47 protein-coding genes and 1 pseudogene (1 of these 48 running past the window's edge) are annotated in these 57671 nt (G+C 46.9%); 26 read left to right on the forward strand and 22 right to left on the reverse strand.

Going from position 1 to position 57671, the window contains the following annotated elements:
* Positions 1 to 195 precede the first annotated feature (195 nt).
* A complete protein-coding gene (locus DWV53_RS06550) occupies positions 196 to 726 on the forward strand; it encodes a TIGR00730 family Rossman fold protein (RefSeq protein ID WP_118152495.1) in 531 nt (176 codons plus the stop codon).
* Between the two features lie 219 nt (positions 727 to 945).
* Here the strand turns inward: DWV53_RS06550 and DWV53_RS06555 are convergent, their stop codons facing one another.
* From DWV53_RS06555 to DWV53_RS06565, 3 genes are all read right to left on the reverse strand, one after another.
* A complete protein-coding gene (locus tag DWV53_RS06555; RefSeq protein WP_118152497.1) occupies positions 946 to 2187 on the reverse strand; it encodes an ATP-binding protein in 1242 nt (413 codons plus the stop codon).
* Positions 2188 to 2440: 253 nt separating this feature from the next.
* Positions 2441 to 3628, reverse strand: coding sequence for an FprA family A-type flavoprotein (locus DWV53_RS06560; RefSeq protein WP_117587603.1), 1188 nt, complete (start codon positions 3626 to 3628; stop codon positions 2441 to 2443).
* A gap of 13 nt (positions 3629 to 3641) precedes the next feature.
* Positions 3642 to 4577, reverse strand: a complete 936-nt coding sequence (locus tag DWV53_RS06565; RefSeq protein ID WP_117728455.1) for a PfkB family carbohydrate kinase — start codon at positions 4575 to 4577, stop codon at positions 3642 to 3644.
* Between the two features lie 119 nt (positions 4578 to 4696).
* Here DWV53_RS06565 and DWV53_RS06570 point away from each other — a divergent pair, with 119 nt between their 5' ends.
* On the forward strand, positions 4697 to 6025 hold the full coding sequence (locus DWV53_RS06570) for a M16 family metallopeptidase (RefSeq protein WP_118152499.1): 1329 nt from the start codon (positions 4697 to 4699) through the stop codon (positions 6023 to 6025).
* A 957-nt stretch (positions 6026 to 6982) separates the two neighbouring features.
* On the opposite strand, the gene DWV53_RS06575 is transcribed toward DWV53_RS06570, so the two are convergent.
* The 6 genes from DWV53_RS06575 to dapB all read right to left on the reverse strand — a co-directional run bounded on the left by DWV53_RS06575 (position 6983) and on the right by dapB (position 15340).
* Positions 6983 to 9475 (reverse strand): hypothetical protein, encoded by a 2493-nt coding sequence (locus tag DWV53_RS06575; RefSeq protein ID WP_147468749.1) that lies wholly within the window; start codon positions 9473 to 9475, stop codon positions 6983 to 6985.
* Between the two features lie 266 nt (positions 9476 to 9741).
* Positions 9742 to 11313, reverse strand: a complete 1572-nt coding sequence (locus DWV53_RS06580) for a hypothetical protein (protein ID WP_118152502.1) — start codon at positions 11311 to 11313, stop codon at positions 9742 to 9744.
* A gap of 627 nt (positions 11314 to 11940) precedes the next feature.
* On the reverse strand, positions 11941 to 12558 hold the full coding sequence (locus DWV53_RS06585; RefSeq protein ID WP_118152504.1) for a WbqC family protein: 618 nt from the start codon (positions 12556 to 12558) through the stop codon (positions 11941 to 11943).
* Between the two features lie 104 nt (positions 12559 to 12662).
* Complete coding sequence (gene lepB / locus DWV53_RS06590; RefSeq protein ID WP_118152506.1) at positions 12663 to 13103, reverse strand: signal peptidase I; 441 nt, start codon at positions 13101 to 13103, stop codon at positions 12663 to 12665.
* 17 nt (positions 13104 to 13120) lie between these two features.
* A complete protein-coding gene (lepB, locus tag DWV53_RS06595) occupies positions 13121 to 14569 on the reverse strand; it encodes a signal peptidase I (RefSeq protein WP_118152508.1) in 1449 nt (482 codons plus the stop codon).
* Positions 14570 to 14578: 9 nt separating this feature from the next.
* On the reverse strand, positions 14579 to 15340 hold the full coding sequence (gene dapB / locus DWV53_RS06600; RefSeq protein ID WP_006848940.1) for a 4-hydroxy-tetrahydrodipicolinate reductase: 762 nt from the start codon (positions 15338 to 15340) through the stop codon (positions 14579 to 14581).
* 174 nt (positions 15341 to 15514) lie between these two features.
* On the opposite strand from dapB, the gene DWV53_RS06605 reads away from it, so the two are divergent.
* The 4 genes from DWV53_RS06605 (at position 15515) to dusB (ending at position 19676) form a co-directional block, all read left to right on the forward strand.
* Positions 15515 to 15919 carry an acyl-CoA thioesterase gene (locus DWV53_RS06605; protein ID WP_118152510.1) on the forward strand — a complete coding sequence of 135 codons (405 nt, stop codon included), beginning with the start codon at positions 15515 to 15517 and terminating at the stop codon, positions 15917 to 15919.
* 242 nt (positions 15920 to 16161) lie between these two features.
* Complete coding sequence (locus tag DWV53_RS06610) at positions 16162 to 17454, forward strand: DUF2851 family protein (RefSeq protein WP_118152512.1); 1293 nt, start codon at positions 16162 to 16164, stop codon at positions 17452 to 17454.
* Positions 17455 to 17466: 12 nt separating this feature from the next.
* Positions 17467 to 18597: a DNA-processing protein DprA gene (dprA, locus tag DWV53_RS06615; RefSeq protein WP_118152514.1), complete on the forward strand. Its 1131-nt coding sequence runs from the start codon at positions 17467 to 17469 to the stop codon at positions 18595 to 18597.
* Between the two features lie 92 nt (positions 18598 to 18689).
* Positions 18690 to 19676, forward strand: coding sequence for a tRNA dihydrouridine synthase DusB (gene dusB / locus DWV53_RS06620; RefSeq protein ID WP_118152516.1), 987 nt, complete (start codon positions 18690 to 18692; stop codon positions 19674 to 19676).
* 280 nt (positions 19677 to 19956) lie between these two features.
* Here the strand turns inward: dusB and ybeY are convergent, their stop codons facing one another.
* Genes ybeY through ruvB form a run of 3 tightly spaced genes read right to left on the reverse strand, consistent with a single transcriptional unit; the run spans position 19957 to position 21990 of the window.
* The gene (ybeY, locus tag DWV53_RS06625) at positions 19957 to 20391 is read right to left on the reverse strand and encodes an rRNA maturation RNase YbeY (protein ID WP_006848933.1); all 435 of its coding nucleotides are present in this window, start codon (positions 20389 to 20391) and stop codon (positions 19957 to 19959) included.
* Positions 20392 to 20409: 18 nt separating this feature from the next.
* Positions 20410 to 20895 (reverse strand): pantetheine-phosphate adenylyltransferase, encoded by a 486-nt coding sequence (gene coaD / locus DWV53_RS06630; RefSeq protein ID WP_118152518.1) that lies wholly within the window; start codon positions 20893 to 20895, stop codon positions 20410 to 20412.
* 60 nt (positions 20896 to 20955) lie between these two features.
* Positions 20956 to 21990 (reverse strand): Holliday junction branch migration DNA helicase RuvB, encoded by a 1035-nt coding sequence (gene ruvB / locus DWV53_RS06635; RefSeq protein WP_117587145.1) that lies wholly within the window; start codon positions 21988 to 21990, stop codon positions 20956 to 20958.
* 3 nt (positions 21991 to 21993) lie between these two features.
* On the opposite strand from ruvB, the gene DWV53_RS15705 reads away from it, so the two are divergent.
* Positions 21994 to 22161, forward strand: a complete 168-nt coding sequence (locus tag DWV53_RS15705; RefSeq protein ID WP_181976544.1) for a hypothetical protein — start codon at positions 21994 to 21996, stop codon at positions 22159 to 22161.
* 102 nt (positions 22162 to 22263) lie between these two features.
* Entirely contained in the window at positions 22264 to 23235 is a 972-nt protein-coding gene (locus DWV53_RS06640) for a bile acid:sodium symporter family protein (RefSeq protein WP_006848929.1), read from the forward strand.
* Between the two features lie 120 nt (positions 23236 to 23355).
* On the opposite strand, the gene DWV53_RS06645 is transcribed toward DWV53_RS06640, so the two are convergent.
* The 4 genes and pseudogenes from DWV53_RS06645 to DWV53_RS06665 form a co-directional block, all read right to left on the reverse strand.
* Entirely contained in the window at positions 23356 to 24939 is a 1584-nt protein-coding gene (locus tag DWV53_RS06645; protein WP_118152520.1) for a S41 family peptidase, read from the reverse strand.
* A gap of 136 nt (positions 24940 to 25075) precedes the next feature.
* Positions 25076 to 26965 (reverse strand): DNA topoisomerase IV subunit B, encoded by a 1890-nt coding sequence (locus DWV53_RS06650; RefSeq protein ID WP_233339513.1) that lies wholly within the window; start codon positions 26963 to 26965, stop codon positions 25076 to 25078.
* A gap of 219 nt (positions 26966 to 27184) precedes the next feature.
* Positions 27185 to 28336, reverse strand: a complete 1152-nt coding sequence (locus DWV53_RS06655; RefSeq protein ID WP_118152522.1) for an N-acetyltransferase — start codon at positions 28334 to 28336, stop codon at positions 27185 to 27187.
* 260 nt (positions 28337 to 28596) lie between these two features.
* Positions 28597 to 28761 (reverse strand): annotated as a pseudogene (locus DWV53_RS06665) (IS1380 family transposase); the annotation flags it as partial.
* A 149-nt stretch (positions 28762 to 28910) separates the two neighbouring features.
* Between DWV53_RS06665 and DWV53_RS06670 the strand changes: the two are divergent.
* Complete coding sequence (locus tag DWV53_RS06670; protein ID WP_118152524.1) at positions 28911 to 30452, forward strand: carboxylesterase/lipase family protein; 1542 nt, start codon at positions 28911 to 28913, stop codon at positions 30450 to 30452.
* A 150-nt stretch (positions 30453 to 30602) separates the two neighbouring features.
* Here DWV53_RS06670 and DWV53_RS06675 read toward each other — a convergent pair whose 3' ends face one another.
* The 4 genes from DWV53_RS06675 to DWV53_RS06690 form a co-directional block, all read right to left on the reverse strand.
* Positions 30603 to 32138: a THUMP-like domain-containing protein gene (locus tag DWV53_RS06675; RefSeq protein WP_147468750.1), complete on the reverse strand. Its 1536-nt coding sequence runs from the start codon at positions 32136 to 32138 to the stop codon at positions 30603 to 30605.
* A gap of 712 nt (positions 32139 to 32850) precedes the next feature.
* Positions 32851 to 33609, reverse strand: coding sequence for a succinate dehydrogenase/fumarate reductase iron-sulfur subunit (locus tag DWV53_RS06680; protein ID WP_022120108.1), 759 nt, complete (start codon positions 33607 to 33609; stop codon positions 32851 to 32853).
* Between the two features lie 15 nt (positions 33610 to 33624).
* Positions 33625 to 35607: a fumarate reductase/succinate dehydrogenase flavoprotein subunit gene (locus DWV53_RS06685; RefSeq protein ID WP_118152526.1), complete on the reverse strand. Its 1983-nt coding sequence runs from the start codon at positions 35605 to 35607 to the stop codon at positions 33625 to 33627.
* Positions 35608 to 35639: 32 nt separating this feature from the next.
* Complete coding sequence (locus DWV53_RS06690) at positions 35640 to 36323, reverse strand: succinate dehydrogenase/fumarate reductase cytochrome b subunit (protein WP_117587139.1); 684 nt, start codon at positions 36321 to 36323, stop codon at positions 35640 to 35642.
* A 231-nt stretch (positions 36324 to 36554) separates the two neighbouring features.
* Here DWV53_RS06690 and mnmG point away from each other — a divergent pair, with 231 nt between their 5' ends.
* The 6 genes from mnmG (at position 36555) to deoC (ending at position 43161) form a co-directional block, all read left to right on the forward strand.
* Positions 36555 to 38426, forward strand: a complete 1872-nt coding sequence (gene mnmG, locus DWV53_RS06695; RefSeq protein WP_118152527.1) for a tRNA uridine-5-carboxymethylaminomethyl(34) synthesis enzyme MnmG — start codon at positions 36555 to 36557, stop codon at positions 38424 to 38426.
* 248 nt (positions 38427 to 38674) lie between these two features.
* On the forward strand, positions 38675 to 39205 hold the full coding sequence (locus DWV53_RS06700; protein WP_117695105.1) for an adenine phosphoribosyltransferase: 531 nt from the start codon (positions 38675 to 38677) through the stop codon (positions 39203 to 39205).
* A gap of 122 nt (positions 39206 to 39327) precedes the next feature.
* Entirely contained in the window at positions 39328 to 41175 is a 1848-nt protein-coding gene (uvrC, locus tag DWV53_RS06705; RefSeq protein WP_118152528.1) for an excinuclease ABC subunit UvrC, read from the forward strand.
* 134 nt (positions 41176 to 41309) lie between these two features.
* Positions 41310 to 41762: a D-aminoacyl-tRNA deacylase gene (dtd, locus tag DWV53_RS06710; RefSeq protein ID WP_118152554.1), complete on the forward strand. Its 453-nt coding sequence runs from the start codon at positions 41310 to 41312 to the stop codon at positions 41760 to 41762.
* A 49-nt stretch (positions 41763 to 41811) separates the two neighbouring features.
* The gene (locus DWV53_RS06715; RefSeq protein WP_118152529.1) at positions 41812 to 42171 is read left to right on the forward strand and encodes a nucleotide pyrophosphohydrolase; all 360 of its coding nucleotides are present in this window, start codon (positions 41812 to 41814) and stop codon (positions 42169 to 42171) included.
* Between the two features lie 54 nt (positions 42172 to 42225).
* The gene (gene deoC / locus DWV53_RS06720; RefSeq protein WP_117729280.1) at positions 42226 to 43161 is read left to right on the forward strand and encodes a deoxyribose-phosphate aldolase; all 936 of its coding nucleotides are present in this window, start codon (positions 42226 to 42228) and stop codon (positions 43159 to 43161) included.
* Between the two features lie 74 nt (positions 43162 to 43235).
* Here the strand turns inward: deoC and DWV53_RS06725 are convergent, their stop codons facing one another.
* Complete coding sequence (locus tag DWV53_RS06725) at positions 43236 to 44213, reverse strand: polyprenyl synthetase family protein (RefSeq protein ID WP_118152530.1); 978 nt, start codon at positions 44211 to 44213, stop codon at positions 43236 to 43238.
* A 107-nt stretch (positions 44214 to 44320) separates the two neighbouring features.
* Here DWV53_RS06725 and polA point away from each other — a divergent pair, with 107 nt between their 5' ends.
* The 11 genes from polA (at position 44321) to lgt (ending at position 55828) form a co-directional block, all read left to right on the forward strand.
* On the forward strand, positions 44321 to 47083 hold the full coding sequence (gene polA, locus DWV53_RS06730) for a DNA polymerase I (protein ID WP_118152556.1): 2763 nt from the start codon (positions 44321 to 44323) through the stop codon (positions 47081 to 47083).
* 361 nt (positions 47084 to 47444) lie between these two features.
* On the forward strand, positions 47445 to 47609 hold the full coding sequence (gene rd, locus DWV53_RS06735; RefSeq protein ID WP_022120120.1) for a rubredoxin: 165 nt from the start codon (positions 47445 to 47447) through the stop codon (positions 47607 to 47609).
* Between the two features lie 106 nt (positions 47610 to 47715).
* A complete protein-coding gene (locus DWV53_RS06740; RefSeq protein ID WP_118152531.1) occupies positions 47716 to 48099 on the forward strand; it encodes a desulfoferrodoxin in 384 nt (127 codons plus the stop codon).
* Positions 48100 to 48336: 237 nt separating this feature from the next.
* The gene (locus DWV53_RS06745; protein WP_118152533.1) at positions 48337 to 48552 is read left to right on the forward strand and encodes a hypothetical protein; all 216 of its coding nucleotides are present in this window, start codon (positions 48337 to 48339) and stop codon (positions 48550 to 48552) included.
* A complete protein-coding gene (locus tag DWV53_RS06750) occupies positions 48536 to 49159 on the forward strand; it encodes a pullulanase X25 domain-containing protein (RefSeq protein ID WP_147468751.1) in 624 nt (207 codons plus the stop codon). The genes DWV53_RS06745 and DWV53_RS06750 overlap by 17 nt, the downstream gene beginning before the upstream one ends.
* Before the next feature lie 142 nt (positions 49160 to 49301).
* Complete coding sequence (locus DWV53_RS16095; protein WP_256620478.1) at positions 49302 to 49436, forward strand: hypothetical protein; 135 nt, start codon at positions 49302 to 49304, stop codon at positions 49434 to 49436.
* Between the two features lie 313 nt (positions 49437 to 49749).
* Positions 49750 to 52167, forward strand: coding sequence for a DEAD/DEAH box helicase (locus DWV53_RS06755; RefSeq protein WP_118152537.1), 2418 nt, complete (start codon positions 49750 to 49752; stop codon positions 52165 to 52167).
* A 163-nt stretch (positions 52168 to 52330) separates the two neighbouring features.
* Positions 52331 to 52498, forward strand: coding sequence for a hypothetical protein (locus DWV53_RS15710; protein ID WP_181992434.1), 168 nt, complete (start codon positions 52331 to 52333; stop codon positions 52496 to 52498).
* A gap of 364 nt (positions 52499 to 52862) precedes the next feature.
* The gene (gene dinD, locus DWV53_RS06765; RefSeq protein ID WP_118152539.1) at positions 52863 to 53699 is read left to right on the forward strand and encodes a DNA damage-inducible protein D; all 837 of its coding nucleotides are present in this window, start codon (positions 52863 to 52865) and stop codon (positions 53697 to 53699) included.
* A gap of 143 nt (positions 53700 to 53842) precedes the next feature.
* The gene (gene ychF / locus DWV53_RS06770; protein ID WP_006848895.1) at positions 53843 to 54946 is read left to right on the forward strand and encodes a redox-regulated ATPase YchF; all 1104 of its coding nucleotides are present in this window, start codon (positions 53843 to 53845) and stop codon (positions 54944 to 54946) included.
* 18 nt (positions 54947 to 54964) lie between these two features.
* Complete coding sequence (lgt, locus tag DWV53_RS06775) at positions 54965 to 55828, forward strand: prolipoprotein diacylglyceryl transferase (protein WP_118152541.1); 864 nt, start codon at positions 54965 to 54967, stop codon at positions 55826 to 55828.
* 80 nt (positions 55829 to 55908) lie between these two features.
* On the opposite strand, the gene mutS is transcribed toward lgt, so the two are convergent.
* Positions 55909 to 57671: the 3' portion of a DNA mismatch repair protein MutS gene (gene mutS / locus DWV53_RS06780; RefSeq protein WP_006848893.1), read on the reverse strand. 901 nt of this gene lie beyond the right edge of the window; 1763 of the gene's 2664 nt are visible here — the last part of the coding sequence; its start codon lies beyond the right edge, outside the window — the gene reads right to left on this strand; the stop codon is at positions 55909 to 55911.

Genomic DNA, 57671 nt, shown 5'->3' on the forward strand with positions numbered 1-57671 from the left:
TTACGTTCCAACCTCTCTTATTCTCCTTTGGCTGCTTTAGAACCTTATGTTATTGTTTGCAAAATTAAGAAATTATCCGCAAAAAGAGCCTAATAATCTCGATATTTTTGCGTACCTTTGCCTAAACATCGATAAACAACAGATAAAACATCAATAAATAACGGATAAAACATCATAACATAGAAAGATTAAGATATGAAAATAGCAGTTTTTTGTTCAGCAAATAAGAATATCGACCCCGACTTCTTCACGATGACAGAAGAGATGGGAAAGTGGATGGCAGAGAACGGCCACGACCTGATTTTCGGCGGCTGCAACTCTGGTCTGATGGATTGCATCGGCAAGGCAGTAAAGGCGAATGGCGGCAGAACCATCGGTGTGGTTCCTACGCTTGTAGAGCGAGGAGGAAGAACCTTCCCAGACCTCGACATCGAGATTCCGTGTGATAATCTCAGCGACCGCAAGGACCTGATGCTTGCCCAGAGCGACATCTTCGTTGCCCTTCCTGGCGGCATCGGCACCCTGGATGAAATCTTCACCATCGCCGCCGCCCACACCATCGGCTACCATCACAAGATGGTGATTCTCTACAACATGAAGGGCTTCTGGAACTCCACCATTGCCCTGCTGGATGATATGGCAGATAAGGGCGTAATTCGTGGCAATTGGCGAGATGTAATTGAAGTGGCGAATAACCTGGAAGAGCTGGCAAAAATGTGCATTTAAGGAGAAATATGCTCATATTTTCTCATTTCCTATATTAATTTACGCCTATAACTTACTGAATATCAATAACAAAAACAAGGTTTGCAAATTAAGCATGTTTCAATATGCTTAATTTGCAACCATATAGAACTCTAAAGAAAGAGCGGAAAAACAACTGTTAACTGTTAACTCTGTTAACCCCAGTTGTTCTTCCGCTCTTGAAATTTTCTTCAAGACAATCTAGCTCTTCCCCAAGAGAAAATCGGAGAGGCTCATCATCAGAATGCCTTCTTCATTATAACCCGAACGATATCTATCCCCTACGATAATCAGTTTGCGGAAGCCGTCGTTTACATTCAATAAAGAAGCCTGCTCCTGATCTATCTTCTCCTTATCAGGCAAGGCGAAGGCCGACTGGATATAGAGGCGTTCATCATGACGGTTCACCACGAAATCTATCTCAAGATTCCTACGCTGCAGCTTGCCATTCTCATCTCGCTTGAAACTCTCCACTACGCCGACATCCACGCCATAGCCTTGTTTGCGAAGCTCGTTATAGATAACATTCTCCATAATATGAGTGTATTCTATCTGTCGGAAGTCAAGAACTGCATTTCGGATACCGATGTCCTCGAAGTAATACTTGGTTCCAGCCCCAATGTACTTGCGACCTTTCACATCATAGCGCAATGCCTCGCTGATAACGAAGGAATCCTGCAGGTATTCCAAATACTTACTGATAGTATTAACACTTATATCTACTCCACCAACCGACTTGAACGTATTGGAGATTTTCAAGACATTGATACAAGAACCTACCGTAGATGCAAGAAGACGTACCAACTCTTTCATTCCCTCTGGATTCTTCAAGCGATTACGTTCCAACACATCTTTCAGATAAACGGTCTCATAAATCTCTCGAAGATAGTTCTGCTTGGCTTCAGGGCTTCCCATCTGCACAACGGCAGGCAAACCACCATAAAGATAGTAAGTTTCCAAAGCTTGTTGCATCTCTCCTCCTACAACCTCGTAGTATTCAGAAAAGCTCAATGGATGAATTCGGATTTCCCATCCTCGCCCTCTGAACTCCGTGATTACATCCTTTGACAAGAAACGAGCATTGGAACCTGTAACATACACCTCAGCATTCTCCACATGGAGATAAGAGTTGAGCACATCCTCAAACTCCTTTACCATCTGAACCTCATCAAGAAGAATGTAATACTTCTCCTTGTCAACCATCTGAGCATCTATATACTCCAAGAGCGCATCTGGGTCACGGAGTTTCCTGTTTCTACGGTCTTCAAGATTTACTTGTATGATATGATTCTCTGCAACACCTCTTTCAAGCAAATGCTTACAAAAGATGTTGAAAAGAAGAAAAGATTTACCACATCGGCGGATGCCTGTGATAATCTTTATCATCCCATTGCCTTCGGCAGAGATGAGCTTATCTAGATATTCCTTGCGTTCAAAATACATCATTCATTGAAAATTTTTGTGTCAAGACACATATTTTTGCAGCAAAAGTACACTTTTTACTTGATAACGCCAAAGTTTTTTAGAAAAAAAAGCAAAAGAGGGAGATGTGGGGCACACAAGAAAGAAAAATAGATGCTCGAAAACAAAGAAAGAGCGGAAAAACAACTGTTAACTGTTAACTCTGTTAACCCCAGTTGTTCTTCCGCTCTTGATCATTCTAAAATCTTATCTATTATCTCCAATAAGAAATCTCCTATTCAGCCAGCAGCTTCTCAGCCATTGCCTTACCCAGAGCCTCGCACTGCGCCTTTACCTCTGGAGTAATCGCCTGCTTCATATCCACCGGCTCGCCCACTGGCTCGTAGTGGAGCTTGGTGTCGTTCCACTCCTGAATCTTTGCTACTGCCTTGCTTGCCCAGCAATGAGAACCGTACCAACCGAGGAGGTGGTTCTTGACGTCCTTATTGGCAAGCTCGGAGAGGAGAACCTCCATCTCGTGATAAAGACCGGCATTGTAGGTTGGAGCACCCACGATGAGACCCTTGTAGCGGAAGATGTCGCGCAGGATGTAGCTGTGGTGAGTCTTCGAGATATTATACATCACGATGTTCTTCACGCCTGCCTTGCTTGCTGCACGGGCGATGATTTCTGCCATGCGCTCGGTGTTGCCGTACATGGTGCCGTAGCAGATAACCAAGCCCGGCTCAGTCTCATACTTTGACATCTTATCATACATGCCGATAACCTTCTCAATGTGCTCGTGCCAAACCGGACCATGGGTTGAGCAGATGTAATCCAGCTCCACGCCAGCCAACTTCTTCAAGGCATTCTGAACAGGGATTCCATACTTACCCACAATGTTTGAGTAGTAGCGAACCATCTCCAGCCAGAAAGTCTCGCAGTTGATTTCCGTATCGATGATTCCGCCGTTCAGCGCACCGAAGCAACCGAACGCATCACCTGAGAAGAGCACCTTGTTCTTTGCATCGAGCGTTACCATGGTCTCTGGCCAGTGAACCATAGGGATGAGAACGAAGCTCAGCTCGTGGTTGCCCAGAGAGAGGGTTTCGCCATTCTTCACCTCTACCACGTCATCGGTTACGCCGTAGAAGCCTTCCAGCATTCCCAGGGTCTTCTTGTTGCCCACAATCTTGATGTTAGGGTAATATTTCTTGATGAGGGCGATGGAGCCGCTGTGGTCAGGTTCCATGTGGTTGATGATGAGGTAATCGATTTCGCGGTCGCCAATCACCTCGTGAATGTTCTCGAGGAACTGGGTAAAGAAATCCACCTCTACAGTATCTACCAGCGCTACCTTCTCATCGTCAATGATATAAGAGTTGTAGCTCACTCCGTTAGGCAATGGCCAGAGGCCCTCGAAACGATGCTTGTTGCGGTCGTTTACGCCTACGTAATAAATCTTGTTTGTAATTTCTGTCATATCTTTTATATTTTTATAGTTCCTTCTTCTTTGCTTCTCCAAATTCCTTCGAAACATAATTGTAGATGTCCTTGCAGCATTCGGTGGAGAATTCTTGAGCCGAAACAAGGAGACTGTCCCATTGCGCCTCAGACAATCCACGGTCGATGTCCTCGCGGGTGATTCCATCCTTGATCAGTCCGAACACGAAACCGGCATTGAAATTATCGCCGGCTCCGATGGTGCTCACCGGCTTCATCTTCTCCGAAGGATAACTCTTGGCAAAGCCGTTCTCGGCACGAACCTCTACAGGCTCAGCGCCCTGGGTGCAGATAAACTTCTTGCAGTAGAAACTGATTTCGGCATTATAAACCTTGTCAGCCTCAGGTTTCTTGTAGAGGATTCCGAAGTCCTCGTGGCTTCCGCGCACGAAATCAGCCATCTCCAGGTTCTCTATCAGATTAGGCGTAATCTTCATGATTTCGTTCTGATGAGAAGCACGGAAGTTGATGTCGTAATAAAGAATGGCGCCGTGCTCCTTCGCATACTCCAGGAAGCCGGCAACCTGAGGACGGACCACAGGATTCAGAGCGAAGAACGAACCGAAGAGCACGATGTCGCCAGGATTGATTTCCGGTGTGGCAAACTCCAGCTGGTCGTGAGGATGATCCTTGTAGAAGATGTAGTCGGCATTATTGTTCTCGTCGAGGAAAGCCAGCGAGAGCGGCGACTTCGATTCCGGGAAGATGCTCACATTGTCAGCATTCACCCCATTATCTCTCAAAAACTGAATCACATACTCTCCTATGCGGTCGTTGCCCGCCTCGCTGATAAACGAAGCATTTACGCCCGCACGCCCCAACGAGATGACTGCATTGAATGATGAGCCACCCGGTACTGCCTCTATCGGCTTGCCGCCCTTGAAGATGATGTCAAGCACGGTTTCTCCTATTCCTATTACTTTGCGCATTGTTTTTGTTGTCTATATTTTATTTTTGGTGGCAAAGATAAGTCTTTTTGGCGATAATGCAAAATAAATGACTTTTTTTTGGGATAAATTACATTTTCAGTGTAACTTTGCACCTTGAAATGAAATACAATACTTATACACTCGATAATGGCCTCCGCATCATCCACCTGCCTTCAGACAGCAAGGTGGTGTATTGCGGTTACCAGATTAACGCCGGCACCCGAAACGAGGAGCCGGGCGAAGAAGGACTTGCCCACTTCTGCGAGCACGTTACTTTCAAGGGCACAGAGCGCCGCAAGGCGTGGCACATTCTCAACTGTCTGGAGAGCGTGGGAGGCGACCTGAATGCCTACACCAACAAGGAGGGCACGGTTTATTACTCCGCCATCCTCAAGGAGCACATCGCAAGAGCCGTAGATCTGCTCACCGACATCGTTTTCCATTCGGTTTATCCGCAAGCGGAAATCGACAAGGAGGTAGAGGTAATCTGCGATGAGATTGAGAGTTACAACGATTCTCCTGCCGAACTGATTTATGATGAATTCGAAAATATCATCTTCAAGGGTTCGCCGCTGGGCCACAATATTCTGGGCACAGCTGAGCAGGTTCGCTCGTTCAAGACAGAAGATGCGCTGCGCTTTACAAGAAAACTTTACCGGCCGGATAATGCGATATTCTTCGCTTACGGAGACATTGACTTCAAGAAGCTGGTAAGACTTCTTCAGAGGGCGCTCGCAGATGATGAATCTGTGGTCAACCTTGCTGAGGAAAAGCTCCCACAGATTTCACAGATTACACAGATCTCATGGAATGAGAATTCTATTGCTGAAGAGAAATCTGTGTCATCTGTGAAATCTGTGGGACCTAAAAATTATCCATCTGTGGGAGATGGAATTGCCGGGCAGACGATTGTGATGCAGAAGAATACGCATCAGGCTCATGTGATGATTGGAACCCGCGCCTACGATGTGAACGACAGCCGCAGAATGGCGCTCTATCTGCTCAACAATATGCTGGGCGGACCGGGAATGAACGCCAAGCTGAATCTCGCCCTGCGCGAGCACAACGGACTGGTTTACACCGTAGAGAGTACGATGGTGGCTTATGGCGATACGGGCATTTGGAGCATTTATTTCGGCTGCGATGAGCACGACGTGAAGCGCTGCCTCCGCCTGGTTCGCAAGGAACTGGATAAGTTCATGCAGAAACCGCTGAGCGAGGCGCAGCTCAAGGCCGCCAAGAAGCAGATTAAAGGACAGGTAGGCGTGGCTTGCGACAACCGCGAGAACTTCGCCCTCGACTTCGGCAAGAGCTTCCTTCACTATGGCTGGGAGAAGAATGTAGACCGACTCTACGAGCAGGTGGATGAGATTACTGCCGAACAGATACAGGCCGTGGCTCAGGAGTTGTTTGATAAAGACAGGCTCACCACGCTGATTTTCAGATAATGTTGATTTTCAGACAAATAGCTCAAATAATAAGAAAATAAAGAAGGCAACAACTTGGGTCGTCATGCGACTTCCCTCGTTGTTGCCTTCGTAATTTAATGAATTAAAAACTGCTTTTTTCTTAAAAACAACTAACAATTAACCTAAAAACTTAAACCTAAAAACCTAAAATGAAAATCTATAAAACCTAAAACGAATTCTTAACAATCTATATATGAAATCCCCAATCAGAATTTATCACGAAAACTCTCAGGGGACAGTATGAATTTCAAATGAAAAGGAGTTTTTACTCTCCTCTCTGATTTCGGAAGCCCTTTTGGCTCCCTACTGTTTTTTACTCAGCTGTGCATTGCTGCCAGCCATTTTTAATCTCGGCTCTTTTGGAGCCCTTCGCATGGCTAATCTCCGATTAAGCCAACTTGTTGCTAATAGCACCAACTTCAGCTACACATGCAACAACTACTGCGAAAATCATTCCTAATACTAACATAATCTTTTCCTTTCTTAAATTTGTTATCTTAAATATACAATCTTGTAGTTTTACCTAACAAAATCTTAACTCTCTTTATTTCTTACCTCCCGGAGGAGGATTTCTATGCTCTCTTAGCTTCGTAGCTTATTTACCGCAGTTCATTCCGAGGTTCATACCTGCGCAAGCAACTACTGCGAATGCTACTACTGCTACTGTCATTATCCCGAACATTACCATAATCTTTTATCCTTTTTTCTTTTTCTGGTGCAAAGGTACAACTTTTTGTGTGCGCACACAAACATTTTAGGAGAAAAGTTTCAAAAAGCCCTTTTTTCTTGATTAAGGTCAAGGACATTTACATTCTCGCTACAAAATTAGGCACGGATTACACGGATGTTCTACAAGATTATAAATACGCTTCTGATTGACATAAGAGACTTAAAATCCGTGTAATCCGTGCCTAATCTATACTCCCCAAGTCACCGCTACGCAGCCACTCCTGGCGTTCCGTAGTGCCCGTACTTGGCGATGAAACGGGCGGTCTTGGTGAAGGTGCCGTCCTCGTTCTTCATGATGAAGCCACGCTTCTTCCAGTTGCACAGCAGGATGGCAAGCTTCGTCTTGGTGCCATGAACCAGACAGATGTTCTGAATCTCAGTCTTGTCAAAGGTGTCATGAACGTAGAGAAGAAGATTGCTCACACCGGGAGTATGACACACAGAGCGGCTGTCTGCATCTATTGCCTCCTGCATCTGATTGCCGAAGAAACGCATCTTGCACCACAGATCATACTTCACGCTCCATACGATGAAGTCCTCTATCGCCTTCTCCCACTTCTCGCCATTCGCAAGATAAAGCACCATCGCGCGGCGGAAACCATTCGCAAGACCACGCTTGGCAAACTCGGCGTAAGGCTTGTTGTAAGCCAGCTGAGCCATCTCCATAATCTCATTCTCCAGGCGCTCGATAAGCTGGCGAGCCTTACGGCACTCCTTGAAACCGCTGGCTGCGTTCAGCTGCTGGATGTAAGGAGAAAGCTGCGACTTGAACTGCGCATCATAACTGCCCACCTCCGGACGCGGAGCGAAATCGGGACGGATGATGGTGGCGAGCGACAGGCGGCTCACGGCTCCATCAGCCACCTCACGAACCGAGAAGAACTTCTGCGTAACGGCAATGGTGCTCGAAGCATTCCAGTTGAAACGGGTCTTTACGCGGGCTGTAACGCTCTTGGTTCCTACTCGCTCCTGGCCGTCCTCTGAATTGTCCCAGCAGAGGCGAATCAGCTGGCTAGGGTCGTTAAACTTCCTGAGCATGTCTACCTCGTCCATCTTGCAGTAGAGATAAGCATCGCCAGCCTTCTGCACATCGTCGAGACGCTGGATGTAGGCAGCGCGGGTAAGGTCGGGCGAAACGATGCGGATGCAGATGTCTTCCGGGCGCACAGGCTTCTTCTTGTTGTCGCCCATGGTGTTCACCTCGTCTTTCCAGTCCTGCTCCTTCTGGCGGTTCACCTTATCCATCTGAACCAGGTCTTCGATGATGCAGTCGATGGGTCCGTTGACGAGCGATTTGCCTGACGACATGGCTGCAATGAGCAGATTCATCATCGCCGCCTCATGCACCTGATTATCCGTGTAGCGGAAGGTTACGCCCTTAAGATGAGCGGCAAGCGCAGGGAAGACCGCCATTGCCACAGCCGCCTTGAAATCGGCAGGCACCTTGCTGGTGAGCAGCTTGATGAGCTTAGGCAGCTTGGCTGGCAACTGAGGAGGAACATCGGCATAGATTCCCGCCTTCTCGGTGGCCTGCTTGGCAAGATGATTCTTGCGGGCAGTCTCTACAGCCTGCTTTACCAAATCCGGAATCGCGGTAGATTGCGCCACCTTGCAGGCATTCTCTACGGTGGCGAACGCCTTCGCCTCGTCTTCGCCAAAGGTTTCTATTACCTGCTTGATCCAAGCCGCCTCACTATTACAGATGTATCTCAGCAGACAGGCTTCACGATAGATGAAGTTGTTGCGGTTGCCGTGGACAGGAGCGCCGCCCATCAGCTCTACCAGCGCCTTCACAATCTCCTCGTAAGGAACGCCGTCGTAAGTCTGCTCATACTGCACGGCATTGGCAGCCCGTCTCGCCTTCTCCTCCTCGCTCTCGATGGGTTCGAAGTCTACGGTTGGAGCAGAAGATGCATCCAGCGGACGTCCGTCAATATCCAGTCCTCTCTTTCTGTAAGCCTCACGGTATTCAGCCACGGCTTCCTTATCCAGACGCTTGTACCAGTCGTCGGCAGTATAAATCTGGCTTGCCGCATCGGTGATGAAGATGATGCGCTCCGGGGTTACGCAGCTAGGGTCTTCGGTGGCGTGGATGAGTTTGCAGAAGGCGCTCTGAGCCTCAGCGATGGTCATTCCTACCGGGATGCGGATGTCGATGTGGGCCTTGTTGCGGGCTGAGCGCTCGATGTGGAGCACCTTTCCCTTCCAGAGTTCAATGTCTTCGGCTGAGAAGATTTTCTCTCTGAAGAGCTTCTCTGTAGGCTCATCAAACATTCCGTTCAGCAGAAGAGCTTTCTTCACCGCTGGCTCAACCTCCTCAGGGTTATCAATGTCTACGGTTGTCTGGAAGGTGAAAGCCTCCGGGTCGATGAATTTCTGGGCGCGATGGTCATCGAGGAAGTGGAAGTAGTGAGGTGAGCGGAAAGGCAGCTGCTTCTTGAGGTCAGTAATCTTGCGGTCGAGCTGCTGGTAAGTCTCTCCCGCCTTCATCTCCTCCTGCATCATCTGGTTCTGCTGGGCGGTGAGGTCACGGATCTGACCAACGAGCTGTGCGAGCCAAGGCTGCTTGGTAAGCTCGGTGTAGTAATCGAGGAGATGGGATGAAATCTGTCCCATGTTCGCTCTGCGGTTAGGGTTCATTGCGATGATGCGGCTGCTGAGCTGCTTGCATTCATCAAAGGTTAATGATTTTTGTGTCATAAATCTATATTTTTTTAGTTGTAAAAGACAGGCTCTTTGCAGAAACCTGCCGCCTCCATTCTGAAAAGCGGTGCAAAGATAAGGAAAAAGAAAGTAACTCCATTATTATACCTCTGCCGGTAAAAGCTGTATAAAAATATCGGGCAAAAGGGATAAAAGTTTTTAGATTCAGCTATAAAGAGAGGTATAAAACAAGGGAGAAGAAAAGAAACAGGCCACAAGAAAAAAGCGTTGGCAACAGATTACAAATCCGCTGCCAACGCCCATTATTCTTTTAGCCAATCATCTAACATAATACCCTTCTTAAAAGCTTCTTCTCCCAGGATTTTCATAAAAATATCAACAATCTCACAATAACGGTTGAATTTTGCCTCTTGTGTATTAATCAATTCTTCCTGCTCCAGATCTTTCCATTTCAAAGCTTCATGGTTGGAAAAGGGAGCGATTCCTGCTTGCCTCAAATCATCCCTACCGCAGAGACGAGCTTTCGGACCGGATATTTTTTTGCCTTCAAATAGCTCTTCCAAGAATGTACAGAACGATTGAGGAGATTTGGGTGGGAGTAATTCCCAATCGCCCATCAGGCGGAAAATAGGATACCAATAGGCCTGTTTTGAAAGAAACACGCCATAATATCCCCTCTTCTGATAAACAGCAATCTTCAAGACTGCCTTTTTCACCAGTGCCATGAGTTCCTTCTTATGCTCTCCAATCGCAGGTTTCTTCCCCACAGTCTTCATCGCTATCAGTGACTCCTCATCGCCGTGCTTGCCCCATTGCTTCACATCGTTCACCCTGCCGTTCATAATCATCAGCACGATGCCCGAGAGCAGCTGGAGCATCTTCTTTCTAGGCACACGCTTATAGAACACCTGACGGAGGAAATCTACAGGGTCGGCCTTGAATGTTGGGTAGAGATTCTGGGGGAAGGCGTGCAGCTGCTGTTCTATGGCGTCCAGCTGGTCTTTATAATTGTAGGTGCCCGTCTGCTTCTTCTTGATGGCATTCGGGGCTTCTACGAAGAAAGAATAGGCCGCACGCTCGCGGTAAGCCGAACTGGTGATGAATCCCATCTCGGTAAGCAGAACGGCCCGGAGGCGCTGCAGTTCATCATCATCTATCTGCTCCAGCTTATGAAGGATGCGGTTTCTGGCCTGCGTCATTTCTCGGGAATAATCGCTGCGCTGGATTTCGAGGAAACTGCTGAGCCGCTCTCTTGCCTCAGAAAGGCAATCGGCAAGCTCCTCGCGCAGCATCGCCTCAGTTTCTGCATCAAGAGAATGGTTCTCTGCCTCAGAAGAGGTTTTATCGGATGCAGAAGAACCTTTATCCGAAGCGCCTTCAGAGAGCGTATTCCTGAGGCGGATGATGCTGTTGATGACGCCTTCGAGCATCATGGTGCAGTCGCTGAAGCGGGTGAGCTGTTCGATGGGCAGCACAGGACCGGAGTATTGCCAGTCATCATAAATCTTATCATCATATATTTCGCGGCGCGCCTGCTCCATCTCCTCATCAGAAACATCAGAGAGCGCCCTCACCATGAGCTGCAATCCAGCCTTATCGCCCTCGTTCTTGCTGTTGCAGCCTATGCAGCGGGTGCGCAGGTTCCGCTCCTTACGGGCGATGATGAGGGCGCGTACGTCCTCGCCTTCCAGGGCTGAAACATAGCCTATGAGCTGCTGTTTGTCATAAGCTTTCACCGCCAGCATGTCGAAGGTGTTGGCGTCATCGGGCACGAGGCAGATGGTTCTTCCCTCTGCTTCTTTAGCATACTCTACCTCATGGCCTTTCACGTCATTATGGGTGAGTCCTACGATATGGAATGTGAGATTCTTCATTTTATGTTGTTATTATTGTTTTTACGTTTGTTTGCAGTCAGGTTACAAAAGTAAGGTTTTTCGATGAAACCACCAAGCATTCTTGTTTAAATTTCCTAAAAGAGGGGACAGAGAAGCCGAGGGGGTTAACAGGGTTAACAGTTAACAGCCGTTTTTTGCATGGTCCCCCTCGCGTACCTTATTATATAATAATATATATATACTTATTTTTATATAAGTGTGTGGATGGAAGTATGCATTTTTGGGGTGTTAACTGTTAACCTGTTAACCTTTTCCTCTCAGAGCGCCCCCTCTTCCTCAGAAATGTGCTCTCCCGATGCTTGTTAAAGATGGCTGGTTGAGCCTTGGCAGAAAAAAGCTCAAACGCCCTGCTACAGCCCGTTTTACGGGCTTATATGATGACTAGAGAGAGGCATAAATGATGGCAGAAAGAGGGCATAAATGATGCCTCACGAGGGGATGGATCATGCGTCGCGAGAGAAGAAATGTTGCGTCGCGACGGAACGGGGAATGCATCGCGATGCAGAAAAAAGGGCTTTTTAGAGCGGAAAACTATGAGTTGCGGGGCAGAAAACTATGAGTAAGTTTTGTTAACGGGAGGGAAAACAACAAGGCGATACTCTTCTCTTATAGGAAGAATATCGCCTCGTTGCCTTCATTAAAAAGGAGGTCAAGGATGCTCATATTGGGCTGAAAACCGTATTTCTGCTCGTAAACCTGGTAATAGCGCTTCGACTCGAATTCGGGGTCAGGAAGAGGTTTCTTGGGGCGAATCGCATCGCGGAAATCCTTGATTTCATGCTCTGCTCCCATTTCTTCACGCTGAATGTACTCTTCGGTAACCGAAATCCTGGGACGGATGTCGAGGAGTTCTATCATCTTCTCTGTAGTCTCCATGTTGAAATCGAAGAGGAACTCGTATTTCTTCTCGTAGAAAGGGCGGATGTCGTCCTGATAATACTCGAAGAAAGGGCTCTCGCCATAGGCGGAAAGGAGCGCATTCCAGTGGACGTGGCGCCAGTTGGCGTGGTCGGAGATGCGGATGTCCTTCATCGACAGAGAGATGTCGTGATTGGTGGGGATGGTGAGCGAGAGGGGGCCGTTGGTGGTAGGGATGATCATACGGTTACGATAGGTTTGCTTGATAAAGCTCTCGTGACGCTCTATCAGGCATTCATCGTAGCGGTTCAGCTTCTGGTACCACTGGATGGGGCCGAAATATGTGGAAGAAAGAAGGGCTTTCAAATTCTGCTTTGTTATGAAGGGTTAATGATAAAGAGGGGGACGAGCGATGGAATCGCTCGGAACGGGGGCAGACGGGGGGACAAGCTTCCGAAGGCGCGAGGAAGCTAGAACAGCTTATGGGCTTTGCCTATCATCTGGTGCTTATGAACGAGCTGCTGGCCGGTTGGCGTCTTCAAGAGATAGAAGCGGCAATCCTTGCAGCCGCAGCGCTTGCAGCAGATGGTTGGAATGACGAACTGCATGGTGTCGATGCGCAGCGTATCGCCCGGAAGCTTCTCTATCCTGCCTATGAAATGAGACTCGAAGACGCGCTTGCGACGCTGGTTCTTGGGCTGGTAAACCACCGTATCGGTGAAAACAACCACATCGCCACGCCCGAAATTTTCGTAGTCAATCCTGTTCACTATCACCCGGTTGCCTGCCTTCAGCTGGGGCGGAAGCCCGCCCTGAGGCACCGAGAAGATAGTAAAGACATAGGTGCGCACTGCCCAAGCCAGGAGCAGCGACAACACCAATGTTATCAGGAATTTGACGGCAGTCTTCAATTCTTATTTCTTTTTTCTTACTTAATATTGTCTACAAAAGTGAAGAGGCGGTTCCAACGGATGCCTGAGAAGCCCGGATGATCTGGGCTGTGGCTCCACCAGATGAAGATAGGCTTGCCCACGATGTGGTCCTCAGGCACGAAACCCCAGTAGCGGCTGTCGGCTGAGTTGTGGCGGTTGTCGCCCATCATCCAGTAGTAGTCGAGCTTGAAGGTGTAGCTCTTCGCCTGCTTGCCGTTGATGAAGATGCGGCCAGCGTTGTCTACCTTCAGGTCGTTGCGCTCGTAAACCTTGATGCAGCGCTCGTATACAGGCAGATTCTTCAGCGTAAGAGCGATGCTCTCGCCCTTCTTCGGAATCCAAACCGGACCGTAATTGTCTCTTGTCCAGCCGGTATAGGCGTTGAGCGGATAGAGGTCGCCATAGGTTGCATCCGTATTGATAGAGATGCTCTCTACGAGGTTTCTGTTCGCCTTCAGCGCCAGATAAGCCTTCTTGGTGAGTGGAATCACGCCGCTCTGATTATACATCAGCAGGTCTTCGTTGGTGATTCCCAGCTCATCGGCAAGGTCGATAGGGAACTCGCCCTTGAGCTTCATCTTATAAGTATACTGCACGTTATCAGGCTCCTTATTCGCCTTTCCGTTCAGATAAACGATGCGGTTCTTGATCTGCAGGGTCTGTCCAGGCAAGCCCACGCAGCGCTTTACATAGTTCTCGCGACGGTCGGTAGGACGGCTGATGATGTCGCCATATTCGCCCGGCATACTACTGATGTAGTTGCGGCCTGTAGCATAAACCTGCTCAAAATAGTGGCGCTGCTGCAATGGGTTCATCGCGCGCACATCCTTTTCCTGTCCGTTCTGCTGCATCAGCTGGTCGCCGATGCTGTAAACCATCTGGTAGTAATCATTTGCCTGATAGCGCTCCTCATTGACGAGCGTATCGCCTGCAGGATAGTTGAACACAACGATGTCGTTGAGCTTCACGTTGCCCAAACCCTTTACGCGGCGGTAATCCCAGTGAGGCCACTCCACGTAGCTCTTCACGTTGACCAGCGGCATGGTGTGCTGGGTGAGCGGCATGGTGAGCGGAGTTTCAGGAATGCGAGGACCGTAGCTTACCTTGCTCACGAAGAGATAATCGCCCGTAAGGAGACTCTTTTCGAGAGAGGAAGACGGAATGACGTAGTTCTGGAAGAAGAAGAGGTTGATGAAATAAACCGCTACGAGCGCGAACACGAGCGCATCTACCCAGCTCATGATGAAACGGATAGGACCTTCCTCATCCTTCCACCACTGCCAGTGAATCTTCTTGGTGATGTAAACATCGAAGATGAACGGAACCACAATGAGTCCCAGCCAGCTTTCTACCCAAACCAGAAAGAGGAGATAGAGGGCGAGAACCACTGCGAACTTCGCCCACTGTACCTTCATATTAAGTTTTTGTTTCTGCTTGTCTATCATAACTTCTGCTTAGAACTTAAATAAATCTGATGTGGTGAGCAAGCCGGAATGGTTGGCTGTGAACTCAGCTGCGAGAACGGCTCCCAGGGCGAAACCCTTGCGAGAATGGGCGCTGTGCTCGATGGTAATCATATCAGCATCGCTGTCGTACATCACGGCGTGGATTCCTGGAACCTCGCCATCGCGCACGCAGTTGATAACCAAATCCTCATCGGTGATGTTTGCATCGCCCTCATCGTGATGACCATCCTCAGTCCAGTAAGTAACGCCACGCTTCCAATCCTTCTTACGGTCGATATTGTCGATGATTTCCTCGGCAAGAGTGATGGCTGTACCTGATGGCGCATCGAGCTTGTGCACGTGGTGGGTTTCCTGCATGCATACAGAGTACTGTGGGAAACCATTCATGATTTTAGCCAGATAGCGGTTTACGGCAGAGAAAATGGCTACTCCGATGCTGAAGTTAGACGCCCAGAAGAGGGTCTGCTTACCGTCGGCGCAGAGTTTCTCCACGTCTTCCTTATGGTCTTTCATCCAACCGGTAGAACCTGAAACCACCTTCACGTTGTGAGAGAAAGCCTTCAGATAGTTGCCGTAGGCGGCAGTAGGGTTGGTAAACTCAATGGCAACATCGGCAGAGCAGAACTCCGGGCTGTCGATGTCTTGAGGGTTATTCACGTCAATCTTACAAACGATTTCGTGGCCACGCTGCAGGGCGATCTCCTCGATCATGTGTCCCATCTTTCCGTAGCCGATCAAAGCAATTTTCATCTTTATCTATTTTTGTTTTTGTTCTTATTTCTAAACCTTTCGGCAAAAATACACATTTTTCTTCGAAAAACCTTGAAAAATCCTTGTTATTATAATAATAAATAGAAAATTTTGGTTATTTTTGCAGTGATTTAGGGCTTTTAGCCTCATTTAGTAACTAAAAAAGAGAAAATTATGAGCAGATATATATTTGAGACGAAGATGGAAGTAAGAGATTATGAGTGCGATATTGAGGGCATCGTGAACAATGCCAATTATCTGCACTACATGGAACATACCCGCCATCTCTTTCTGAAGGAATGCGGCCTCAGCTTTGCCGAAATGCACAACAAGGGCGTGGATGCTGTGGTGGCGAGAATGAACCTGCAGTACAAGGTTCCGCTGCAATGCGATGATGAATTCTTCTCGCGTCTGTGGCTGGAGAAACAGGGCGTGAGATATGTTTTCCATCAGGACATCTTCCGTGCCAAGGACGAGAAACTCTGCCTCAAGGCAACCGTAGAGCTCGTCTGCCTCATCAACGGAAAGCTGGGCAACAGCGAGGACTACGATAAGGCATTCGAGAAATATTATAGTTAAGTTAACAGTTGATAGTTTATAGTTAATAGGGGCATCCTTGCTGACAGGAAGATGATGCACTACAACAAAAAAGGTTAACAGGTTAACAGTTAACAGCTGTTTTTTGCACCATTCCCCCAATAAACTATTATCTATAAGCTATCAGCTATCCCGGGACTTCCACCCCCATGCGTCAAGGATTCCCTCCACACATCAAGAGGTCAAGCCCTATAAACTATAAACTATAAACTAAACATAAGATTATGGAGCAACTTCTTCATTATGTGTGGAAGCACAAACTCTTCCCACTCTCTCCACTCACAACCACCTGGCACCAGGCTGTGGAAGTAATTGACCCCGGACTGCACAACCGCAATGCAGGGCCCGATTTCTTCAATGCCAAAATCAAACTCAACGGTACCCTATGGGTGGGAAACGTGGAGATTCATGACAAGGCAAGCGACTGGTATGTGCACGGACATGATAAGGATGAACGCTACGACAACGTTATCCTGCACGTTTGCGGAACCATCGATGTAGAAGCCAAGAACTCGAAAGGCGAGCCCCTCGTGCAGTTGCAGCTCGACATCCCCGAAAACGTATCGAAACATTATCAGGAGCTGCTGAGCATCGACCAGTATCCTCCCTGCTACCAGATTATCCCATCGCTCACCCGCCTCACCGTGCACAGTTGGATGAGCGCCCTGCAAACCGAGCGCCTTTCGCAGAAAACCGATGCGATAGAGGCGCGCGTAAAGCAATGTAACGGCGATTGGGAAAACGCCTACTTCGTGACCCTGGCGCGCAACTACGGGTTCGGAATCAACGGCGACGCGTTCGAGCAGTGGGCTTACCACCTGCCGCTGAGGGCCGTAGACCATCATCGCGACGACCTCTTCCAGATAGAAGCCATCTTCCTGGGGCAAGCCGGACTGCTGGAACTGAACACCATTCCCGAAAGATATCAGAAAGACGCGCTGAACGACGGCTATTTCTCCCGGTTGAGGAACGAATATCTCTATCTCTCGCATAAATTCTCGCTGCAGCCGATGGATTACAAGCAGTGGCGCTTCCTGCGCCTGCGCCCGCAGAACTTTCCTCACATCCGCATCTCGCAGTTAGCCAATCTTTATTATAACCGCCGTGCGGGGCTGAGCCAGCTGCTGGAGGCAAGCACGGTGAAGGAGGCGAAGCAGGTGCTCTCAACCAGCGTTACGGAGTATTGGGAAACCCATTATACCTTCGGCAGCACGAGCATCCGTAACGAGAAGCATCTCTCCCCTTTCTCGCTCAATCTGCTCATCATCAACACCGTGGTTCCCATCCTCTTTGCCTATGGAAGGCACCGGGGCGAGGAGAAATACTGCGACCGCGCCTTCGATTTCCTGGAGGAACTGAAGGCTGAGAATAACCACATAGTAAGGATGTGGAAGGAATGCGGCCTGCCGGTGGAGAACGCCGGGGATAGCCAGGCGCTTATACAGCTGAAGAAGGAATACTGCGACAAGAAGGAATGCCTTCGCTGTCGCATCGGTTACGAATACCTGAAGAGATAAAAGACAAAGATTATGGCAGACCAACAGGAAATACTGAACACCATTCTCCTGACAAGGCTCAATTACTTCAGCCTGGCAGGAATGCTGGAGCTATACAGAAAGGTAGGCTCCGCCACGCTCATCCTGGAGCATAAGAACAACCTCAGAGACATCCTCCCCGATGCCTCGGATAAACTCGTGAGCGCTATCCAGAACTGCGAAGAAGCCCGAAAACGCGCTGAGGAAGAACTGGAGTACGACATACGCTACGGAATAGAACCCATTCCGATGAACGACGACCGCTATCCGCAACGCCTCAAGGATTGCGATGACGCACCCCTCATCCTCTTCTATAAAGGCAACGCCAACCTCAACCAGCAGCGCGTCATCAACATCGTGGGAACCCGCCACTGCACGCCTTACGGCGAAGACCTCATCCGCCGCTTCATCACCGACCTGAAGCAGCTCTCGCCCAACGTGCTCATCATGAGCGGACTTGCCTACGGAGTGGACATCGTGGCGCACCGCCAGGCACTCGCCAGCGGCTACGAAACCATAGGTGTGCTGGCGCATGGCTTGGATGACCTCTATCCCCGTCAGCACCGGGAAACGGCGGCAAGAATGATAGAACAGGGCGGACTGCTCACCGAATTTCTTACCCGTACAAACGCTGATAAGATAAACTTCGTGCGCCGCAACCGCATCGTAGCGGGAATGTCGGATGCCTGCATCCTGATAGAGAGCGCAGCTCATGGCGGCGGCCTCATCACCTGCGATATTTCGCAATCCTACGGCAGGGACGTCTTCACCTTCCCGGGCAGGATAGGCGACCACTACAGCGAGGGCTGCAACAACCTGATACGCAACAACGGCGCCACGCTCATCACCAGTGCCGAGGACTTTGTGAAGGACATGCGCTGGCAGGATGACACCACCCTGATGCGAGCCAAGCAGCAAGGCATCGAGCGCAGCCTCTTCCCGGAATTATCTCCAGAGGAGCAACTCATCGTAGATGTCCTCTCCAAGACCAACGACCTGCAAGTGAATCTCATCTCCGTAAAGACGAATATCGACATTTCTCGCCTCACTTCCCTCCTCTTCACATTGGAGATGAAGGGAGTCATCAAGACCTTTGCAGGGGGAATGTATCATCTTTTGAAGTAGTATTTTCTTTATTTTCAGAAAAAAGCAGTAACTTTGCAGCCGCAAAAAAGAAGATATACATCATAGGAATAAGAAGATTTCACTCGAAACTCATGAAAATAGGTAATATAGAATTTGGGCCTCAGCCCCTCTTCCTCGCTCCGATGGAAGACGTAACGGATATTGGCTTTCGCATGCTCTGCAAGCGATTCGGAGCCGCCATGGTTTATACTGAGTTCGTATCGGCGGAAGCCTTGGTGAGAAGCATCAAGAGCACCGTCAGCAAGCTTACGATAAGCGATGAGGAGCGCCCTGTAGGCATTCAGATTTATGGTCGCACCACCGAGGATATGGTGGAAGCTGCAAAAATCGTAGAACAGGCGAAGCCGGATGTAATTGATATTAACTTCGGTTGCCCGGTGAAGAAGGTTGCCGGAAAGGGTGCCGGAGCCGGAATGCTCCGAAATATCCCATTGATGCTGGATATTACAAGAGAGGTGGTGAAGGCGGTAAACGTGCCGGTAACTGTGAAAACCCGACTGGGTTGGGATTGCGAAAACCTCATCATCACCGACCTTGCCGAGCAGCTACAGGATTGCGGAATCCAGGCGCTCACCATCCACGGCAGAACCCGTAGCCAGATGTACACCGGAGAAGCTGACTGGAGCCTCATAGGTGAGGTGAAGAACAATCCTCGCATCCATATTCCTATCATCGGCAACGGCGACATTACGACCCCGGAAGAAGCCAAGCTTGCCTTCGAAAGATACGGCGTAGATGCGGTAATGATTGGTAGAGCCACCTTCGGCCGCCCTTGGATTTTCAAGGAAATACGCGATTACTTAGACAATACGGGTGCAGCCCCACTCACCGTAGATGAGAAAATCGACCTTTTGGAGGAGCAGCTCCGCATCAACGTGGAGCGCATCGACGAGTACCGAGGCATTCTCCACACCCGTCGCCACCTGGCCGCCTCCCCAATCTTCAAGGGCATCCCCGATTTTCGCCAGACGAGAATCGCCATGCTGAGAGCCACGACCGTGGAGGAACTGAAAGAAATTTTGAAAGAATGCCGGGAGAGAATCAAGGCAATAGAATAAAGCAAAACGCCCTGTAGGAGCAAAAGCCTCGTATATGAAAGCTTTTGCCCTTACAGGGCGAATCCTTTATATCTTCCTTATACCCAGGGTGTTGCCCTGGGCTAAGAGCTTGCTGGGCTTTCAGCCCGCTTCATGAACCACATTCAAGAATTAACTGTTCATCTTGACCATTAAGAGTTAACAGGTTAACAGTTAACAGCTGTTTTTCTATACTTCGACCGAGAAATTCGAAGGGAATGCTTCTCTTAATATCGAAAACTTAATTCCAATATCGAAGAATTTACTTCTTCAATATCGAAGCACCTTCGAGCAGGGCGAGGGCCTTATTCTCGTTCTCCTCCATGATTTCACGCTCTCCCGGACCCTTGTCGTTGATTCCGCAGAGGTGCAGGATGCCGTGGATGATGACGCGGTGAAGCTCATCATCGTAGGTCTTGCCAAACTGCTCGGCATTGGTGCGGACCGTATCGAGCGAAATCACGATGTCGCCGTTAATCACATCATCCTCATCATAATCGAAGGTGATGACATCGGTATAGTAATCATGACCCAGATACTCGTTGTTCACTTCGAGAATCTTCTCGTCATCTACAAACATATAGCCAATCTCACCCACCTTGCGGCCATGAGAGGCAGCGACCTTGCGAATCCAAGCACTCGTATCACGCTTCTTAATCTTTGGCATTTTCACGCCGTCTACATTGTATGTTATCATACGCTTCTTCCTCCTATTTTATTTTATTTTTGGTAAAAATTCATCTACTTCTCTTCCGAAGAACCTCAGCTCCCTGACCAGCGTTGAGCTGATGCTGCTGTATCTTGGGTCAGAAAACAGCAGGATGGTTTCTACGCCGCCCAACTGCTTATTGATGTCAGCCTGCTCTCGCTCGTACTCGAAATCCTTGGCAGAACGGACGCCACGAACCAGAAACCTGGCTCCCAGGCGATGCGCCAAATCGATGGTAAGATCATCGTAAGAAACCACCTCCAGGCGATAACCCTTAGATGCATCCTCCGCATCTACCAGTTCCGAACATTCCTTCGGGAAAACAGCCTTGATATCCTCCACACGCTTCGAGATTTCCTCGCTGGCGTGCTTCAGCTTGCTCACCGCCACTGCAATCACGAGCTTGTCGAACATCGGCAAGGAACGCTCGGCAATGTTCTGATGTCCTATCGTAAATGGGTCGAATGTACCCGTAAAAATCCCAATCTTCATAAATGTTTATCCTTTTACGGCGCTAGCCCTAATTCAACATTCAACATTTAACATTCAACATTACTCAAACAGGTCTCCCTGCATAATATTGCTTGTATACGGATTTCTGCCGAGATGCTCGTAGGCAAGCGGCGTTGCCATTCTTCCTCGCGGCGTGCGCTTGATGAAACCCTCCATGATGAGGAACGGCTCGTAAACCTCCTCTACGGTGCCGCCATCCTCGCCTATTGCCGTGGCAATGGTGCTTACGCCTACCGGACCGCCACGGAACTTGTCGATGATGGTGGTGAGAATCTTGTTGTCAATCTCATCCAAGCCATACTGGTCGATGTTGAGCGCCTTGAGCGCCATTTGGGCAATATCGTAAGTGATGGTTCCGTTGCCCTTTACCTGGGCAAAATCACGCACTCTTCTGAGCAGGGAATTGGCGATACGAGGAGTTCCGCGCGAACGACGGGAGATTTCCACTGCCGCCTCATCCTCTATCGGCACCTTCAGGAGCATCGCACTTCGCTTGATGATCTTCTGAAGCGTAGCCGGGTCGTAATATTCCAGATGCAGATTGATTCCGAAACGGGCACGCAGAGGAGCTGTAAGCAGACCGCTTCTCGTTGTCGCTCCCACGAGGGTAAACGGATTCAAGTCTATCTGGATGCTGCGAGCCGAAGGACCCTTATCTATCATGATGTCGATGCGGTAATCCTCCATCGCCGAATAGAGATACTCCTCTACGACAGGAGAAAGACGGTGGATTTCATCGATAAAGAGCACATCGTTGGGCTCCAGGGAGGTAAGGATTCCAGCCAGATCGCCCGGCTTATCAAGCACAGGACCCGATGTAATCTTGAATCCTACGCCCAGTTCGTTAGCGATGATGTTGCTCAGCGTGGTCTTACCCAATCCCGGCGGACCATGAAGGAGCGTATGGTCGAGCGGTTCGCCACGATATTTGGCAGCCTCAACAAAGACCTCGAGATTTTCCACCACGCCATTCTGACCGCTGAAATCAGAAAACTTCAGCGGGCGCAGCGCCTTCTCGAATTCCTTTTCGGCAGGCGAAACCATTTCTTGTCTTATATCAAAATCTTCGTTCATTCTATGACTATTATCGATAATATGGGTGCAAAGTTACACATTTGTTGCGGAATTAAAGAAGAAAAGCCGAATTATTTTGCCCATGATTTTGCACAATCCCAAAAGATTCGTGCAGATTTGCAAGCGCTACCCTATAAAAATGTTATAATTTATCATTTTATTGCAGAATAATTTGTTTATCCGAAAGAAAAGACGTACTTTTGCACTCGATATTGAAAGCGAGGAAAGAAATAAATAAGAGAGAAATATCAGGATTTTAAAAGAAATAGAATTATGCTTAAGTTATTTCAAGGGCTCAGCAAGCTGCTGGCCAATTACACATCTATCTTCGTGATAGGTGTTGCAGTGTTCACATTCTTCTTCCCACATACCTTCGACTGGGTGCGCGGAACTACTCAGACCGTCATTCTCGGCATCATCATGCTCACCATGGGTCTGACCTTGACCACCAACGACTTCAAGATTCTGGCTCAGCGCCCGCTGGATGTCTTCATCGGAGCCTGTGCCCAGTTTATCATCATGCCTGGCGTGGCTTACACCCTGGTTCATGTGTGGCATCTTGACCCAGCCCTGGCACTCGGAATCCTGCTGGTAGGTTGCTGTCCTGGCGGCGTTTCGAGCAACATCATGAGTTATCTGTGTCATGGCGACGTAGCTTTCTCCGTAGGAATGACCTGCGCCTCTACCATTCTTGCACCGGTGATGACTCCACTGCTGATGAAGATTACGGCAGGCGAGATTATCCATGTAGATGCTGTGGGAATGTTCATCAACATCCTCATCGTAACGATTATTCCTGTAGCCATCGGCTGCGCCCTCAACTATATTTACGGCAAGAAAGACTGCTTCCCTACCATCCAAAGTCTGATGCCGGGCATCAGCGTTACGTGTCTGGCAATCATCGTAGGCGGCGTGATTTCTACGGTTCATGATGACCTCGTAGCCCGCGGCTTATCGCTCTTCCTCTGGACTTTCGCCGTAGTTTTCTGCCACAACACGCTGGGTTATCTTCTGGGTTGGCTTGCCGGCAAATGTGCCGGATTCAATACCGCCAAGAAGCGTACCATCAGTATTGAGGTAGGAATGCAGAACGCTGGTCTTGCCACGGTACTTGCGGGCAATTTCTTCGCTGCCCAACCTCTTGCCGTATTGCCTTGCGCCATCAGCTGCGCCTGGCACAGTATTTCCGGCACCATCCTTGCAGGAATCTATCTGAAATGGGACCATCTGCATGAGAAGAAGTAAATGACTTCTGAAAAAGATAAAAAAAGGTCGTGAGATTTCTGATTGAACCTCACGACCTTTTCTTATATCATTACCTCACGGGGTTAACAGGTTAACAGTTAACAGCCGTTTTTTCTATAGTTACTTCCCCGTAGTCAGCAGCTGCACGGCTCGCTGAACTATCTCGTTTGTCTCGTTCCAGACCTGGAAGTATTGGCTCATATCCCAGATATCTCGTGCTACAAGGGCTTTCAGCTGCAGGGCGAGGTATTTCTTCGTCTGAATTAATTCAGCCTCATCCTTTGGCTCTATCTTCTCCTTCTTGCCCTCGGCGATAATGCCATCTATCAGCGAAGCAGGAACCTCGTAGGTGGCGAGGAACTTATCGAAATCCTTATACTGGCTCTTCAGCTCCTTACGATGCGCATCAATGAACTTCAGACTGTGGTTGATGACGATACTCTTGGCTGCCAACTGACGGTGCATCTTGGTGTACTTGGTTGTATCCAGCGGAACGAAATAATCTGGCATGATTCCACCACCACCATAAACTACACGATGCTTGCGCAAGGTATAATACTTCAGACTGTCTGAAAGATGGATGCTGTCCTGATTGGTGAACTCGCCATGCTTGTAACGCTTGTCCAAATCCATCGCATAATCCAATCTGTCACCTTTCTTATATGGCTTCTGGATGCATCTGCCGCTAGGCGTATAGTAATGGGCGATGGTGAGACGAATCTCGCTGCCATCATCGAAGGTCAGCGGACGCTGCACCAATCCCTTGCCGAAGGTTCTGCGACCAACCACTACGCCACGGTCCTGATCCTGGATGGCTCCGGAAACAATCTCGGCGGCAGAAGCGGTAAACTCATTGGTGAGCACCACCACCTTGCCCTTGCGCCATCTGCCGTTAGCCTGCGCCTTATATTCCTGGCGAGGCGCAGCACGACCGCTGGTATAAACGATGAGATCGCCCTTCTGCAGGAACTCGTTGGCTATCTGAGCCGCAGCCTGAAGATAGCCTCCGCCATTATCCTCAAGGTCGAAGATAAGGTCCTTCATTCCCTTCTTTTTCAGCGAATCCATCGCTATTGTTACCTCTTTATGACTGGTAAGACCGAAGCTTCCCAATCGGATGTATCCGATGCCCGGACGAATCATATAAGCCGCATCCATCGTAGTTACCGGAATCTTATCGCGCTTTACCTTGAAAATGAGTTTATCCTTGATGCCACGGCGCACGATGGTAAGGTTCACCGTTGTTCCCTTAGGACCACGAAGGCGCTTCATGATTTCCTCCTTGCTCATCTTGACGCCCGAAATGGCAGTATCGTTTACAGCCACAATGCGGTCGCCGGCAATGATTCCCACCTTCTCAGAAGGTCCGTTCGTAACCGGCTGGATAACGAGCAGCGTATCATCTACCATGTTAAACTGCACGCCAATGCCATCAAAACTGCCGTTCAGCGGCTCGTTCATCGCCTTGGTTTCCTTGGCTGTAGCGTAAGAAGAATGAGGGTCGAGCTTTTCGAGCATGCCTCGGATGGCGTCCTCTACGAGCTTATTCTCATCCACACTATCCACATAAAGGTTGGTAATGGCGATTTCAGCCCTTCCCAACTTCTCTATCGGGCTGTTCTTGCCCATCTTGATACGCAACTGGGCACTGGCAGAAGTTACTGCCAGGAATGCTACCAGTGCTATGAATAGATATTTCTTCATTTCTTAAAACTTAAAGTTTATGAAAGAGAGAAATCCTTCAAGAGTTAACAGGTTAACAGTTAACAGCGCTTTTTTCAATGGTTACCCCCGAAAGCACTTGAATTCTTCACTCTTCGTTCTTCACTCTTCACTTCATTTAATCCAGCGGTGCTGAGTCTTCCTCCGGAATATCCTCTTCTATTACCAGATTTTCGATGATGAAGTTCTGTCGCTCCATCGTATTCTTACCCATATAATATTCCAGCAGCTTCTGAACCTGGTCGGTTTTATGCAGCGTAACCTGCTCCAACCGCATGTCGGGACCGATGAAATGGGCGAATTCATCAGGCGAAATCTCTCCCAATCCTTTGAATCGGGTGATTTCAGGATCAGGACCCAAATCGCGAATCGCCTGCTGGCGCTCCTCATCGCTGTAACAGTAATGCGTGATGAAATCGCTCTTTTTCTCCTTGCTTCCCAGTTTCGCATCCGCATCAGCCACCGCCTGCTTGTTCTTGATCTTGGTTCGCTTGTTGCGCACTCGGAACAATGGGGTCTGAAGCACGTAGACATGACCCTTCTTGATGAGATCTGGGAAGAACTGTAGGAAGAAGGTAATGATGAGCAGTCGGATATGCATTCCGTCGACATCCGCATCGGTTGCCACAATCACCTTGTTGTAACGCAATGAATCCAAGCCGTCCTCTATATCGAGAGCTGCCTGAAGCAGATTGAACTCCTCGTTCTCATAAACCACCTTCTTGGTAAGACCGAAGCTGTTGAGCGGTTTACCACGCAGCGAGAACACCGCCTGGGTGTTCACATCGCGGCTCTTGGTGATGCTTCCGCTGGCAGAATCGCCCTCGGTGATGAAGATAGAACTCTCCTCCTTGCGCTCGTTCTTGGCGTCGCTGAAATGGATGCGGCAGTCGCGGAGCTTGCGGTTGTGGAGATTCGCCTTCTTGGCACGCTCACGGGCGAGTTTGGTAACGCCCGCCATCGCCTTGCGCTCGCGTTCGCTCTCCTTGATCTTATTCTCCAGAATCTCAGCCACATCCTTGTGGATATGGAGATAGTTGTCTACTTCCTTCTTCAGGAAATCGCCTACATACTTATTAATGGTTTCGCCACCATTCGGCGTCATCGTAGTACTTCCGAGCTTAATCTTGGTCTGACTCTCGAAGACCGGTTCTTCTACGTTGATGGCAATGGCAGCCACCAGTCCGTTTCGGATGTCTGCATACTCATACTTGCCGTAGAACTCCTTGATAGTCTTGGCAATATGCTCCTTGAAGGCACTCTGATGCGTACCTCCCTGGGTGGTGTGCTGACCGTTGACGAAGGAATAATACTCCTCGCCATACTGGTTGGTATGGGTGAAGGCAATCTCGATGTCCTCGCCCTTCATGTGGACGATGTCGTAGAGGCCTTCATTGGTCATATTATCGCTCAGCAAATCCTGCAGACCATGGCGGCTCAAGATACGGCGGCCATTGTGCATGATGGTGAGTCCGGTGTTCAGATAAGTATAGTTGCGGAGCATTGTTTCCACGAAATCATCGTGGAAGGAATAGTTCTTGAAGAGTGTATTATCCGGCTCGAAGAAGATAAAGGTACCGTTCTCGTCCTCAGTATCTTCCGTCGTGTCGCTCTTCAGAATACCTTTCTCGAACTTCAGATGGCGCACCTTGCCGTCGCGGTACGACTTTACCTCGAAGTGGGAACTGAGGGCATTGACCGCCTTCACACCCACACCGTTCAGACCGACGCTCTTCTTGAACGCCTTGCTGTCGTACTTACCGCCGGTATTCAGCACGCTCACCGCCTCGACGAGCTTTCCCTGAGGAATACCACGGCCATAGTCGCGCACGCTGACACGCAGATTGTCCTCGATATCGATTTCCAGACGGGCACCTGCGCCCATCTTGAATTCATCGATAGAGTTGTCTACCACCTCCTTCAAGAGCACATAAATACCATCTTCCGGCAGATTTCCATCTCCCAGACGACCGATGTACATACCCGGACGGGTGCGTACATGCTCCATATCGCTCAAGTGGCGGATGTTATCATCGGTATACTCTACCGGCTGCTGCTCCTGAGGGGCATTGGCAAGCTCATCAGCGGCATTCAATTCGCTGTTACCTAAGTTTTTATCTTCAGACATGATTTCCTCCTTAGTTATTCTTATTTATTTTCTTATAACATAGCAAATGATGTTGCAATATTCTGTTTATCAGATAATTGCCAACACAACAATTGCTATTTACCTGATACTCTTAATATAGCAGTTGCGGCGCTTGTGAAGGACTGGATCCAAGACGCCCCATTGTCCCTGCACGGCAGCATTATCTTCCATTTCCACCTGTGTTTCTCCCCACTCGATTCCATACTTCTGATAGATAGGAATCAGGTCGGCAAAGAGCAGCGCATTGGCACCCTTAGCACGGTATTCTGGCTGGATACCGATGAGCAGAAGGTCGACAATCTTGGTTTTATGGAACTTGATGGCGCGCAGCAGATGCCACCAGCCAAAAGGAAGCAGCCTGCCCCTATGACACTTCTGCAGAGCTCTGGAAAGGGAAGGCATCGTAATACCGATACCTATCATCTTATGATCCTCGGTAGTCCAGTCTTCTATGGCTGTTACAAAGTTCAGGTCGAGCAAAGACAGATACATCTTGATGTACTGGTCTATCTGCTTCTGTGAAAGTTCGGAATAACCATAGAGATGCTTGTATGTATCATTGATGAGGTCGAAAATCTTCTGTCCGTATCCGCCCTGATAAATATCCTTACGGGTAAGTTTGCGGACATGGAGATTGTATCTTTTCTCTATCATCGCCGCTATCTTGGAATATTTCTCCGGGATGGTATCTGGCACCATCAGTTTATACTCTACATACTTATTATCTACGGTAAAACCCTCCAGAGCCTCAATGTGCTCCGGATAATATGAATAATTATAAATGGTAGGCATGGTGCCTAGCTGGTCAAAGCCCCAGGTAAGCATGCCTTCCGGATCCATATCGGTAAAACCCAGCGGACCTACAATATCTTCCATTCCCTTCTCCTTACCGTATTTCTCTACAGTATCGAGAAGAGCCTTGGAAACCTCGCGGTCGTCAATGAAATCAATCCAGCCGAAACGGACCGATTTCCTGCCCCATTTATTGTTTGCCTTATGATTAATAATGGCAGCGACGCGACCTGCCAGCTTGCCGTCCTTATAGGCAAGAAAATACTCTGCCTCGCAGAACTCGAACGCTGCGTTCTTGTCCTTGCTCAGAGTATTCATGTCGTCGCTGAAAAGATTAGGCACATCATATTCGTTGCCTTCGTAGAGGTCGTAATGGAAGTCGATGAACGTCTTCAAATCCTTCTTTGTTTCGACCTTTTTAATTTCTATTAATGACATGATTTTCAAACTAGTTTGCAATATTATAAATGCAAAAGTAGCAATATTTTGGCAAATTACCAAATATTGCTACTTTTTTTGCAGTTTTTTAGGGGTTAAAATTTAATTACAGCCCCCAAACTAGCCTATATCACCCATTTAGTGGTGGTTTTGGCGGAATATCCTTCCCGATAGTTTTAAGCGCTGGCGGAAAACCAACATTCTCCAAGGAATCACAATAAGAAAAAGCTCGATCATCTATTCTCTCAACACTGGCGAGAAGTGCGAAGTGTCGGATGAAGCGAGAGATGGTTCATCAAATGAGTAGTGAAATTCTGAGGGTTGAGTCGATTACAGATGACAATGTGGAGTCAAATTGCTCCATGACCCGAAAATATTCCTCCAAAAGGAGTGAGTTTCTCAGATTTAATTTGTATCTTTGCCATGTCATATCAGAGTTTTGCTTGTTTTCTTTTCGCAACACTAAGATAAGTGAAAATTCTGACATGGCAAAATCCGGAGTAACTTTTTGTTGCTCAGGCGCTTAAAATGTTTAATTGATAATAGTGTTGCGGAATTAATGGAATAACCTGAAATGAAATTGAAAAGACATCTACTGACAGCTGCCCTGACACTCTTTTGCCTATCGGCAGCTAACGCCCAACTGCTAAGAACAACAGTGGAGCAAGGGGAAATTGAAGGTGTGGAACATGAAGGATTCGCCTTATACAAGGGAATCCCATACGCTGAAGCACCAGTGGGCAACCTCAGATGGAAAGCCCCAGTGAGCAAGAAGCCTTGGAAGGGAGTATTCAAAGCAGATAAATGGGGAGACCGTCCACCACAGCCCATCGACCCTAACCAAAATGGTGGAGAGCTGGGCATGAGCGAGGACTGCCTATACCTCAGTGTGGAAACGCCAGCCAAGAGTAAGAATGACAAACTCCCTGTATTTGTGATGATTCATGGAGGAGCCTTTCTTACTGGCTCCTACAGTGGAACTCAAGAAAGCTTTGTCAAGGAAGGCATCATCTATTGCAGCATAGAATACCGCTTGGGAGCCTTGGGATTCATGGCACATCCAGAGCTGAGTAAGGAATCTGGCAAGAACATATCTGGTAACTATGGCATCCTGGACCAAGTGATGGCCTTAAAATGGATTCACGACAATATCGCAGCCTTTGGTGGAGACCCTGACAAGATTACCATTGCTGGAGAATCTGCCGGTGGTATCTCGGTAAGTATACTATGCGCCTCTCCCCTTGCCAAGGGACTCTTCCGAGGAGCCATCAGCGAAAGTGGTAGCTCCTTCTGGCCTGTGGGTGAAAGCAGAAATGGTAACACAGCCATGCTCACCACCAAAGCGGCAGAAGCAAGTGGACTTCTCCTTCAAAAGAGACTCAAGGCTAAGAACTTGAAGCAGCTAAGGAAAGTTCCGGCTATGGACATCGTGAAGAATACCGCCATGGAATCCTTCTGGCCTAATGTGGATGGCTACAGCATCACAGATGACCAGTATAAGCTCTATGAAAAGGGAAACTACAATGATGTAAATGTTATCATAGGAACCAACAGCGACGAAGGAAGTATGTTTAGCCGCCCTGTCAGTGTAAGTGACTATGAGAAAAGAATCCATGAGATATATGGAAGTTGGGCAGACCAGGTTCTCAGTCTCTATCCTGCCAAGACAGAGGAAGAAACCTACTTCGCTCAATCCGACATTTTCCGTGATGGCTCCTTTGCATGGGGAACGTATGCCTGGGCTAACCTGCAGAGCAAGACCGGCAAGGGCAAGGTGTATATGTATTACTTTGACCAAGACTCAGAGAACACCATCGTGAAAAGCCGCAAGGGAGGAGCCAGCCATGTGGCAGAGATGCCATTCATCTATGGCTATAAGTTTGGCTCTGGAAAGATGACCGAGACGGAGCAGCACATGGAACAAATCATGTCACGCTACTGGATCAACTTTACCAAGACTGGCAATCCAAATGGGGATAGCCTTCCTTTCTGGACTACCTACCAGGAAGGTAAACCAACGGTGATGATTATGAAGGAAGGACTGCATTTGGGTCCTGTTCAAAATCAAAAGCAAATGGACTTCTTCGAGAAGTTCTTCAAGGAAAAAAGAAAATAATACGTCAAGTTCCAAGTGGCATTCTCCCACTTGGAACTTTTTCAGTGCCCTCCCTGGGCTAGGAGCTTCTGCCCTTTCAAGTAGAGTGTGTGGAGCTAACATGCGAAACTTGAGTAAAAACATCATAAAGACCCAATACTATACCTAATTCTAAGCTTTCTCCGTTATAACCAGCACATGGCTTTCGTCGCTCAGTGTGGTGGCAAAGATATAAGTTTCACCACCATCTTTCAGCTTCAGGCGCTTGCGCAATTCTGCCACGGAAAGGGGGAAGTTGCGGGTGGCGATGTTCGCCTTGGTGATGCCTGAGAGATGGCGCTTCAACTCCTTCTTATTGAAAGAAGAGATGGCGATGATGCGGAAACTCCTACCTGGGAAAGCGGCGATAAGATCACGACTCACGAAGAGATGGCTGTTCTTGGAAAGCATCCTTGCATCATAGCGCCCGGAAAGAACACCGAAACAGCCGGCTTTCATCAGCGAGGCATTCGGCTCATAAAGATACTGCATCTCTTCAAGAACTGGCGGAGCTATTCTGACAGAAGAAGACTCCATATCCAACTCGTCGCAGACGAAGGATTGTGCATCATTGACGCAATAAATGCGGAGATTCCCGGCATGTTTTACTTCTCCATCTGCCGACGAAGCCTCCATTTCGCCCATATTTCGCGCTGAGAGCACTAAAAGGAGTTCCTTGCACTCATTATTCACGGAGATGATATGAACCTCTTTTACGCAGTTTAATTCGCTTACCGCACGGTGCCAATCGAGCATCGGAGAGAGTTTGATAATGACGTAATCTGCCTTCGAAAGCATTTCTTCCTGCAAAAGGGTTACATCGGGCGTACAATCTTTCAAGGATACTACCTTGTTGCCCGCATCGTCTCTACGGGCAGGATCGATGAAGATTAGCTTAAGACCAAGGTTGGTCTTAGGTAATGACAGAGGTTGGTCATAAATGATGCCTAAATAATCATCAGCTGATGCTGCATCTTTTTTCTGTGGCAGAAAAGAATGAAGAACCTCTATTCCGTCTCCATTCTTCACGATGGCGTTCTTCAAGCCCAACCGCCCGAAGTTTTCCTTCGCTGCTTCACAGAGATGAGCCTGACGCTCCACATACATCGACTTCACGCCCAATCGGGAAGCGATGTAAGAGAAGTCTACTCCGAAACCACCGGTCAGGTCAACAAACCCGATTTCTTCAGAAAAATCTCCTTCATGAGGTTCTTCTTTTATTTCATTAACATTCTCTTTTGATTCTGTTAATATCTGTTGCTTTTTGCAAGTGGCTTCATTTTTGGCGAATTCTGAATCAACTGCCCCTTTGCCCGCAAATTCGCAAATTTCAGAAAGATGAAGATTTGAGGCGTTTTCGCTCTCCTTCTCCTTTTCTTCTCCGTTTTTGGATGATGAAGGAGACAAACCGAGCAGTCGGGCAGCGAGTTCAGCCTTATAAAGTGCCGTTTGTTCTGACGAACATTGCTCCATCGAAATATGAGGGGGATAAATGATGCCTTCGATGCTTGCCCAACGGGGCAGTTTCACACGAGACATCTTTCGCCCGCGAATCTGGTCGAGAGCGAAAGGCATATCTACCTCGGGATACTTGCTGCCGAGGAAAGCCAACTGGCGAACATCATCGTCCTGATGCTGGCGGATAAAATCGAACGTTGCTTGGTTCATGATTTCTGTTGAATGATTCGTCATTACACTACTTATTCTTTATAACCGCAAATTTACGACATTCTGATGAGATTACAAAATATTTCTCAGAATATCTGATAATTTATGTCGGGATGCACCAAAAACAGGATGCTCTCGGCTATAATCTACCCTTTTTCCTGGCTATATGATTCTAACAGCAGGCATAAATAAATACATAACTATCGGAGATAGAACAACTGACTAGGAAAAACAGAAGGCTGGCAGAAGAAAAACAGCATACTGGCAAAAGGCAAACAGCCGACTAGCGCAACAGAGGCTAGTCGGCTGTTCCTGTATAACAGTTTGCCAAACATCCTTTCTCTTATTTCAAGAGAAGCACGGTTGGCAGGAATATCGCACTCTACTCTTCACTCTTCACCTTTCCAGTATAAAGAGCTGAAACACAACACATTACATAGGTGAAGAGATTTTCGGCACTCTTCACCCACTCTTCACCACTCTTCACCTTTTACGATTTTAGGAAAGGTATAAACGCAGAGCCGCTTAGCTGTCAACAGCCTAAAAAGGTGAAGGGCGGGTGAAGAGTAAAAAAACACTCTTCACCCGCCCAACTTCCTATTCTTCAATCACTTACACCCAAAAGGTGAAGAGTGAAGAGTTGTTGGGAAAATTCTCTCGCATCCGTAAAGATGCAGAGAGAAAATTCCGGTGTCTCAAAAGAAACGATGGATTAGTCAGCCAACTTAGCCTTCAAGAACTCACGGTTCAAGCGGGCGATGTTAGCGATAGACTCGTTCTTAGGACAAACAGCCTCGCAAGCACGAGTGTTTGTACAGTTACCGAATCCGAGCTCATCCATGCGTGCAATCATCTTCTTAGCACGGGCAGCAGCCTCTACACGACCCTGTGGGAGAAGTGCCAGCTGGCTAACCTTTGAGCTGACGAAGAGCATAGCAGAACCATTCTTACATGCAGCAACACAAGCACCGCAACCGATACATGTAGCGCAATCCATTGCCTCGTCTGCATTTTCCTTAGGAATCAGGATAGCGTTGGCATCCTGAGCCTGACCTGTACGAATGCTGGTGTAACCACCTGCCTGGATGATCTTGTCGAATGCTGAACGGTCTACCATACAGTCCTTGATGATAGGGAAACCAGCAGAACGCCAAGGCTCAACGGTGATAACATCGCCATCGTTGAAACGACGCATGTAGAGCTGACATGTTGTAGCACCACGCTCAGTCTTACCGTGAGGTGTACCATTAATATAGAGAGAGCACATACCGCAGATACCCTCGCGGCAGTCGTGGTCGAAGACGAAAGGCTCCTGACCTGACTCGATGAGCTCCTCGTTCAAGATGTCGAGCATCTCGAGGAATGAAGTATCATCTGGGATGTTCTTCATCTCATGTGTATCGAAGTGACCCTGTGCTGTAGGACCGTCCTGCTTCCAATACTTAACTGTGAAACTTATATTTCTTGCCATTGTCTTGTTCGCTTTTTAATTCTTGTAATTTCTTGTCTGTACCTTAATTGCCTCATACTCGAGAGGTTCCTTGTTGAGCACTGGAGCAGTTGTATCGTTGCCCTGATACTCCCAGCAACCTACGTAGAAGAAGTTCTCATCATCACGCTTAGCCTCGCCTTCCTCTGTCTGGTACTCCTCACGGAAGTGACCACCACAGCTCTCGTTGCGGTGCAATGCATCGTAAGCGATCAACTCGCCCATCAAGATGAAGTCACGCAAGTGGATAGCCTTATCCAACTCTACGTTCAAGCCTTCCTTCTTGCCAGGGATGAAGAGGTTCTTGTTGAATTCCTCGCGGAGAGCCTTCATCTTCTTCAAGCCTTCCTCAAGACCTTCCTTGGTACGACCCATACCTACATGCTCCCAAAGGATGTGACCCAACTCCTTGTGGATAGAATCTACAGAGCGCTTGCCCTGGATACCCATCAGGCGGTCGATTTCCTTCTGAACACCTGCCTCTGCCTCTGCGAACTCTGGGAGATCGGTAGAGAGCTTTGGCCACAATGCCTGGTCGGCCAAGTAGTTCTGGATGGTGTATGGCAATACGAAGTAACCGTCAGCCAAACCCTGCATCAAAGCAGATGCACCAAGACGGTTAGCACCGTGGTCAGAGAAGTTACACTCACCAATAGCGAAGAGACCAGGGATAGTGGTCATCAACTCGTAGTCAACCCAGATACCACCCATTGTATAGTGGATAGCAGGGAAGATCATCATTGGGTTGTAGTACTTCACGCCGTTAATCTCGTTAGCCAACTCACCTGGGTTAACGTCGGTAATCTCCTCATACATATCAAAGAGGTTGCCATAACGCTGCAGGATAACGTCGATACCGAGACGGTTGATAGACTCAGAGAAGTCGAGGAATACGGCAAGACCTGTGTTGTTGACACCGAAGCCCTTGTCGCAACGCTCCTTAGCTGCACGAGAAGCCACGTCACGAGGAACCAGGTTACCGAATGCTGGGTAACGGCGCTCCAAGTAGTAGTCGCGGTCTTCCTCAGGAATATCAGAACCCTTCTTTGTACCAGCCTGCAATGCCTTGGCATCCTCAATCTTCTTAGGAACCCAGATACGACCATCGTTACGGAGTGACTCTGACATCAAAGTCAACTTACTCTGGTTTGTACCGTGAACAGGGATACATGTAGGGTGAATCTGAACGTAAGATGGGTTAGCGAAGTCAGCACCCTTGCGGTAGCACTGGATAGCTGCTGTACAGTTACAACCCATAGCGTTTGTAGAAAGGAAGTAAGCGTTACCATAACCACCGGTAGCGATAACTACGGCGTTGGCAGAGAAACGCTCCAACTTACCTGTAATCAAATTCTTGGCGATGATACCACGAGCGTGACCGTCAACGATAACAAGATCCTCCATCTCGTAACGGGTGAAGAGCTTAACCTTACCTGCCTCAACCATGCGGCTCAAAGAAGAGTAAGCACCGAGGAGGAGCTGCTGACCTGTCTGACCCTTAGCATAGAATGTACGAGATACCTGAGCACCACCGAAAGAACGGTTAGCCAACATACCACCGTACTCACGAGCGAAAGGAACGCCCTGAGCTACGCACTGGTCGATGATATCGTTGCTCACCTCAGCCAAACGGTAAACGTTAGCCTCACGAGCACGGTAGTCACCACCCTTTACAGTATCGTAGAACAGACGGTAAACAGAGTCACCATCATTCTGATAATTCTTAGCTGCATTGATACCACCCTGTGCTGCGATAGAGTGAGCACGACGTGGAGAGTCCTGGATGCAGAAGTTCAAGATATTGAAGCCCATCTCGCCGAGAGAAGCAGCAGCAGAAGCACCTGCCAAACCTGTACCTACAACGATAACGTCGAGCTTTAACTTATTCTTTGGGTTAACCAAACGCTGGTGAGCCTTATAGTTGGTCCACTTCTCAGCAACTGGTCCTTCAGGTATTCTAGAATTTAATGTTTTTGCCATAATCTTTTTTAATACTTAAATGATTACACGAATTATGCGCAGCACAAAGATGGAGCGCAACCGAAAGCGAATGCCAATACAACTACGATGAAGAGGAGAAGCAGGATGGTAGAATAAATCATACCAATCATCTTCCAACGGCAGAACCAAGTCTTACCGCTCCAACCGAGAGTCTGAATAGCACTCCAGAAACCGTGAGTGAGGTGGAACCAAAGAGCTACCAACCAGATGATGTAGAGAACTACGAACACTGGGTTAGCGAAGGTGTCCTGAATGAATGCGAAGCCGTCTGATGGGCAGTGGCCGAAGCTTGTACCCAAAAGCTCTGCAAACATCATGTTGTACCAGAAATTAAAGAGGTGAAGCAACAAACCAAGAACGATGATGATACCGAGCACCAACATGTTCTGGCTAGCCCACTCTACTTTTTCTGGCTTTGCTGTTACCTCGTAACGCTGGTTACCGCGAGCACGACGGTTCTGTGCTGTCAGGATGAAAGCGTAAACGATGTGACAAACTGCCAAAGCTGCCAAACCCAAAGTTGCAACTACGGCGTACCAGTTAGCACCCAACAATTCGCAGATTGTGTTGTAAGCTTCTCCAGAGAAAAGCGCAACAACATTCATGCAACCGTGGAATGTCAAGAATAGAATAAGAGCGATACCAGTTACTGACATCACTACCTTTCTACCAATAGATGAATTGATTAACCACATAAATGATTGAAATTTAATTATTTAACTGTTTGAAACTAATTTATATTCCACACTTTTCGTCCCTGCAATACCTATTTTTGGGCATTCTGCAATCCTCATTTCTAGGTATATTTTCGCAAGTCTGCTGCAAAATTACTATATTTTAATGATTTATCAAAGTATTTTTGCTAAAATTTCGATTTTATTTCTTACTTTTGCCGAAAATTAGAAAAAATATAGATTAAACGAAGTATGAAATTCAATTATGACGTGCTCGTTATCGGTGGAGGACATGCCGGATGCGAGGCTGCTGCAGCCTCTGCAAACATGGGTGCCAAAACCTGTTTGATAACGATGGATATGAACAAGATTGGACAGATGAGTTGCAACCCCGCCATCGGAGGTATTGCCAAGGGACAGATTGTGCGCGAAATCGATGCTTTGGGCGGACAGATGGGTATCGTAACGGATAAAACCGCCATCCAGTTCCGAATGCTCAACATCGGCAAAGGTCCTGCCGTATGGAGCCCCCGTGCCCAATGCGACAGAGGAAAGTTTATCTGGGAATGGAGAACCATCCTCGACCACACCGACAACCTCGACATCTGGCAAGACCAGGCTGACGAACTGCTCGTAGCTAACGGAGAAGCCATCGGCGTAAAAACCATCTGGGGAGCCGAATTCTATGCCAAGAGCATCATCATCACCGCTGGAACATTCCTCAACGGACTGATGCATGTAGGAAGAAAGATGGTAGAAGGCGGAAGATGCGCCGAACCTGCCGTACACAACTTTACGGAGAGCATCACCCGATGGGGTATCACTACAGCCAGAATGAAAACCGGTACTCCGGTCAGAATCGACAAGCGAAGTGTTCATTTCGAAGATATGGAAGAGCAGCCGGGAGACAGCGATTTCCACCAGTTCTCTTATATGGGAGAACATCGGGTTCTGAAACAATTGCCTTGCTGGACTTGCTACACCAACAAGAAGGTACACGAAACTTTAAAAAGCGGTCTCGCTGACTCACCTTTATATAATGGTCAGATTCAGAGTACCGGTCCACGTTACTGTCCGAGTATAGAAACGAAGCTCGTCACCTTCCCCGACAAGGATCAGCATCCGCTCTTCCTGGAACCGGAAGGCGAGGATACGAACGAGATGTATCTGAACGGTTTTTCTTCAAGCATGCCGATGGAAATCCAGTTGAACGCTCTTCATGAGATTCCGGCATTGAGAGATGCGAAGATTTACAGACCGGGTTACGCCATCGAATACGATTACTTCGACCCTACCCAACTCAAACATTCACTGGAGTCGAAAATCATCAAAGGTCTCTTCTTTGCCGGACAGGTGAACGGAACCACCGGTTATGAGGAAGCAGGAGGACAGGGAACCGTGGCAGGAATCAACGCAGCCTTGCATTGTGTTGGCGACAAAACATTCGAGATGAACCGCGATGAGAGTTATATCGGCGTACTCATCGATGATCTCACCACAAAGGGAGTTGACGAACCATACCGTATGTTTACCTCCAGAGCCGAATACCGCATTCTGCTCCGTCAGGACGATGCCGATGCCCGACTCACCGAAAAAGCATACGAACTCGGAATTGCCAAGCGCGACCGTTACGACTGGTGGATAGAGAAAAAAGAAGCCATCGGAAGAATCATCGAATTTTGCGCCAACTATCCTATCAAGAAGGATGAGATAAATCCAAAACTGGAGGCACTCGGTACTACTCCACTTCGCGCCGGCTGCAAGCTCATCGACCTCATCGCTCGTCCGCACCTGAACCTCACGAATCTTTCGGAGATTATTCCGGACCTGAAGGCTGCACTGGAAACACCAGCCAACCGAAAGGAAGAGATAACGGAAGCTGCAGAAATCAAGATGAAGTACAAAGGTTACATCGAGCGAGAACGTCTCATCGCCGATAAGATGCACCGTTTGGAGGACATCAAAATCAAGGGCCGTTTCAACTATTCCGAGCTCCACGAAATCTCCACAGAAGGACGCCAGAAACTCGAGCGAATCGACCCGGAAACCTTGGCACAGGCAAGCCGAATTCCGGGCGTATCACCAAGCGATATCAACGTGATGCTTGTATTACTCGGAAGATAAGCCGTTTCACAGTGAAAAACAAGGGAACCCCCAATGTTTCACGTGAAACAGACTACTAACAAAACATTTGATGCTCAACCGCTTAAGAAAGGTTGCATCAAGTGTTTTGCGGTTAAAGTAAAACTTCAGCAATTCGTGAAACAAAAGCGGATAAAATCAAGCAAAACGCAAAAACAAACGGGCAAAAAACCCTAAAAAGGAACAAGAAAAAAGAACAAAATAAGTATCAATTTAAAGCATAAAAAGTAATGAACAATCAGCTATTATTAGACAATCTGCGTTGCATTCCAGATTGGCCAATCAAGGGTGTAAACTTCCGCGACGTTTCAACCCTTTTCAAGAATCCTGCATCTTTAAAAGAGATCAGCGATGAGATGTATGAACTCTACAAAGATAAAGGAATCACCAAGATTGTAGGCATCGAATCACGCGGTTTCGTAATGTCTTCAGCACTCGCAATACGTCTCGGAGCCGGCGTAGTTTTATGCCGCAAACCGGGCAAACTTCCATGCAAAACCGTACAGGAAAGTTATGCTAAGGAATATGGCATGGATACCATCGAAATCCACGAAGATGCCATCAATGAGAACGACATCGTACTCCTCCACGACGACCTCCTTGCCACCGGTGGAACCATGAAAGCAGCATGCGACCTGGTAAAGAAATTCCATCCGAAAAAGGTATATGCTAACTTCATCATTGAACTCGTAAACGAGAATTTCGAAGGCAGAAACTCCTTTGATCCAGACGTTGAAGTAACTACTTTATTACAGTTATAAGCTGCAAAAATACTGCAAGAAATACTGCGAGAATGCAGCAAGGAAGCAGTAAAAGACACTAGAGCGTTGCCGTTTCACGTGAAACAGTAACGCTCGTTTTTCCTTTAAAAACAAGTAAAAATATGACGAAACAAGAGAATGAGGAGCGCTTGGCAAGGCTTAAAAACATCGTTTTAAGTATGCCGGAGAAGCCAGGAAGCTACCAATATTACGACGAAAATCATACGATTATATATGTGGGAAAGGCGAAAAATCTAAAGAGAAGAGTATCTTCCTACTTCCATAAAGAGGTAGACAGATACAAGACAAAGGTGCTTGTTTCTAAGATTCACGACATATCTTATACAGTCGTAAACACAGAAGAAGACGCACTGTTGCTCGAAAACAGCCTGATCAAAAAGTATAATCCAAGATACAATGTCCTGCTGAAAGACGGCAAGACATACCCCTCTATATGCGTAACTAACGAGTATTTTCCACGCATTTTCAAGACTCGTCATATCAATAAAAAAGTGGGAACCTTCTTCGGTCCTTACCCTCATATCGGCAGCATGTATGCCGTTTTAGAGGTCATCAAGAAGCTTTATAAGCCCCGCACCTGCAGAATGCCTATCACCAGAGAAGGCGTTGCTGAAGGCAGATACAAGCCGTGTCTGGAGTATCATATCCACAACTGCGGAGCACCCTGCATCAACAAGCAGAGCTATGAGGAATATCAGGAAAACATGCGCCAGGCACGTGAAATTCTGAAGGGAAACACGCGGGAAGTAAGCAAATATCTCTACGATTTGATGATGAAAAATGCCGAACTTCTTCGCTTTGAAATAGCTGAAGAATATAAGAAAAAGTACCAATTACTGGATGAATTTGAGGCAAAAAGCGAGGTAGTAAGCCATACCATTACAGATGTAGATGTCTTCACCATCGTAAATGATGATGCCAACAAAAACGCCTTCATCAACTATATTCACGTAAAAAACGGCACCATCAACCAGAGCTTCACCTACGAATATAAACGTAAACTGGAGGAGAGCGATGAGGAACTTCTGATTACAGCCATTCCGGAAATCAGAGAGCGTTTCCACTCCACTTCGAAGGAGATAATCGTGCCTTTTGAGATGGAATGGAATCTGAAAGATGCAACCTTCTTCGTACCCCAGAGAGGAGACAAAAAGCACCTTCTGGAGCTGTCGGAAATGAACTGCAAGCAGTATAAATTCGACCGTCTGAAACAGGCAGAAAAGCTCAATCCGGAGCAGAAACAGACCCGATTGATGAAGGAATTGCAAGCCAAATTAAAGCTTCCGAAGATGCCTTACCAGATAGAATGTTTCGATAATTCCAACATATCCGGTACTGATGCCGTGGCAGGTTGCATCGTATATAAAGGTATGAAACCATCCAGAAAAGACTACCGTAAATACAACATCAAAACGGTGGAAGGACCTGATGATTACGCATCCATGCAAGAGGTGGTAAGACGCCGGTACAGTCGCATGATAGAGGAAGAAACTGCACTTCCTGACCTCATTATTACCGATGGCGGAAAGGGTCAGATGGACGTAGTAAGAGAGGTTATTGTTGACGAATTACACCTGGATATTCCTATCGCAGGACTTGCCAAAGACGACCGTCACCGCACCAACGAACTTCTCTTCGGATTCCCTCCTCAAACCATCGCCCTACCACCCGAAAGTGAACTGTTCAAGGTACTGACGCAGATACAGGATGAGGTGCACAGATACGCCATCACCTTCCATCGCGACAAGCGCAGCAAACATGCTCTTCACTCAGAATTAGACGATATCAAAGGCATCGGTCCAAAGGCTAAAGAAGCCCTTCTGAGCAAGTTTAAGAGCGTGAAAAAGATGAAAGAAGCATCCTTTGAACAACTTTCAGAAGTATTAGGCCCTCATAAGGCAGAAATTCTTTCAAAATATTTCGAAGAAAAAGGCGAGAATATGAAATAAAAGTTGTATATTTGCAGTTCAAACTATACTATATATATATTAATAATAAGAAGAAGAACAGAACCGAAGCAAGCATTCCACAAATGCTATTCATAAAGTTCTATGTTCAACATTCAAAGTTCAAAAGTAGTAATATGAGAATCGTAATACAGCGTGTCTCTCACGCCTCAGTAACCATCGAAGGAGAGGTTAAATCTGCCATCAGACAAGGCTATCTGATCCTTCTGGGAATAGAGGAAAGCGACACTTCAGAAGATGTAGACTGGCTGGTCAGAAAGGTAATCGGACTCCGTGTTTTCGACGACGAAAACCATGTTATGAACCGCTCTATCATGGATATAAATGGTGAGATTCTGGTCATCAGCCAGTTCACCCTATTCGCCAGCTACAAGAAAGGAAACCGCCCAAGCTGGCTCAGAGCAGCCAAGCACGAAATCAGCGTTCCACTCTATGAGAAGTTCTGCAAAAAGCTATCCGATGCACTCGGAAAGCCAGTAGGAACAGGCGAATTTGGTGCCGATATGAAGGTAGATTTACTGAACGATGGACCGGTAACCATCATGATGGATACTCACAACAAGGAATAATGCCCTACCCTGAAAGAAAGGCATCTTTCCCCATAAAAGAACTAGGAAGATGACAATAAAAGAAGCACAAGAAGCTGTAGATCAGTGGATTAAAGAATATGGCGTACGCTATTTCAGCGAACTGACCAATATGGCTTGCCTCACAGAAGAAGTGGGCGAACTGGCACGCGTCATTGCCCGAACATACGGTGACCAGAGTTTCAAGAAAGGCGAGAAACCTAACTTGGGCGAAGAGATGGCCGATGTTCTATGGGTGCTTATCTGCCTGGCAAATCAAACAGGGATTGACTTGACAGAAGAACTCCAGAAGAGTTTTGACAAGAAGACCCAAAGGGATTCTGAAAGGCATAAAAACAATCCAAAACTATCTGAGCATCAGGAAGATAAAGAACAAGATAACAAGAATTAAAATTGCTATTCATATAAAAACTTAACTTTAATAATTATATAAATAACATTAAGTATGAGCAGTATTAAAGAACAGGTTCTTGCACAGCAGGGACAGTATAAAGAGTCAGACGACAAGTATTTATCAGTTTTGAAGCAGTACAACTGCAACCTCAACGATGAGGAAGTAGCTGCTGCAGTAAAGAAGATTCTCGATGAAAAGGTAGCAGAGAATGAGACCATGGAGGTCAAGAAGTTCCTCTTCGGCAGCATCGAGTTGACTTCTCTCCATACAGAAGATACAGAAGAAAGCATCCTGAAGATGATTGAAAAGGTGAATCAGTTTGCCAAGGATTATCCTCAGCTTCCTCACGTAGCAACTGTATGTACCTACCCTAACTTTGCCGGCCTTATCAGCCAGAGTCTGGAGGTTGACGGCGTAGAAATCGCTGTAGTAAGTGGCAATTTCCCATCCTCTCAGACCTTTATCGAGGTAAAGATTGCAGAAACCGCAATGGCTATCAAGGATGGTGCTACAGAGGTGGATATCGTAATGCCTGTTGGCAAGTTCTTCAGCGAAGATTACGAGGGTCTCTGCGATGATATTCAGGAACTCAAGGAGACATGCGGAGAACATAAGATGAAGTGCATTCTGGAGACAGGCGATCTGAAGAATTGCAGCAACATCATGAAGGCTTCTATCCTCGCAATGTACTCAGGTTCTGACTATATCAAAACCTCAACAGGCAAGGAGAAGGTCTCAGCTACCCCTGAGGCAGCATACGTTATGTGCCAGGCTATCAAGGCATATTACGAAAAGACTGGCATTCAGATTGGTTTCAAGCCTGCAGGTGGTATCAATACCGTTCATGATGCCGTAGTTTACTACACCATCGTGAAGGAAGTTTTGGGCGAGAAATGGCTGACCAACCAGTGGTTGCGCCTCGGCACATCACGCCTGACTAACCTCCTCTTGAGCGAAATTCTTGGCAAGGAGATTAAATACTTCTAAAGAAAAGTAACTGATTTTCAATAGAATACAAAAAACAAAGGGTTGATCCTCTCTGAGAACCAACCCTTTTTATATTAAGCTTTTCTTTCAATCACAAAATCCAGGTAAGCCTTCAAGGCATTGTAAATATCCTTATCCTCCACATAAGTATCGAGGAAATTCATGGCTTCGGCATGGAAATCCCACATGCGCTTATCCGCATATTCAATACCTCCGTTTTCCTTTGTAAATGCCACTAACTGAGCTATTTCATCAGCCGTCACAGTATGAGCCTTTACCTTTCTGGCAAGCTTCATCATCTCCTCATCACCGGTAGACTTCAAAGCATATATTACAGGCAAAGTCAGTTTTCCTTCAACCATATCATTACCAGTAGGTTTACCTATCTCCTTGGAATCATAATAATCAAAGATATCATCACGAATCTGGAAGATGATGCCCAAGTTCTGTCCGAAACGCTTCGCCTCTTCAATCTGCAGTTCTGAAGCATTGGCAGAGATCGCTCCGATACCGGCGCAAGCCTCAAAGAGAGCAGCCGTTTTCTGCTTAATCACCTGATAATAAATATCTTCCGATATCTCTTCATTACTGATACTGTTGAGCTGAAGAATCTCACCATTAGACAGGATACGTCCCAACTCAGCAAGATAACGCACGATTTCCTCTGAATGCGAATAAGATACATGAAGCAAGGCGGTGGAAAGAATGAAATCGCCCACAAGCACAGCCACCTTATTATTATAAGTAGCATTCACGCTAGCCTGTCCGCGGCGCTCCTCACTCTCATCAACCACATCATCATGTACCAGCGAAGCGGTATGAAGAAGCTCCAGACCTACCGCAGAATGCTGGGTAACACTGGAAACCTTTCCAAAATTACGTGCCATCAACAAGATGAGTATAGGGCGCATACGTTTTCCAGCGCGCTGACGGATGTGGTCGAGCACCTGGGAAAGGAGGCCATCGCTATGCATAAGAGACTTGTTGAACAAATCTATAAAATCTGCTAATTCTGCCTCTATAGGCAGCTTGATAAGTGATAAATAGTCCATTATATGTGAGTAAATCTACTTAATTTCTGAAATTTGTTACAAAATTAATCAATTCTTCTTGAAATATCGCATTTTTTTAGTAATTTTACACCACAAAAATGAATATTATGGATAAATTGTTCCTTTTAGACGCGTATGCGCTCATTTATAGGTCGTATTACGCCTTTATGAAAGCCCCTCGAATCAATTCGAAGGGACTCAATACTTCGTGTGTAATGGGGTTCTGCAATACCCTCAACGAGATACTTACCAAGGAGAAACCTACCCATATTGCGGTGGCTTTCGACCATGGCAAGACTTTCCGTCATGAGGCTTTCCCTGCATATAAAGCTCAACGAGAAGAGACACCGGAAGACATCAAACTCTCTGTGCCTATCATCAAAAATATCCTGGAGGCATATCATATCCCTATCCTTCAGGTAGATGGTTTCGAGGCGGATGATATCATTGGAACAGTTGCCTTGAAGGCAAGTGAAAAGGGGATGGAAACCTACATGCTCACACCCGATAAGGATTACGCACAACTGGTTCGTAACAATGTTTTCATGTTCCGTCCTCGTCATGGCGGTGGATACGAAAAGTTGGGCGTACAGGAAATTGAAGAGAAATACAGCATCACTTCCCCACTCCAGGTTATCGACCTCCTTGCTCTGATGGGCGACTCAGCTGATAACTTCCCAGGCTGTCCGGGCGTGGGAGAAAAGACAGCCATCAAACTTATCAACGAGTTCGGTAGTGTAGAAGGTCTTATCGAGAACTCTTCTCAAGTGAAAGGCAAGCTCCGCGAAAAAGTGGAGGGTGCAGTAGAAGATATCAGGATGTCAAAGTTCCTGGCAACCATACGAACCGATGTTCCGGTAGAGATCAAGATGGAAGATTTGAAACGGGTAGAGCCAGACAATACAAAATTGGATGAAATCTTCACCGAGTTAGAGTTTAAGTCGTTTGCTAATCGAGTTCTTAACAAACCTAAAAAGGTGCAAACAAAGCCTACTGGAGAGCTCGATTTATTTGGCGCACAGCAAGCCGACGGGCAGGAAGAGTCAAAAAACGCGAGTTTTGAGACCCTTAAAACGACGGCCCATTCATATAAACTCATTGATACAGAAGGAGATGCAAGGAAACTTTATGACTATTTATTGACATTCAATATTCTCAGTCTAGACACAGAGACCACATCTACCGCTGCCATTGATGCAGAATTGGTGGGTTTGAGCTTTGCCGTGAAGGAAAAAGAGGCTTTCTACGTAGCAATTCCAGCAAATCGTGAAGAAGCCTTAAAAATCGTAAACATCTTCAAACCTCTCTACGAGAACCCGGAAATCTTGAAAGTGGGGCAGAACATCAAATACGATTACGAGGTGTTGATGAACTACGGCATAGAGATTCAGGGCAAGATGTTCGATACGATGCTCGCCCACTATCTCATCCAGCCAGAACTTTACCACAACATGGATTACTTGGCAGAAGTATTCCTCAATTATCAGACCATCCACATCGAAGAACTGATTGGTCCGAAGGGAAAGAACCAGAAGTCGATGCGCGATCTCGCCCCATCAGACATTTACGAATATGCTGCCGAAGATGCCGACATCACCTTGAGATTGAAAAATGTGCTCGAACCAAAACTCAAAGAGATAGATTGTGAAGATCTGTTCTGGAATGTAGAAATGCCGCTTGTACCTGTTTTAGCCCACATGGAGATGACGGGAGTATGCATCGACACCGATACCCTGAAGGAAACATCCGAGAAACTCACCAACCGCCTCAATGAGATAGAACATCATATCTATGAGTTGGCAGGCGAATCGTTCAATATCGCTTCCCCACGCCAGGTTGGAGAAATACTCTTCGGAAAGATGAAGATTGTGGAGAAGCCTAAGAAGACGAAGACGGGCCAGTACGTAACAAGCGAAGAAGTCCTTCAGCAGCTGCGCAGCAAGAGTCCAATCATCGATGAAATACTGAACTACAGAGGTTTAAAGAAACTTTTGGGAACCTATATAGATGCCCTTCCAAAGCTTATCAACTCTCGCACCGGTCACATTCATGCCTCTTTCAACCAAGCCATCACAGCCACTGGACGCCTTTCTTCAAGTGATCCAAACCTGCAGAATATTCCTGTACGCGATGACGATGGCAAGGAGATACGCAGATGCTTCATCCCAGAACCAGGCTGCCTGTTCTTCTCTGCCGACTATTCACAGATAGAACTTCGCATCATGGCACACCTGAGCCAGGATCCAAACATGGTAGAAGCATTCCGTGAAGGCTCTGATATTCATGCAGCTACAGCTGCCAAGATTTGGCACGAAGATATCAAAGAAGTAACAGATGCACAGCGCAAGAAGGCAAAAACTGCCAACTTCGGCATCATCTACGGCATCACTACCTTCGGTCTTGCCCAACGCATGAACATCGAAAACCGAGAGGCAAAGCAGATCATAGAAGACTACTTCCGCACCTTCCCTGGTGTTCAGGCTTACATGGAGAAGGCAAAGGAAATGGCAAGAGAGAAAGGCTATGCCGAAACCCTCTTCCACCGCCGTCGCTACCTGCCAGACATCAACAGCAAGAATGGTACTGTAAGAGGATTTGCCGAGCGCAATGCCATCAATGCCCCTATCCAGGGCTCTGAGGCAGACATCATCAAAGTGGCTATGATCCGCATTTTCAACCGATTCAGAGCAGAAGACATCAGGAGCAAGATGATTATCCAGGTGCATGACGAACTCAATTTCTCCGTATATCCGGAAGAGAAGGAAAAGGTAGAGAAGATTGTGGTAGAAGAGATGCAGAACGCCTACCAGCTCAGTGTGCCTCTGGTTGCTGATGCCGGATGGGGAAACAACTGGCTAGAAGCACATTAGAAAAACCAGAAAGCGGCCGCAGAAACCGCAAGGCAACTTAAATACAAAGAAGCTCGCAAGATACCAAACGTTCATCTTGCGAGCTTTTCTTTTTCGAGATGTTTCACATGAAACAATCAAATCTTCTATCAAAACACTACTAAAAAGACAAATAACTCCTTTATTCACAAGTACATCTAGAAATCTTTGTTTATTTAGATTAAAAAGGATAATAAAATTATAATATTTTCAAATTTATTTGGTTCTTACAGAAATAAAGTGTATATTTGCATTGTAAATCAGAAAGATATGCAAACGCACCTGTCTGATTAAAAGTGAATAGATAACACTAATCAATCAAATTAAGAAAGAAAGGAACATTATGAAGAAATATGTTTGCGACGTGTGTGGTTGGATTTATGATCCAGAAGTAGGTGATCCAGAGGGCGGCATCGCTCCAGGTACAGCATTCGAAGACATCCCAGATGATTGGGTTTGCCCTCTTTGCGGAGTAGGCAAGGAAGATTTCAGCCCTGTAGAGGAATAAGGCTCTTTTGGAGGAATCACCCGAAGGAAATCCTCACAAAGGAATCATCTGAATGAAATGCCTGATATTCAGGCAACACATTCATAAAATAATAGGAGGAACCATTATGACAAAAGTTAGAGAAATCTACCGCTGCCAGATTTGTGGCAATGTTGTAGAAGTTGTAAACCCAGGAGCCGTGCTCAGTTGCTGTGGCGAGCCGATGAAGCTGATGAAGGAAAACACCAGCGATGGCGCCAAAGAGAAGCACGTGCCTGTGATAGAACCTATCGAGGGCGGCTATCGCGTAACAGTAGGAAGTGTGGAGCATCCGATGCTACCAGAGCATTACATCCAATGGATAGAATTGCTCACCCCTACCGATGTACTTCGTCACGAGTTGAAGCCAGGCGAAAAGCCTGAAGCAATCTTCCTGACCAACGCAGAAGCCAAGGATGTTACGGCTCGAGAATACTGCAACCTTCACGGGTTGTGGAAGGGGGTAATCTAAAAGATTATGGAAAGGTAAAATCTAAAGGAATACTATAATTCAGGAGGACGTGTCTCTATATCGTAGACACATCCTCCTGATTTTTCATCTATAAATCAAAGTTTTCTCCAAAAAATTTTGGAACTTATTGAAATTATTCGTATATTTACACCAAATAACTATTATACACGCATTTTTAACAATAATACGATATCATTTAATCATCATTTAATTATAAACATTTAAAACACAACAATTATGAGAAGAACTATTTTTACTTTTATCATGCTTTGTTTCGTAACACTAACTCTGCAGGCACAAGATGTCTGGACAGCAGCAGGTTCTAGCACAATCTTCGGTTCTCATTGGAATGAAACGGATACCAGCAATGACCTGACCGATAAAGGGAACGGCATCTGGGAACTCACCAAAACCGACTGCATTCTTGAAAAAAAATGTGAAATACGAACTTAAAGTCGTGAAGAATCATTCATGGGCCGAATCGTACCCTAAAACCAGCGCCAACTATGTCTTTATGGTAGAAGAGACAGGTACCTATAACGTCACTATCCAGTTTAATGAAACCAGCCACGAAGTCAGTGTAACCACCAAAAAAACAGGTGGTGCTGTTATCGGCGAAAAGACATGGACCGTAGCCGGTTCACCCGAAATTCTCGGAGTAGAATGGAAGCCGAAAGCAACAGAAAACGATATGATCAAACAGGAAAATAACGTCACCTATATTCTGACCAAGACCAATCTGACCCTCGCTATAGGTACTTATAAATATAAGATCTGTGCAAACCATGGATGGGCAGAAAACTATGGTGACGAGAATGACCCAGAAGGTAATGCTTCCATTTATATCGAAGAAGCCGGAATCTACGACGTTACTTTCACCTTCAATTCAGCAACCAAGAAGGTATCAGCTACAGCTGTAGCAAGCGTAACCGACGGCATTAGCCAGATTGCCAGTGACATCAAGACCAAGAAAGTAATCTTCAATCTTCAGGGACAGCGCGTTTCTGCTCCAAAACAGGGAGTTTACATCATCAACGGCAAAAAAGTAGTCTTGAAATAACAAATACTTATCATAGTAATCATCAGAAAGGCATTCACCAGCATCGTGAATGCCTTTTTTTTAGATAATTTTCCACGATTTTTTCGTATCTTTCATTTATAATGTGTAACTTTGTATCCAATATATTTAAAGCAAAAGAACAATGGCAAAGAACAATAAGCAGACAGCTGGTCAAGATGGTGTCAGCAAAATGGTCACCCTTGGTTCTAAGAAATTCATCGCACAACAACTGAACTACGCTCGCACATCAGCTGTTATGCATGCGCACAACAGGTGATGTGCAATCGCACAACAGCTGTTGTGCGATTGCAGAAGGTATCTCTTCCAGCAACTTATCCTATCTTTCCCAACAACTTATCCTATATATCCCAAGGACTTATGTAATATTTTTCAGGTACCTCTCCCGTATATTCCAACGTCTTCACCTATATCGTTGCGCTTCCTCAAGCGTTTCTGTCGGTTTACCATCGTTGATTCTTCCGTCATCTATGATTTTTAGTTAATTTTCCACGATTTCTTTGTATCTTTCATCCATAATGTGTATCTTTGCATTAAATATATTTAAACGTTTAAAATAAGGCAACATAACAATGGCAAAGAATAATAAGCAGGCAGCTAACCAAGACGGTAACAGCACCAAGAAGGCTACAAAGAAAAAGAAGAAAGTCAAGGTTTCGCATATCGTGAAACCAGAAAACATGACTTTAGAGGAATGGCAAATCAAACTGCGCAAACAGGTGACCGATATCGAGCACTTCGATATCAGTTGTGTTGATGACGTCCTTTGCCCTGGAGAGTATATCGTTCACAACCCTGAAAAGAACAACGAGTACAAGGTGGTGTATCGTGGAGCCAACAGCGAATGGAATTATTGTTCCTGCATGGATTTCAAGACTTCAAGACTCGGCACTTGCAAACATATCGAAGCCGTCAAAAAATGGTTTGGCGGAAAGAGGGGCGTACATGTACATCGGGAATTACCACCTTATACTTCTGTCTATCTCTCCTATCGGGATGAGCGATGCGTAAAGATTCGTATCGGATCAGACAACAAGGAGGCATACGAACAGTTAGCCAAAGATTACTTTGACAAGAACCATGTCTTGAAGAAATCAGCCTATGCCCGCATTGGCTCTTTCTTGAAACAAGCTCGCCAAATCAGCGATACATTCAGATGCTATAAAGATGCCATTGACTTTATCATCGATATTCGCGAAAAAGTGAAAAGAATGAAGATTGTGAAGACATACGATGACGAGAAACTCAACAATCTTCTGAAAGTAAACCTCTATCCTTACCAGAAAGAGGGCATCCGCTTTGCTGCAAAGGCAGGAAAGGCTATCATTGCCGACGAGATGGGTCTCGGAAAGACAATCCAAGCTATAGGTACTGCCGAACTGCTACGCAAGGAAAGTCTTATTGGCTCTGTACTCATCCTCTGCCCTACCTCGCTCAAATATCAATGGCGAAGTGAAATCAAGAAGTTTACTGATGCCGAAGTCTTCGTCATAGAGGGAAGTCATCTCAAGAGAAAGGAAGCGTACAATCGCCCGGAACCTTACAAGATTATTTCCTATAATAGTGCCGCCAATGACATCAAGATACTCGGCTGTTTGCAAACCGATATGCTCATCATGGACGAGGTGCAGCGCCTGAAGAACTGGAACACGCAGATTTCCCGTGCGGCAAGAAAGATAGAATCAGACTATTCCGTGATTCTATCAGGAACGCCTTTGGAGAACAAGCTCGATGAGCTCTACTCTATCGTAGAGTTTGTTGATAATTTCCGCCTCGCCCCTTACTACCTCTTCAAAGACAAGCATATCATTACAGATGAAACGGGAAAAGTACTAGGTTATAAGAACTTAAACGACATAGGCAAGAAGCTGAGTGATATTCTCATTCGTCGTCGAAAGAAGGATGTGAAACTCCAAATGCCTGAGCGTTCTGACAAGAACCTTTTCATTCCGATGACCAACGAGCAGATGGAGATGCATCAGGAGTGGCAGAACCAAGTACGTATCCTGGTTCTGAAATGGCGCAAGATGCATTTTCTGTCCGATAAAGACCGCAAGCGTCTTCTGCTCTTCCTCTCGCAGATGCGCATGGTATGTGACAGCAGTTATATCCTCGATCAAAAGACGAGATACGACACCAAAGTGGAAGAATGCGTGAACATCATCAGCGACATTATCAGCGAGGAAGGTGAAAAGGTTGTGGTATTCAGTCAATGGGAACGCATGACCCGCCTCATCGCCAAGGAACTGGAGAAAAAAGAAATTGGCTTTGAATATCTGCATGGTGGCGTACCATCCGAAAAGCGTAAGAACCTAGTAGATAATTTCATGAACGAACCATCGAGCCGGGTTTTCCTCTCTACTGATGCCGGAAGCACAGGCTTGAACCTGCAATCTGCCGCAACTATCATCAATATCGACTTGCCTTGGAATCCTGCCGTTCTCGAACAGCGTATTGGTCGCATCTATCGCCTTGGGCAGCAGAACAACATCCAGGTTATCAATCTTGTAACACCTGATTCCATTGAGGAGGAGATGCTCGGTAAATTACGTTTCAAGACCTCTATGTTTGAGGGTGTCCTTGATGATGGCGAAGATTCTGTATTCATCACAGATGATAAGTTCAGCAAGATGATGGAAACCGTGAGCGGTATGGTGGAAGAGGACGAAGAAACAGAGAAGGCTCGCAACAAACATAAATCTAACGAGAATAAAGAAGAGGTTTCCATCCAGCAGCAAACGAACTCATCTTCGAACGGAGAATCCGTCTCTAATCGCTCAAGTCAGCCAAAGGATTTGGTAGCCCAAGGAATATCTTTCCTCTCAGGCTTAGCCGAAACCTTAAAGTCGCCAGAAGCCACAGCCCAGCTGGTTGATTCCATCGTTGAGAAAGACGAGCAGACAGGCGAAACCTCCATCAAGATACCAGTGGAGAACAAAGAGACAGTTTCTAACCTTCTGAATCTCATCGGTAAGTTGTTTGCAAAATAAGTCATGGGTAAAAAGAAACATAAGCATCAAGGACATTATTGCAAGATGTATGGAGAGTATAAATCCAACGAGTCGTTCAGTGGTAAAGGACACAGACTGCACATCTGCAAGAAATGTATATCAATAAGAAATAAGGCTAAAAAAGAAAAGAAACGTTTAGAACATGATAGAATTAACGAAGTCTCAGAAGAAAACAGCTCGCAAGCTCATTAATTTGGGCTTGCAGCGAGAATGCGCCAAGTTCATGCAATCTACCAAAGATTTCATGAACAAGAACGCATCAGCAGAGGATGCACACGATGCATACCTCAAACTATATGATAAGGTATAGCAATTCGACAAGCATATCGCTCGCCGATACGATGGGATGTCAGGAGGTAGATATTACATCACCGTATGTTACCTATACTATGACGGAGTATTGACTGACGAAGACATCCGAAAGTTTGACGATGAGCTATATAACAGTTTGAAAGAAGCCAAGAAGTCTTTTCAAAATTAAACGATATGAGTTACACAGAATATTCTTGTAGCAGACTAACTTTTAAAATATGTTTGTTCTACCAAAAGAAATTGGAGATTTAGGAGAGATACAAGTATTTATTGATGAGCAAAGAAGGAAATAAATAACCTTTTCCTTGCTACAACCAAATAAAAAGCGTAACTTTGCCGAAATATCATAAAAATAAGCAATTATGAAGGAAGAAGAAATCAAAGAATTGTTCGAGCAATTCGAAGCTATTGCCAACGAATACGAAGGCGTAGAATGTTGGAGTGCAAGAGAACTTGCACAAGTGTTGGGTTATTCCAAATGGGAAAGATTTGAAGGAGTCATCGAGCGAGCTAAAGACGCTTGTATCAACGCTGGCGAAATGGTAGAATATCATTTTCCCGGCGTTGGGAAAATGATACCTCTTGCTAAAGGTGCTCAGCGTGAAGTCAAAGACTACATGCTGACTCGTTATGCTTGCTATCTCATTGCCCAAAACGGTGATCCACGCAAGCCACAAATCTCTTTTGCCCAAAACTACTTTGCCGTACAAACTCGCCGAGCAGAATTGGTGCAAAAGCGTTTGCTGGAATACGAACGTGTACAAGCACGTGCAAAACTTGCAGAAACAGAGAAGCGTCTCTCTGGTGTGCTGTATGAAAGAGGGGTGGACAGCAAAGGCTTTGCCATCATTCGCTCACTAGGTGACAAGGCGTTGTTTAATCTCGACACGGCTCTTCTCAAACGTAAATTGGGTGCTCCTAACAGCCGACCTCTCGCCGATTTCCTTCCAACACTAAATATTAAAGCTAAAGATTTTGCTGCAGAAATGACTTCTGTCAACGTTCAGCAAAAGGATTTGCATGGTCAGCAAACTATCTGTCAAGAACATGTCGATAATAATAAGGCTGTTCGTAATATGATGCTCCAACGTGGCATTGTGCCAGAAGATCTTCCAGCAGGTGAAGATGTCAAGAAAGTAGAACGCAGATTGAAATCTGACGAAAAGACATTAACCAAAAAGAATAGCAAAAAGAAATAATATCCATCACAATTCTATAACTAGAGAAGAGGTAAGGATTTCACTCGTCATCAATGATTTTTAGTTAATTTTCCACGATTTCTTCGTATCTTTCATTTATAATGTGTAACTTTGCACCGGAAATTTAAACGTTTAAAGATAAAATGGCATTAAAATGTGGTATTGTAGGCCTCCCAAACGTGGGTAAGTCTACACTGTTCAACTGTCTGTCTAGTGCAAAGGCACAGGCAGCTAACTTCCCTTTCTGTACCATCGAACCAAACTTGGGCGTCATCACCGTACCAGATGAGCGACTCAACAAGTTGGCAGAGATTGTTCACCCAGGACGCATCGTCCCAGCTACTTGCGAAATCGTGGATATCGCAGGTCTCGTAAAGGGTGCCAGCAAGGGCGAAGGTCTTGGTAATAAATTCTTGGGAAATATCCGTGAGTGCGATGCTATCATCCACGTAATCCGCTGCTTCGACGATGACAACATCGTGCGCGAGGGTGGCGCTAAGGTTGATCCTTTGGAGGATAAGAGCGTCATCGATACAGAGTTGCAGCTCAAGGACCTGGAAACTATCGAATCTCAGCTCACCAAGCAGAAGAAGACTGCTGCAGCAGGCAACAAGGATGCTAAGACGATGGTTACCGTTCTGGAGGCTTACAAGGCCGAACTGGAGCAGGGAAAGAACGCTCGTGGCGTTACTTTCGAAAGCAAGGAAGAGCAGAAGGTGGCTCACGACCTCTTCCTCCTCACTACCAAGCCTGTGCTCTACGTAGCCAATGTTGACGAGGCTTCTGCCAAGACCGGCAACGAGTATAGCAAGAAGGTAGAGGAAATCGCCAAGGAAGAAGGTGCTGAGTGCATGGTCATCGCTGCCAAGACAGAGGAAGACATCGCATCGCTCGAAACCTACGAGGACAAACTGATGTTCCTCGAAGAACTCGGACTGGAAGAGAGCGGCGTAAACCGACTCATCAAGAAGGCATATGCCCTGCTGAACCTCGAAACATTCATCACCGCTGGTGAGATGGAGGTCAAGGCATGGACCTATCACAAGGGCTGGAAGGCTCCTCAGTGTGCCGGCGTCATCCATACCGACTTCGAGAAGGGATTCATCCGTGCAGAGGTCATCAAGTATGATGACTATATCAAGTATGGCTCTGAGGCTGCAGTACGCGAGGCTGGTAAGCTCGGCATCGAGGGCAAGGAGTACGTCGTACAGGATGGTGACATCATGCACTTCCGGTTCAATGTATAATCCTATTCTTCTACGGTTATGATAGCAAATCTGCTTAACTATATCGTATGGGACCCAGACCCAATTCTGGCTCATCTGGGTCCTATGACCATCCGCTACTACTCCACCTGCTGGATGATTGGTCTGCTGCTGGGCTATCTGCTCATGAGCAAGCTTTACAAGCAGCAGGGGCTCTCAGATGAGAAGTTCTCCCCACTGTTTCTCTACATCTTCTTAGGTGTACTGATAGGTGGCCGTTTGGGACATTGCATCTTCTATCAGCCGGAATATTTCCTCACCCAGTGGGATCACTTCATCGAGATGCTGATACCTGTTCACCACATGCCAGACGGCAGTTGGAAGTTTACGGGTTATGAGGGACTGGCGAGCCACGGAGGCGTATTCGGCATGTTCGTCGGCATCTGGCTCTATTGCCGCAACATGAAGGTGAGCGGCTGGGTAGTGCTCGATAATATGGGTATCTGCTCAGGCATTACAGCCACCTTTATCCGTTTGGGCAATCTGATGAATTCAGAGATTATCGGCAAGGTAACCGATGTGCCTTGGGCATTTATCTTCGTTCGCGAAGACCAGTATCCACGCCATCCGGGTCAGCTCTACGAGGCTTTGGCATACTTCTGCTTCTTCCTCCTCATCCTCTTCATCTACAAGAAGAGAGGACCTAAGAGCGTAGGCACCGGTTTCTATTTCGGTCTTTGCCTTACTCTCATCTTCACCTTCCGTTTCTTCATCGAATATACCAAGGAGATTCAGGTAGCATTCGAGGCAGGTCTGCCTATGGATATGGGACAGATATTGAGCATTCCGCTCATCATCACCGGTGTATGGAGCATCGCTTCCAGCACAAAGAGAGCGAAAGAAAAGAACGTAGAGGCAAAATAATATTAGACGACTTATTTTCAGATTATAAAAATCCCTCCTCGTGCAACAGCATCTGCTGCCACGGGGAGGGATTTATATTTTTATCTTCCCAGCAGAATCTTCTTGATGTCATTGAGCTTGTTCAATGCCTCTACCGGAGTGAGATTGTTCACATCCAGCCCGAGTATTTCATCACGTATCTGCGTCAGTACAGGATCATCGAGCTGGAAGAAACTGAGCTGCACACCATCCTTAGGTTCATCGATGTGCTGTACATTCGGTTTACCGGCACCGCCAACCCCGGCATTGTCATCCTCCAACTGTTTGAGAATCACATTGGCACGGTTCACTATGCTGCGAGGCATACCGGCAATCTCTGCCACATGGATACCGAAAGAGTGCTCACTGCCTCCCGGTTCCAATTTACGCAGGAAGATTACCTTTCCGTCCACCTCTCTCACACTCACATTGAAGTTCTTGATGCGAGGGAAGTTCTTCTCCATTTCGTTGAGCTCATGATAGTGGGTAGCAAAGAGCGTACGCGCCTGCGCCTTCTTATGTTCGTGCAGATATTCCACGATAGCCCAGGCAATGGAAATACCATCGTAGGTAGAAGTACCTCTTCCCAACTCATCAAAGAGCACCAGCGAGCGCGGAGAAACGTTGTTCAGGATGTTTGCTGCCTCGGTCATCTCTACCATGAAGGTCGATTCGCCGAGCGATATATTGTCGCTTGCACCTACACGTGTAAAGATTTTATCCACCAGTCCCACTCTGGCGCTCTCTGCGGGCACAAAACAGCCTACCTGTGCCAGCAGCACGATAAGGGCGGTCTGGCGCAGCAGAGCCGATTTACCAGCCATGTTAGGACCGGTAATCATCATGATCTGCTGTTTCTCGGTATCGAGCAGCACATCGTTAGGTACATAGCGTTCGCCCAGCGGCAGTTGGGTTTCAATCACCGGATGCCTGCCCTGCTTGATGTCGAGCACCTCAGAATCATCGACGATAGGGCGCACGTAGCGGTTCTCGTCAGATGTCTTTGCAAATGACAAAAGACAGTCCATACGGGCGATGAGGTTGGCATTGATCTGTATCTGCGGAATATACTCCTGCATGGCAGCTATCAGTTCGTTGAAGAGCTGTGCTTCCAATACCAGAATCTTCTCATCAGCACCGAGAATCTTTTCCTCATATTCCTTCAGTTCCTGGGTGATATAACGCTCTGCCTGAGCCAGCGTCTGCTTGCGTATCCACTCCTCAGGCACCTTGTCCTTAAAGGTATTTCTCACCTCCAGATAGTATCCGAAAACATTATTGTAACCTACCTTCAGACTCGAAATTCCTGTCTTTTCTATCTCCCTTTCCTGTATCTTGAGCAGATAATCTTTGCCGTGGCGGCTGATGGCACGAAGGTCGTCAAGTTCGGCATTGAATCCGTCGGCTATCACGTCACCCTTATTGACCAGCTGTGGCGGATCGGGCTGTATTTCCCTGGCGATGCGGTCTTTCAGGGTCTCGCATACGTTCAGCTGCTCGCCTACCCGCTTCAGAGCCTCGTTCGTAGCATGCTGACATGCCACCTTGATAGGCTTGATGGCTTCGAGTGCATTCTTCAGCTGAACCACTTCGCGAGGCGAAACTCTACCCACGGCTACTTTGGAAATGATACGCTCCAGGTCGCTGATGCGATGCAACTGGTCATCGAGAAGCTGACGGAATTCCGGTTCCTTGAAGAAATATTCTACGATGTCGAGGCGCTCGTTGATTGGTTTAACGTCCTTCAACGGGAAGACCAGCCAGCGTCTGAGCATACGTCCGCCCATCGCCGTTACCGTACGGTCGATGACATTCAGGAGAGAAG

Origin of the sequence: Segatella copri, assembly GCF_003465495.1 — a bacterium.
Lineage (GTDB): Bacteria > Bacteroidota > Bacteroidia > Bacteroidales > Bacteroidaceae > Prevotella > Prevotella copri_G.

Bases quoted from the DNA above. Each gene is read 5' to 3' on its own strand.
- DWV53_RS06550 (WP_118152495.1), top strand. From the start codon at position 196: ATGAAAATAGCAGTTTTTTGTTCAGCAAATAAGAATATCGACCCCGAC.
- DWV53_RS06555 (WP_118152497.1), bottom strand. From the start codon at position 2,187: ATGTATTTTGAACGCAAGGAATATCTAGATAAGCTCATCTCTGCCGAA.
- DWV53_RS06560 (WP_117587603.1), bottom strand. From the start codon at position 3,628: ATGACAGAAATTACAAACAAGATTTATTACGTAGGCGTAAACGACCGC.
- DWV53_RS06565 (WP_117728455.1), bottom strand. From the start codon at position 4,577: ATGCGCAAAGTAATAGGAATAGGAGAAACCGTGCTTGACATCATCTTC.
- DWV53_RS06570 (WP_118152499.1), top strand. From the start codon at position 4,697: ATGAAATACAATACTTATACACTCGATAATGGCCTCCGCATCATCCAC.
- DWV53_RS06575 (WP_147468749.1), bottom strand. From the start codon at position 9,475: ATGACACAAAAATCATTAACCTTTGATGAATGCAAGCAGCTCAGCAGC.
- DWV53_RS06580 (WP_118152502.1), bottom strand. From the start codon at position 11,313: ATGAAGAATCTCACATTCCATATCGTAGGACTCACCCATAATGACGTG.
- lepB (WP_118152508.1), bottom strand. From the start codon at position 14,569: ATGATAGACAAGCAGAAACAAAAACTTAATATGAAGGTACAGTGGGCG.
- dapB (WP_006848940.1), bottom strand. From the start codon at position 15,340: ATGAAAATTGCTTTGATCGGCTACGGAAAGATGGGACACATGATCGAG.
- DWV53_RS06605 (WP_118152510.1), top strand. From the start codon at position 15,515: ATGAGCAGATATATATTTGAGACGAAGATGGAAGTAAGAGATTATGAG.
- DWV53_RS06610 (WP_118152512.1), top strand. From the start codon at position 16,162: ATGGAGCAACTTCTTCATTATGTGTGGAAGCACAAACTCTTCCCACTC.
- dprA (WP_118152514.1), top strand. From the start codon at position 17,467: ATGGCAGACCAACAGGAAATACTGAACACCATTCTCCTGACAAGGCTC.
- dusB (WP_118152516.1), top strand. From the start codon at position 18,690: ATGAAAATAGGTAATATAGAATTTGGGCCTCAGCCCCTCTTCCTCGCT.
- ybeY (WP_006848933.1), bottom strand. From the start codon at position 20,391: ATGATAACATACAATGTAGACGGCGTGAAAATGCCAAAGATTAAGAAG.
- coaD (WP_118152518.1), bottom strand. From the start codon at position 20,895: ATGAAGATTGGGATTTTTACGGGTACATTCGACCCATTTACGATAGGA.
- ruvB (WP_117587145.1), bottom strand. From the start codon at position 21,990: ATGAACGAAGATTTTGATATAAGACAAGAAATGGTTTCGCCTGCCGAA.
- DWV53_RS15705 (WP_181976544.1), top strand. From the start codon at position 21,994: ATGACTATTATCGATAATATGGGTGCAAAGTTACACATTTGTTGCGGA.
- DWV53_RS06640 (WP_006848929.1), top strand. From the start codon at position 22,264: ATGCTTAAGTTATTTCAAGGGCTCAGCAAGCTGCTGGCCAATTACACA.
- DWV53_RS06645 (WP_118152520.1), bottom strand. From the start codon at position 24,939: ATGAAGAAATATCTATTCATAGCACTGGTAGCATTCCTGGCAGTAACT.
- DWV53_RS06650 (WP_233339513.1), bottom strand. From the start codon at position 26,965: ATGGAGCATGTACGCACCCGTCCGGGTATGTACATCGGTCGTCTGGGA.
- DWV53_RS06655 (WP_118152522.1), bottom strand. From the start codon at position 28,336: ATGTCATTAATAGAAATTAAAAAGGTCGAAACAAAGAAGGATTTGAAG.
- DWV53_RS06670 (WP_118152524.1), top strand. From the start codon at position 28,911: ATGAAATTGAAAAGACATCTACTGACAGCTGCCCTGACACTCTTTTGC.
- DWV53_RS06675 (WP_147468750.1), bottom strand. From the start codon at position 32,138: ATGAACCAAGCAACGTTCGATTTTATCCGCCAGCATCAGGACGATGAT.
- DWV53_RS06680 (WP_022120108.1), bottom strand. From the start codon at position 33,609: ATGGCAAGAAATATAAGTTTCACAGTTAAGTATTGGAAGCAGGACGGT.
- DWV53_RS06685 (WP_118152526.1), bottom strand. From the start codon at position 35,607: ATGGCAAAAACATTAAATTCTAGAATACCTGAAGGACCAGTTGCTGAG.
- DWV53_RS06690 (WP_117587139.1), bottom strand. From the start codon at position 36,323: ATGTGGTTAATCAATTCATCTATTGGTAGAAAGGTAGTGATGTCAGTA.
- mnmG (WP_118152527.1), top strand. From the start codon at position 36,555: ATGAAATTCAATTATGACGTGCTCGTTATCGGTGGAGGACATGCCGGA.
- DWV53_RS06700 (WP_117695105.1), top strand. From the start codon at position 38,675: ATGAACAATCAGCTATTATTAGACAATCTGCGTTGCATTCCAGATTGG.
- uvrC (WP_118152528.1), top strand. From the start codon at position 39,328: ATGACGAAACAAGAGAATGAGGAGCGCTTGGCAAGGCTTAAAAACATC.
- dtd (WP_118152554.1), top strand. From the start codon at position 41,310: ATGAGAATCGTAATACAGCGTGTCTCTCACGCCTCAGTAACCATCGAA.
- DWV53_RS06715 (WP_118152529.1), top strand. From the start codon at position 41,812: ATGACAATAAAAGAAGCACAAGAAGCTGTAGATCAGTGGATTAAAGAA.
- deoC (WP_117729280.1), top strand. From the start codon at position 42,226: ATGAGCAGTATTAAAGAACAGGTTCTTGCACAGCAGGGACAGTATAAA.
- DWV53_RS06725 (WP_118152530.1), bottom strand. From the start codon at position 44,213: ATGGACTATTTATCACTTATCAAGCTGCCTATAGAGGCAGAATTAGCA.
- polA (WP_118152556.1), top strand. From the start codon at position 44,321: ATGGATAAATTGTTCCTTTTAGACGCGTATGCGCTCATTTATAGGTCG.
- rd (WP_022120120.1), top strand. From the start codon at position 47,445: ATGAAGAAATATGTTTGCGACGTGTGTGGTTGGATTTATGATCCAGAA.
- DWV53_RS06740 (WP_118152531.1), top strand. From the start codon at position 47,716: ATGACAAAAGTTAGAGAAATCTACCGCTGCCAGATTTGTGGCAATGTT.
- DWV53_RS06745 (WP_118152533.1), top strand. From the start codon at position 48,337: ATGAGAAGAACTATTTTTACTTTTATCATGCTTTGTTTCGTAACACTA.
- DWV53_RS16095 (WP_256620478.1), top strand. From the start codon at position 49,302: ATGGCAAAGAACAATAAGCAGACAGCTGGTCAAGATGGTGTCAGCAAA.
- DWV53_RS06755 (WP_118152537.1), top strand. From the start codon at position 49,750: ATGGCAAAGAATAATAAGCAGGCAGCTAACCAAGACGGTAACAGCACC.
- DWV53_RS15710 (WP_181992434.1), top strand. From the start codon at position 52,331: ATGATAGAATTAACGAAGTCTCAGAAGAAAACAGCTCGCAAGCTCATT.
- dinD (WP_118152539.1), top strand. From the start codon at position 52,863: ATGAAGGAAGAAGAAATCAAAGAATTGTTCGAGCAATTCGAAGCTATT.
- ychF (WP_006848895.1), top strand. From the start codon at position 53,843: ATGGCATTAAAATGTGGTATTGTAGGCCTCCCAAACGTGGGTAAGTCT.
- lgt (WP_118152541.1), top strand. From the start codon at position 54,965: ATGATAGCAAATCTGCTTAACTATATCGTATGGGACCCAGACCCAATT.